The following is a 54,085-nucleotide window of genomic DNA, read 5'->3' on the forward strand; positions in this document are numbered from 1 at the left end:
GGCGGTTTCGATGTCGCCGAGCGAGTTCCCCTGCGCGCCGGGCTGTTCACCCTCGCCGGGATTCCCGGTCGCCGTCAGAGCGGCCAGGTGCCGGTCGTAGAAGCCGGTGTCGAGGCGCCCCCCGGCGAAGTCCGGGTGGCGCAGGGAGCGTACGAGCAGCTCCCTGTTGGTGACAGGGCCGTGGATGCGGGCGCGTTCCAGGGCGCGGGCGAGGAGGCGGACGGCCTCGGTGCGGGTGGGGGCGTGTGCGATGACCTTGGCGAGCATCGGGTCGTAGTGCACCCCGATGGTGTCGCCGCCGGTGTATCCGGTGTCGAGGCGGATACCGGGCTCTTCGGGCACATCGAGCGTGAGCAGTGCTCCGGTCTGCGGCTGCCAGTCCCGGGCCGGGTCCTCGGCGTACAGCCGGGCCTCGACGGCGTGTCCGGACGGCTCCGGGGGTGCGGCGGCGGGCAGGGGGCAGCCTTCGGCGATCCGCAGTTGCAGGGCGACGAGGTCGAGCCCGAACACCGCCTCCGTGACGGGGTGTTCGACCTGGAGCCGGGTGTTCATCTCCAGGAAGCAGGGGCGCCCTTCGGCCGATACGAGGAACTCGACGGTCCCCGCGCCCCGGTAGCCCACCGCCTGTGCCGCGGCGACGGCCGCGTCGTGCAGCCGCCGGCGCAGCCCGTCGTCGAGACCCGGCGCGGGAGCTTCCTCGATGACCTTCTGGTGGCGGCGCTGGAGCGAGCAGTCGCGGGTGCCGAGCGCCCACACCGTGCCCTGCCCGTCCGCCATGACCTGGACCTCGACGTGCCGGCCTCCTTCGACGTACGGCTCGGCGAAGACCTCGCCGTCCCCGAAGGCCCCGGCCGCTTCGGCGGAGGCCGCGGTCAGCTCCTGCCGCAGCGCTTCGAGTTCCCGTACGATCCGCATCCCGCGCCCGCCGCCGCCCGCCGCCGCCTTCAGCAGCAGGGGCAGATCGGCGGCCGTGGCGCTGCCCGGATCGACCGGGGCGAGCAGGGGCACCTCGGCGGCGGCCATCAGCTCCTTGGCCCGGGTCTTGGACGCCATCAGCTCGATGGCCTTGACCGGGGGCCCCACCCAGACGAGGCCCGCGTCCTGCACGGCCCGGGCGAACCCGGCGTTCTCCGAGAGGAAGCCGTACCCCGGGTGCACGGCGTCGGCGCCGGCCGCGAGGGCGGCGGCGACGACGAGGTCGCCCCGGAGATACGTATCGGCGGGCGCGGCCCCCGGCAGGCGTACGGCGGTGTCGGCCTCCCTTACGTGCAGGGCGTCGGCATCCGCGTCGGAGTACACGGCGACGGTGGAGATGCCCAGCTCACGGCAGGTGCGGAAGATCCGGCAGGCGATCTCGCCCCGGTTGGCGACAAGCAGTGCGGTGATCATCCGATGCCTCACATCCGGAAGACGCCGAAGCCGCGCGCGCCTTCGACCGGTGCCGTATGGATCGCTGACAGGCACATCCCGAGGACGGTCCTGGTGTCGCGCGGGTCGATGACCCCGTCGTCGTACAGCCGCCCGGAAAGGAACATCGGCAGCGACTCGGACTCGATCTGCTGTTCCACCATGGCGCGCAGACCGGCGTCGGCCTCGTCGTCGTAGGGCAGCCCCTTCGCGGCGGAGGAGGCGCGGGCGACGATCGAGAGGACGCCGGCGAGCTGCTGGGGTCCCATGACGGCGGACTTGCTGCTGGGCCAGGCGAAGAGGAAGCGGGGGTCGTAGGCCCGTCCGCACATGCCGTAGTGGCCGGCGCCGTAGGAGGCGCCCATCAGCACGGACAGATGGGGGACCCGGGAGTTGGACACCGCGTTGATCATCATCGCGCCGTGCTTGATGATGCCGCCCTGCTCGTACTCCTTGCCGACCATGTAGCCGGTGGTGTTGTGCAGGAACAGCAGCGGGATGTCGCGCTGGTTGGCGAGCTGGATGAACTGGGCGGCCTTCTGCGACTCCTCGCTGAACAGCACGCCCTGGGCGTTGGCGAGGATGCCGACGGGGTAGCCGTGCAGGCGCGCCCAGCCGGTGACCAGGCTGGTTCCGTAGAGCGGTTTGAAGGCGTCGAAGTCCGAGCCGTCGACGAGCCGGGCGATGACCTCGCGCGGGTCGAAGGGGGTCTTGAGGTCCCCGGGGACGATCCCGACCAGCTCGTCCTCGTCGTACTTCGGCGGCTCGGCGGGGCCCGGGTCCGGGTGTGCCTTGCGCCAGTTGAGCCGGGCGACGATACGGCGGGCCTGGCGCAGCGCGTCGTGCTCGTCGAGGGCGTAGTGGTCGGCGAGGCCGGAGGTGCGGGCGTGCATCTCGGCGCCGCCGAGCGACTCGTCGTCGCTCTCCTCGCCGGTGGCCATCTTCACCAGGGGCGGGCCGCCGAGGAAGACCTTGGACTGTTCCTTGATCATCACGGTGTGGTCGGACATGCCGGGGACGTACGCGCCTCCGGCCGTCGAGTTGCCGAACACCACGGCCACGGTGGGGATCCCGGCGGCGGACAGCCGGGTGAGATCGCGGAACAGTGCCCCGCCGGGGATGAAGATCTCCTTCTGCGAGGGCAGGTCGGCGCCGCCGGACTCCACCAGGGAGACGCAGGGCAGCCGGTTGGCGAAGGCGATCTCGTTGGCGCGCAGGGCCTTCTTCAGGGTCCAGGGGTTGGAGGCGCCGCCGCGTACGGTCGGGTCGTTGGCGGTGATCAGGCACTCCACCCCGGACACGATCCCGATCCCGGTGACGAGCGAAGCGCCGACCGCGTGGTCGCTGCCCCAGGCGGCGAGCGGGGACAGCTCCAGGAACGGCGTGTCCGGGTCGACCAGCAGCTCGATCCGCTCGCGGGCGAGGAGCTTGCCGCGCTTCCGGTGGCGCGCCACGTATTTCTCGCCTCCGCCCGCGAGAGCCTTGGCGTGCTCGGTTTCCAGGTCGGCGAGCTTCGCGAGCATGGTCTCGCGATGGGCGGCGTATTCGGGCCCCGCGGTGTCGAGCGCGGTGGGCAGGACGGTCATGCGTTCACCTCCGGTTCTTCCAGGAGCGCCACGGGGACGGTGACGTGCCGGGACCGCAGCCACTCCCCCACCGCCTTGGCCTGCGGATCGAAGCGCGCCTGTGCGGCGACGCCTTCACCCAGCAGACCGTGGACGACGAAGTTGAGGGCCCGCAGACGGGGCAGGACATGGCGTACGACGGTGAGCCCGGCGGTCTCCGGGAGCAGTTGCCGGAAGCGGGCGACGGTCAGCTCGTGGGCCAGCCACCGCCAGGCCTCGTCCGTGCGGACCCACACCCCGACGTTGGCGTCGCCGCCCTTGTCGCCGCTGCGGGCGCCCGCCACGCAGCCGAGGGGCGCGGTGCGGGTGGGCCCGGCGGGCAGCGGTTCGGGCAGTTCCGGTTCCGCCACGTCCTCGATGTCCTTGTACGCGCCGGCCGTCGCGACGACCGAGCGCGACCCGTCGGGCAGTACGGCGACATGAGGGACGTCCTCGGCCGGTACGTACGCGGCCTCGAACACCCCGTACGGCGCGCCCTTCCCGGGCGGGGCCGTCACATGGAAGCCCGGGTAGCTGCCGAGAGCCAGCTCGACGGCCGCCCCGGACACGGCGCGGCCGACCGCTTCCGCGTCCGGGTCGCGCACGACGAGCCGGAGCAGGGCGCTCGCGGTCTCCTCGGTGCCGGCGTCGGCCCGGTCGGTGCGGGCGAGCTCCCACCGCACCTCGGCGGGCTTCGATCCGGCACGGTCGAGGGCGTCGGTGAACTGGTCTCGCACGAGCCGGGACTTGGCCTCGATGTCGAGTCCGGTCAGCACGAAGACGACCTCGTTGCGCCACCCGCCGAGCCGGTTGAGCCCGACCTTCAGCGTGGGGGGCGGCGCCTCGCCGCGTACGCCGCTGATCCGCACCCGGTCGGGCCCGTCCTGTGTCAGCCGCACCGTGTCTAGTCGGGCGGTGACGTCGGGCCCGGCGTAGCGGGCTCCGCCGGTCTCGTACAGCAGCTGCGCGGTGACGGTCCCGATGTCGACGACGCCGCCCGTGCCGTCGTGCTTGGTGATGACGCTGCTTCCGTCCTCGTGGATCTCGGCGAGCGGGAATCCCGGCCGGCGGACGTCGTGGTCACCGAAGAAGGCGTAGTTGCCGCCGGTGGCCTGGGTCCCGCACTCCAGGACGTGCCCGGCGACGACGGCCCCGGCGAGGGCGTCGTGGGCGCCCGGCCCCCAGCCGAAGTGGGCGGCGGCGGGTCCGGTGACGAGAGCGGCGTCGGTGACCCGGCCGGTGACGACGATGTCGGCCCCGGCGCGCAGACAGGCCGCGATGCCTCCGCCGCCGAGGTAGGCGTTGGCGGTGAGGTAGCCGTCGGGCACGGGGCGGGCGTCGCCTTCCACATGCGCGACGCGCACGGGTACGCCGGTCCGGTCCGCCAGCTCCCGTACGGCGTCGGCGAGTCCGGCCGGATTCAGCCCCCCGGCGTTGGCGACGATCTTCACGCCCCGCTCGTGGGCGAGCCCGAGGCTCTCCTCCAGCTGCCGCAGGAAGGTCGAGGCGTATCCGCGCTCCGGGTCCTTGAGGCGGCTGCGGCCCAGGATCAGCATGGTGAGTTCGGCGAGGTAGTCACCGGTCAGGACGTCCAGCGGGCCGTCGGTGAGCATGTCGCGTACGGCGTCGAAGCGGTCGCCGTAGAAGCCGGACGCGTTGCCGATGCGCAGCGGCCGGGTCATCGGCCGGCCTTCGGGGGCCGTCCGGTTCCGGCCGGGCCCGCGAAGGACTGCGCGATGTCCAGCCACCGGTCGGCGTCCGCGCCCACCGCCTCGACTGCGAGGTCGTCCCGGTGGGCGCGCCGGGTGACGAGCAGGCAGAAGTCGAGGAGCGGCCCGGTGACCCGCTGGGCGGCATCCTCGGGGCCGTACACGGTCAAGCCGCCGTCCTCGGCTCGCAGTTCCACCCGGAACTGCTCGGCGGGCGGTTGCAGGCCCCGTACGAAGTAGGCGTAGTCCCGGGCCCGTACGCCGATCCTGGCGACGTGCCGCAGCCGGGCGGTGGGCTTCCTGGTCACGCCGAGCGCGTCGGCGATGTCCTGGCCGTGTGCCCAGGTCTCCATGAGCCGCGCGGTCGCCATCGAGGCGACGCTCATGGGCGGGCCGTACCAGGGCAGTTTCGTCCCCGCCGGCGTCGCACGGAGCGCCTCCTGGAGCCGGGCCCGCCCCTCCCGCCACTCCACGAGCAGCGCTTCGGGCGTCAGGGCGGTGACTGCTGCTTCGGCCGCCTCGTCGACGAAGGTCTCGGGGGCGGCCAGCGCCTTCTCGACCTCGGCGGAGAAGGCGTCGGGCTCGGTGGCGGCGACCAGGGCGACCTCGTCGGTCCAGTTGAGGTGGGCGATCTGATGGGCGACGGTCCACCCCTCGGCGGGTGTCGGCGCGGCCCACTCGCGTGCGCTCAACCCCGCGACCAGCAGGTCGAGTTCGTCGCTCTCCTCACGCATGTCGTCGAGCACGGCGGCGGTCAGGGCCGTTGCGTCGGGCACGGTGCGCTCCCCTCGGGGCGTGGCGGTGTGCCCCGGAGCATGCCAGCGCTCCATAAAACAAGCAAGCATGCTTGCATGATTTGTTCCGGCGGGTGCGCATCCGTTTCCCCCCGGGTGGATCAGCCGGTCCGGTAGCCCGGGACGGAAGGCCAGCGCACGGTCAGCACCACGGACTCCTCCTCCGCGCACCAGGAGTGGTCGACGCCCCGGCCCCATACGACGTAGTCGCCCTGGCGTTCCAGCAGCACATCGCGCTCGGGGAACCGCATCCGGAAGCGGCCGCTGATGAGCACGAGCAGCGCCGTGCGTTCCTCGCCCCTCACCCACTGCGCCCGCTCGTCGCCCCGGGGGTGGACGCCCCACTTGATCTCCAGCGCCTCGCTGTGGCGCGGGTCGGACGGGTCCTTGAAGTGGCCCAGCAGCCATCCGCGGTCCAGCGCCGCGTCCTTCTCCGCATGGCCCGTATACACGCCGTCGTTCATGGTCCGGAAACTAACAGCCGGACCGACTGCCCCGACCTTCAGGACTGCGGGGCGCACCGCGCCCTGGGCTTCCCGGCGACCATGCAGGTGCGTCGACGGCTGAGCCGCCCGCGCCTACTCCGTGCGGTCGCCCTCGGCCTGGGAGGGTTCGGTACGGGGGACGTCGGGGTGCATCTCCAGGGCACTGCCGCGCGCGGCAGGCTCGTCGCGTTCGCCCTCGGCCTGCGAGGGGGTGTGCGAGTACAGCCCGTCGTACTCGTCCGTTCCCTTTGCGGATCCCATGCGCGGGCCTCCTTCCTCCACTCCCTTCCATCGTGCCTCCCGCACGCGTTCCCGGCGAGGGGGACGCGGCGCGGGCCGGCACGGCCGCGCCACGGCGCCCATGCCGGCCCCTGCGGTGCGCTCGCTACTGCCCCTTCGACGCCGCCTCGGCCATCTTCGCCGTGGTGCTCGCACCGTCCAGCGCCTCGCGGATGATGTCGGCGTGGCCGCTGTGGTGCGCGATCTCACGGAAGATGTGCCACAGGACGTGACGGACGGTCCAGACGACCGGCTCCGGGGGCGACCAGGGGTACGAAGGCAGGGTGACCTCGCGGTCGAGGTCCTCCTCGCGCACCGTACGGTCGAACGCGGCCGCCGCCGTGCGGAAGGCCTCCAGCAGCCCCGCCACCGTCTCGGCGTCGGTCATCCGGTTGCCGTCGGGGTCGAGGTCCGCCCAGTCGACCTTGGCGGGGGCGGTACCCTCGACGACGTCGAGCCAGCTGCGCTGCACGAGTCCGAGGTGCTTCAGGAGTCCGCCGAGGGTCAGCTCGCTGACCGTCGTCCGGGCGCGGGCCCCGGCGTCGTCGAGATTCGCGACGGTGTAGAGAAAGTTGGTGCGCTGATCGGTCACGAGCACGAGCAGATCGTCGCGTTCCGGCATGTGTTCCTCCAGGTCGGCCATCGCGACCACCCTAGGATCGGACGCCTGGACGCGCAGGCGGAACGGACAGGTTCCCCGGCGCACGAGCTCACCGCTTCCGGGAGCCCCGCGTCTGGCTGCGCACCGCGCCCATGCTCGCGCCGATGACCAGGGCGATGGCCAGGGCGTCGGTGGTGGAGAGTGCCTGGTCGAGGATGAGGAAGCCCGCTGTGGCCGCGATGGCGGGTTCGAGGCTCATGAGGACCGCGAAGGTGGGCGCGGGCAGCCGGCGCAGGGCCATGAGTTCGAGGGTGTACGGAAGGACCGAGCTCAGCAGCGCCACGGCGATACCCAGACCCAGCGTGGACGGGACCACGAGCTTCGAGCCCGATTCCATGATGCCGAGGGGCAGCGAGAGGGCCGCCGCCACCACCATGGCCAGGGCCAGTCCGTCCGCCTGCGGGAAGCGGCGGCCGGTGCGGGCACTGAAGAGGATGTACAGCGCCCACATGACGCCCGCACCCAGGGCGTACGCCGCCCCGACCGGGTCCAGACGGTCGAAGCCGCCACCGCTGAGCAGGACGACACCGCAGAGCGCCAGAGCCGCCCAGACGAGGTTGACCAGGCGGCGCGAGGCGACGACGGACAGGACCAGCGGGCCCAGCACCTCCAGGGTGACGGCCGCGCCCAGCGGGATGCGGTCGGCAGCCTGGTAGAAGAGCGTGTTCATGCCTCCCATCGCGATGCCGAAGGCCACCACGGTGCCCCAGTCGGCGCGCGAATGCCCCCGGAGCTTCGGCCGGCAGACGACCAGCAGGACGAGCGCGGCGGCCGCGAGGCGCAGGGTGACGACGCCGAGCGCGCCCGCCTTCGGCATCAGCAGGACGGCGACCGCCGCGCCGAACTGGACGGAGAGCCCGCCCGCCACCACCAGTGCGACCGGACCGAGTGCGGCTCCGCGGCCGCCCGGGCGGCCCGGCCGTCCATGGCCGGGCTCGTCGAGTGCGGACACCGCCTCGGGTACGGAAACGGCAGCGGCCGACTCTGCGGCAGCGCGCGGGTCGTTCACCGGACACCTTTCGTTCGGTTCGTTTGAGTGCACCGAGTTGAGTACATTATGGTGCACCGGGAAGTCCACGATACGGCACCGAACACGAGCCGCTCACGTCCTCACCGTAGAGACCCGCGCGCCTCCCGTGAAATGCCGATTGCGCTCCCGTTATGCTCCGGACGCATGAGCACTGGACAGGGCACCGGGAACGCCGGCCGCGGTATCGAGGTCCGGCACCTGCGGGCCTTCCTCGCGATCGCCGACGAGGGCAGCGTCACCCGCGCCGCCGCCCGGCTCCGGGTCACCCAGCCCGTCGTCTCCCGCACGCTCGCCGCCCTGGAGAAGCACCTGGGCGTCCGGCTCGTCGACCGCTCCACCCATCACCTCGCCCTGACCCCCGAAGGCGTCGCATTCCGCGACAAGGCCGCCGCCGCGGTCGGCGCCTTCGACGAGGCCCTCGAACCGGGCCGGCTGCGCGACTGGCCACTGCGGCTCGGGCACGCCTGGTCGGCGTTCGGCCCGTACACCACACCGCTGCTGCGGACCTGGCAGCAGCGCCACCCGGGAACCCCGCTGGAGCTGCTGCGCATCGACGACCGCACGGCCGGCCTCACCCGCGGCGAGGTGGACGCGGCGCTGCTCCGCGGGCCCGTGGACACCCCGGGACTCGTCACAGAGGTGCTGTTCACCGAGGAGCGGGTGGCGGCCGTGGCCGCCGACGGCCCGCTCGCCGCCCGCGCCTCTCTGTCCCTGGCCGATCTGACCGGCGACGCGGTCGTCCTGAACACCGTCTCGGGCGCCACCACGCTCGGCCTGTGGCCCCCGCACGCGCGTCCGGCCGCCACCCTCACCGTCGCCAACACCGACGACTGGCTCACCGCCATCGCGGCCGGACGCGGCAGCGGGGTCTCGGGGGCCTCCACCGCCCAGATGCATCCGCACGCCGGGGTCACCTATGTTCCGCTGGACGACGCCCCGCCGCTGCCCGTCCTGCTGGCCCGCCGGGACGGCCCCGGCCATCCCGCACTGCCCCGACTGGCGGCGCTCGCCCGGGAGATCGTGGCGCGCGAACAGCGGACGCCGCCCGGAAATTCCACCGGGTAGCGGGGAATGCGGCGGCCCTGCAAGGCAGTTGGGGACCGGTACCGATCAGGTCGATGATTTCCAGGGGGCACCTCATGACGGGCACCGGCGACAACACCATCACCGTGCACGGCACGGTCGCGGCGGGATTCGAAGGCGTACGGGAGGAGTTCGCCGCCGTACTCGCCGCGGACCACACCGAGCCCGGCGGCCAGCTGGCCGTGTACCACCACGGCCGGCTGGTGGTGGACCTGTGGGCCGGGGAGGGAATCGCCGGGGACTCCTTGCCCGCCGTGTACTCCTCGACCAAGGGCGCCGCCCATCTCGTCGTCGCCCTGCTCGTCCAGGACGGCGTCATCGATCCGGACCGTACGGTCGCGTCGTACTGGCCGGAGTTCGCCGCCGAGGGCAAGGGCGAACTGACCGTGCGGGAACTGATATCGCACCGCGCCGGGCTGATCTGGGCGGACGGCGGATTCACCGTCGAGGAGCTGGCCGACGACCGGATCCTCGCCGGGCGGCTGGCGGGACAGCGGCCCTACTGGACGCCCGGTACGGAGTACGGCTACCACGCGCTGGTGATCGGCGCCCTCACCGGCGAGGTGGTCCGGCGGGTCACCGGGCGGTCGGTCCAGGAGCTCTTCGAGGAGCGGGTGCGCGCCCCGTACGGACTCGACTTCCATCTGGGCCTGCCCGAGGAGCTCGAACCCCGCTACGTGAGCATCCGGCCCGGCGTCGCCACACCCGAGCAGGCCGCCGAGTCCGCGGCGAACCCGATCGACCTGGACGGCCTGATGGGGATCGCGTTCGGCTTCGCGGCCGACCCGCCGCTCGACCTGGTCGCCCTGGCCAACACCCGCGCGGTGCGCGCACTCGGCCCGGCCTCGGTCGGCGGGGTGGGCTCGGCGCGCGGGCTCGCGGGGATGTACGCGGCGGCGATCTCCGAGGTGGACGGCCGGGCACCCCTGCTCAAGCCGGAGACGCTGGCCGAGGTCGGCCGGGTGCGGTGGACGGGGACCGATGTGGTGACCGCCGAGGTCGACGCCTTCGCCTTCGGCTTCGAGGCGTCGCGGGCGCACTACCCGGCCCTGGGCGAGGGCGCCTTCGGCCACTCGGGAGCCGCGGGCTCGCAGGCGTACGCCGATCCCGCCAACGGCGTGGCCTACGGCTACACCCGGCGCCGCTTCGCCCTTCCCGGCGGCGCGGCCCCGGAGAACGAGCGGCTGTCCGCTGCGGTGAGCGAGGCCGTCGCGAAGCTCTGAGGCGCGCCCTCCTTCTACGCGTCCAGCCCTTCCGCCAGCACTTCGGCGAGGTGCCGGGCCCGCCGCCCCGCCAGCTGATCCAGCTGGGTGCGGCAGGAGAAGCCGTCGGCCAGCAGTTCCGTGCCGGGTTCCGACTCCCGCACGGAGGGGAGCAGCTGGTCCTCGGCGCAGGCAACCGAGACATCCCAGTGGCCCTTCTCGAAGCCGAAGTTGCCGGCCAGCCCGCAGCAGCCGCCGCTCAGCTCACCGGTCAGGCCCGCCTTCTCGCGGAGCCTGCGCTCGGCCGCGTCGCCGAACACCGCGTGCTGATGGCAGTGGGTCTGGCCGGCGACCCGGCGGTCCAGCCGGGGCGGCGTCCAGTCGGGGGCGTACTCCTCCAGGTACTGGGCCAGGGTGCGTACGGAGGCGGCGAGTCCGGCGGCGCGCGGGTCGTCGGGGAGGAGCTCCGGCAGGTCCGTGCGGAGGGTGGCGGCGCAGCTCGGTTCCAGGACGACGACCGGGGCGCCGGGCGCCGCGCCCATCCGGTCCAGGGTGCGGCGCATGACGGCGCGGGCCGCGTCGAGCCGGCCCGTCGACACATAGGTGAGGCCGCAGCAGACGCCTCGGCCGGGCAGCACCGGCGTCCGGCCGGCCGACTCCAGGACCCGGACCGCCGCGCGGCCGACCTCCGGGGAGAGGTGGTCGGTGAAGGTGTCCGGCCAGAGGACGACGGCCTCCCCGGCCCCCGGTGTCCGGCGGGTGCGTGCCCAGGCCCGGAACGTCTGCCGCGCCAGGACCGGGAGCGTCCGGCGCGGGTCGATGCCGCCGAGCCGCCGGGCGAGGGCGGCGAGCGGTCCGATCCGCGCCAGGGCGTTGAGCAGGCCCGCGAAGGGGGCCGCCGTCCGCAGCCACCTCGGGAGACCGCCCATCGCATAGTGCGCGGCCGGGCGCAGCCGGTTCCTGTAGTGGTGGTGGAGGAACTCCGCCTTGTACGTGGCCATGTCGACGCCGACCGGGCAGTCGGTGCGGCAGCCCTTGCAGGACAGGCACAGGTCGAGCGCGTCCCGTACCTCCGTGGACCGCCAGCCGTCCGTGATCACCTCGCCGGCGAGCATCTCGTGGAGCAGCCGGGCGCGACCCCGGGTGGAGTGCGCCTCCTCTCCGGTCGCGCGGAAGGAGGGGCACATGACGTCCGGACCCGGCTCCGCCGTACGGCACTTGGCGACGCCGACGCAGCGGCGTACGGCTGCCGTGAAGTCACCGCCGTCGTGCGGGTAGCCGAAGGCCACGTCCACGGGGCGCCCGGGGAGCACGGCGAAGCGGAGGTTCTCGTCGAGCCGTGCGGGTCGGGCGAGGATGCCAGGGTTCAGGCCGCCGTCCGGGTCCCAGAGGTCCTTGAACCGTGTGAACAGGCCCACCATGTCGTCCCCGTACATCCGGGGCAGCAGCTCGGCCCTCGCCTGCCCGTCGCCGTGTTCGCCGCTCAGCGATCCGCCGTGCGCGACGACGAGGTCGGCCTGGTCCTCGGAGAAGCGGCGGAAGCGGGCCACGCCCTGTTCGGTCAGCAGGTCGAAGTCGATGCGTACGTGGATGCAGCCGTCGCCGAAGTGCCCGTACGGGGTGCCGTGCAGGCCGTGTTCGGCGAGCAGCGCCCGGAAGTCGCGCAGATACGGGCCGAGGCGGGCGGGCGGTACGGCGCAGTCCTCCCAGCCCGGCCACGCCTCCCTGCCGTCCGGCATCCGGGTCGCCGTACCGGCGGCGTCCTCGCGGATGCGCCACAGGGTCCGCATGGCGGCGGGGTCGGTGACGACGGTGCCGTCCAGGGCGTCGGCCGCGCGCAGGATCCGTGCCGCGTGGGCGCGGGCCTCGGCGGGGGTGTCGCCGCCCGTCTCCACGAACAGCCAGGCCGCGCCGCGTGGCAGGCCGGCCGGTTCGCGTACGAGGTCGGCGGCCATGCCCTCCACGGTGAGCGGGCCGTACGGAAGGAGGCCGGGGGCGGCTTCGGCGGCGGCCGGCTCGTCGGCGTACCCGAGGACGGCGAGCGCGCGTGCGGCGGGCGTCCCGACGAGTCGGACGGTCGCCTCGGTGACCACGGCGAGCGTCCCCTCGCTTCCGCAGAGGGCCCGGGCCGGGTCCGGGCCGTGCTCGGGGAGCAGTGCGTCGAGGGCGTATCCGGAGATACGGCGCGGGAGTTCGGGGAAGCCGGTGCGCAGGAGGGCGAGGTGGGAGGCGGCGAACTCGTGGAGGCCGGGCGGTGCGCCGGGCAGGCCGCGTCCGATGTGCAGGGCCTCGCCTCCGCCGTAGCGCACGACGCGCAGGCTGCGGAGGTTGTCGGCGGTGGTGCCCCAGGCCACGGAGTGGGATCCGCAGGAGTTGTTGCCGATCATGCCGCCGAGTGTGCAGCGGCTGTGGGTGGACGGGTCGGGGCCGAACGTCAGCCCGTGCGGGGCTGCCGCGGCCCTCAGATCGTCCAGGACGACGCCTGGCTGGACGACGGCGGTGCGGGACACGGGGTCCAGCTCGATGATGCGCCGCATGTGACGTGTGAAGTCCAGGACGACGCCGGTGCCGGTGGCCTGGCCGGCGATGGAGGTGCCGGCGCCCCTCGGCACGACCGGTGTGGCGTGCTCCCGGCAGATGCGGAGCGTCTCGGCGACGTCCGAGGCGTCGCGGGGGGCCACGACCGCTTGCGGGACACGGCGGTAGTTGGAGGCGTCCATGGTCGTCAGGGCGCGGGCGGTCGCGTCGGACTCCACGTCGCCGTGGACGGCCTGGGCCAGGGCTCGGGTGAGGTCGGTGGCGGGCATGGGCCCAGCATGCCGGTCCTGGAGGCGGGGGGACGGCCTCGATCGCCGGACGGGCGTGCCTTCGCCGGCCCCGCGGCGATGTGCGGGGCCGGCTTCGGGTTACTTCGCGCAGACCGCCTTGTCGGCCTCCACGCGCTGGATGTCCTCCGGCGCCTTCTGCGGGGCCGAGAGCGGGCTGCCCGCCTCGGTGAAGTCCGGGCCCAGGGTCAGCACCATCGGGTCCATCGCGCCGGCGTCCGTCGTCGTCGGCTTGAGGGCCGAGGCCGACAGGCCCATCATGTCGGCCAGCCGGCGGGCCTGGTCCGCCTGGTTGGGGGCGTAGACGAGCTGGGTCTTCTTCACGTCCTCCGGCGCGTTCGCCTGGTTCGTGGACTTCAGCACGCCTTCTTCGTTCTGCAGCCAGTCCAGGGCGTTCTGCGCGGAGCCGGCGGGGGCGCCGCCGTTGAAGACGTCGACCCGCACATCGGCCGCGTCGGCCATCTCGCCCTTCAGCTTGGCGGCCTCCTCGGCCTTCGCCGCGGCCTTCTCCTTCTTCTCCACCGCGGTGAAGGAGACGTCCTCGCGCATCATCGAGAAGACCTGCGGCGCCTTGGACTTGTCGAGGATGACCGTGGCCTTGTCGTCCGGATTGTCCAGCACCGGGACCGTGGTGAACGTGATGTTCTTGGGGTCGACGGAGGCCAGTTCCATGCCCAGCTTGCGGAGCTGGTTTATGTCGCCGATCTTGTCGTCGACGGTGAGCGCCTTGGTGGCCGCCTCGGCGAGCGACCACATCTTGGTGGGGCTGGTCAGGGTGTCGTTGGACTTCAGCTTGCGCATCAGGGAGCCCAGGAACTGCTGCTGGATCTCGATGCGGCTCAGGTCGCTGCCGAATCCCACGGAGTGCCGGGTACGCAGGAAGGACAGGGCCTGCTCACCCTGGATGGTGTGCTCCCCCTTGGACAGCTTGAGGTGGGAGTCCTTGTCGTCGATGTCCTTGGCGAGACAGACGTCCACACCTCCGACGGCGGTCGTCAGGGACTTGACCGCGTTGAAGTCGGCCACCATGAAGTGGTCGGGCGTGATGCCGGTGAGCTCGGTGACGGTCCGCATGGTGCAGCTGGGGGTGCGCTCGGACTGTCCGAGGCTGGTGTTGAAGCGTCCGCCGGACGTCCCCGGGATGTCCTTCTCCTCGCCGTTCTCCAGCTTCGTCGGACATTCGGGGATGTCCGTTATCAGGTCACGCGGGATGCTCAGCGCGGTCGCGTTCGTGCGGTCCTTGGAGACATGGAAGAGGATGTTGGTGTCGGCGTGGCCGACACTGCCCGAGTCTCCGTAGCCCTCGTTGCCCGCGCCGGTCCTCTTGTCGGTCCCGATCACCAGGACGTTGATCGCCCGGTCCTTGCTGAAGCCACCGGTGCCTGCGCCGTCGGTCGAGACGGCGGTGATGTTGCCGTTGAAGTGCTGGTACACGAAGTAGCCGGTGGTACCGACGCCCACCATCAGGAGGGCGAGCACGCCGCCGGTCCACACCAGGGCCTTCTTCTTGCGGGACTTCTGGGGCTTCGCCTTGCGGCGCCCGGTGGCCGGTACGGCCGCCCGGCTCCCCGGCTTCCGCGCCTCGTCCCGGTCCCCGCGTCCGCCGCCCGCGCCCCGGCGCCCGCCGCGCTGACCGGGCACGGAGGCCCTGTCGCCGGGCGACGGCGTCTCCGGCTTCGACCTTCGGCGCGGTCCGGGTGTTCTGGCATCGGTCGTACCGGTCGACGCGGATGATCGCCCTGTGGAGGGGGTCAGTCGCAGTTCGTAATCACCGGTGTCGGGGTTGAGTACCCACTGGTCTGCGGGGTCGATGCCCTCGTCCCGCCCACGGCCTTGCGCGTCCACGGTTGCCTGCGTCCTCCGTCGGGGCCACGCGCGGCGCCTCCCCCTTTTCAAGGCGCGCGGTGTGTCTTACGGCAGTGTCGACCTGGAAGGTCGGCTGCACCGGAGCGCTCACACTAGCTGGCCACCGGCCTACGGGCGACGATCGTGACAAATCAAGCCTCACACAGGGGACATACCGCAACATTCGCCACTACTTGCCCCTCCATCGCGCCACTGAACCCGGGCATCACAAGTCGCAGGAGCCTGCCGGAGTCGGTTCAAGCCAGATTTCATACAGAAGTGGCCACAAGGAATCCCCAAACAAGTCGCCAATTCTCCTATAGTTGCCGTGACTTGATCAGGAACAATCAGCTCCAGTTGTGGTCCTTTCACCGTCACCACACCGGAATATCCCGATTGTCCCTCCGCCGCACCTGTCCCTTCCTCCGCACCGTCCGCCCCGAGGACTCCGATTGCGCCCTTCACTCCGGCCGACCGCACTCGCCCTGCTGATATCGGCAGCCGTTACCGGTGCTCTGTGCCTGTGGGCGGTCGCCGCCGCTCCCGCCTCGGTACGGACCCCGCTCGCGTGGGGGGCGGGTGCCGCCGCCGTACTGCTGTGCGTCGCGGTGACCGTCACGGTCCACACGCTCGCCACCGCCCGAAATCTGCGTGCCCTGCGGGCCGCCGACTCCGAGCGCTTCACCGCCGAGACCTCCCGCCTCGTCTCGACCTCGGCCGCCGAGGCGCAGCGCTTCACCGCGGAGACCGCCCGGATCAGGGCGGCCGCCTCCGCCGAGGCGGCCCGGGTCACCGCCGAGGCCGACGACCGGGTCGCCCGGGTCACGGTCGAGGCCACCGAGCAGCACGAGCGGCTCACCGCCGAGGCCGCCCGACTCACCACCCGGGCCCGGCGTGCCGAGAACGAGCGCTCCGCAGCGATCTCCGCATGCGCCAACGCCGCGGGCCGGATGCAGGCCCTGTCCACGAGCATGCTGGCCGACCTGCGCGAGATGGAGCACCGGCACACCGCCGAGGACGTGCTCGGTGATCTGCTGCATCTGGACCACCGCACGGCCCAGGGGGGCCGCCTCGCCGACTCCATCGCCGTGCTGACCGGTGCGCGCTCCGGGCGCCGCTGGGCCAAGCCGATCGTGATGGAGTCGATCCTGCGCGGCGCGATGGGCCGTATCGGCAGCTACCAGCGCATCCGCCTCCACTCGACGAGTGACGTGGCGATCGCCGGCCACGCCGCCGAGGGCGTCATGCACGCCCTGGCCGAACTCCTCGACAACGCCGCAAACTTCTCGCCGCCCACCGCCGAGGTGCATGTGTACGTCGAGGAGGTCCCCGCAGGCATCGTTGTCACCGTCGAGGACAGCGGCCTGGTGATGAGCGATGTGCAGCTGCGCCGCGCCGAGCGGGCCGTGTCCGCCGACAACCAGGACCTCACCGGTATCTCCGGCACCCGGCTCGGCCTCGCCGTCGTCGGCCGGCTGGCCAGGAAGCACGGCCTCACCGTCTCCTTCCGGCCGTCGGCGCGCGGCGGCACGGGCGCGCTGATGATGCTGCCGCAGGAGCTCATCTCCCGTACGCCCGCTCCCCTCCCGGAGCCAGTCCGGCACCCCGAGCCCGTCCGGCACCCCGAGCCCGAGCCGGACCATGCGACGCCGGACATGGAGGACCGGGCCCCGGCCACCGCGGCATCGGACTCCCCCGTCCCCGCGTCGCGTGCGGAGGCCGCACCCGGGAAGCCGGAGTCCGCGTCCGAGTCCACCGGCGCCGTCCCCCAGTTCGGCGAGAGCGGGCTGCCCAAGCGCCGCCGCGGCCGCACCCTGGCCGCCGCCGAAGCACGTACCGGCAATGCCGCCCCCGGCGAAGCCGAATCCCCCCGGCCCCGTACCACCGACCCGAAGGTCCAGGCTGCCCGCTTCAGCACCTTCAGCCAGGCGGTACGTGCCAATTCCCCGCACCCGGAAGGCAACACCCGATGAGCGCGACCACCGACGAGAAGCTCAACTGGCTGCTGGAGGGGCTGCTCGACCGCACGCCCGGCGCCCGGCACGCCCTCGTCCTCTCCCGGGACGGCCTGAAGCTGTGCCGTACCCCCGAACTCTCCGTCGACCAGGCCGACCAGCTGGCCGCGATCTCCGCGGGCATCCAGAGCCTGTCGCACGGGGCGTCCATCGAGTTCGGTGACGGCACCGGCGGCGTACGGTCCGCGATGACCGAGTTCTACGGCGGTGTGCTGTTCATCGTCGAGGCGGGCGCGGGCGCCCACCTGGCGGTCGTGGCCGCTGAGGACTCCGACGTCGGCCTCGTCGGCCACAACATGAGCGAACTCGTCGAGCAGCTGGGCGAGTACCTCGTCGCCCCGCCGCGCGACGCGGCCCCGGCCGCGGAAACCGCGGACGTATGACTTCCGTCCCGCGCCCCCGGCCCGGACGCGACGACGACCCGGACAGGCTGTACACCCTCACGGGTGGCCGCAGCCGGTCCGACTCGGCCGCGTTCGACCTGGTGACGCTCGTCGTCGCCGAGTGCGAACCGAACCCCGGGATGCAGTCGGAGCACGTCGCGATCCTGCGGATGTGCCACAGCCCCACTGCGGTCGTCGAGATCTCGGCCACCCTGAATCTGCCCGTCAGCATCGTCCGCATCATGCTGTGCGACCTGCTCGACACCGGCCGGATCAGCGCCCGCCACCCCCGTACTGCCCGTGTCGCGGACCGGCTCCCCGACACCGACACCCTGGAACAGGTGCTCGTTGGACTCCGCAACCTCTGACCGTGCCGCCCTGCAGGCGACGGCCGACAACGGACTGAAGATCGTCGTCGTCGGCGGCTTCGGGGTCGGCAAGACCACCATGGTCCGATCCGTGAGCGAGATCCGTCCGCTCAACACGGAAGAGACCATGACCCGCGCGGGCGAGGCCGTCGACGACCTCGACGGTGTGCACTCCAAGACGTCCACCACGGTCGCCTTCGACTTCGGCCGCATCACGCTCGACGCGCGTTCGGTCCTCTACCTCTTCGGCGCGCCCGGACAGGAACGCTTCTGGTTCCTGTGGGACCGCCTGTTCTCCGGCACCCTGGGCGCCGTCGTCCTCGTCGACACCCGACGGCTCGCCGACTCCTGGTACGCGATCGACCGCCTGGAGCACCACGGCACGCCGTTCATCGTCGCGTGCAACGACTTCGGCGGCCCGCTCCACACCGAGCAGCAGATCCGCGAGGCACTCGACCTCTCGCCCGACGTCCCGCTCGTGGAGTGCGACGCCCGGGACCGTTCGTCCAGCAAGTACGTCCTGATCACGCTGGTCGAGCACCTCTACGCACTCTCCGTCGCCCGGAAGAAGGGCGCGGAAGCGGCCCTGGCAGGCAGCCCTGCCCCGTCGGCCGCAAAGACCCCGGAGCCGACGCCGTGACCCAGTGCCCCGTGTCCCACGGTTCCGTCCCCCTGTCCGGGCCACGGTTCCAGACCGACCCCGTGCAGCTGTACCGGGACATGCGCCGCGACCACGGCGCCGTGGCCCCGGTCGTGCTCGACGGCGACATACCCGCCTGGCTGATCGTCGGTTACCGCGAACTGCACCAGGTCACCAACGACCCGGTGCTCTTCAGCCGGGACTCGGACCTGTGGAACCAGTGGGACAACATCCCGGACGGCTGGCCGCTGCTGCCGATGATCGGCCGCAAGCAGCCGTCGATCCTCTACACGGTCGGTGAGCGGCACACCGTCCGCGCGGCCATGATCAGCAATGCGCTTGAGGCCGTGGACCCGTTCACGCTGAAGGGGTACGCGGAGGAGTTCGCCGACAGCCTCATCGACCGGTTCTGCGCGACCGGGCGGACCGACATCATCGCCGAGTACGCGATGCTGCTCCCGGCCCGTGTGCTGGCCAAGCTCTACGGGTTCAGCGACGAGGTCGGCGGGCCGCTCGTGGGAGCGCTCAACGACATGATCGACGGCCGCGAGCGGGCCCTGGCCGGCCAGCAGCACCTCGGCGAGGCCATGGGCCGGCTCCTGGCCGACAAGCACGCCGAGCCCGACGACGACGTCGCGACCAGGATGGTGAACGACCCCGGCGACTTCACCGACGAGGAGGTCGCCCAGGACCTCATGGTCATGATGGCGGCCGGCCACCAGCCCACCGCCGACTGGATCGGCAACTCGCTGCGGCTGATGCTGACCGACGACCGCTTCGCCGCCTCGCTCTCCGGCGGCCGGCACAGCGTCGCCGAGGCGATGAACGAGGTCCTCTGGGAGGACACTCCCACCCAGAACGTGGCCGGCCGCTGGGCCTCCCGCGACACCCACCTCGGCGGACGCCACATCCGCGCCGGCGACATGCTGCTGCTCGGCATCGCCGCGGCCAACGGTGACCCGCAGGTGCGCACCGACGGCTCCACGCTGACCGGCGGCAACAACGCCTTCCTCTCCTTCGGCCACGGCGAGCACCGCTGCCCGTTCCCGGCCCAGGAGACAGCCGAGGTCATCGCCCGTACGGGAATCGAGGTGCTCCTGGACCGGCTCCCGGACATCGACCTCGACGTCCCCGAGGACCAGCTGACCCGGCGCCCGTCCCCGTGGCTGCGCGGGCTGACGGACCTGCCGGTGCACTTCACGCCCACCCTTGCACTTGGAGGCCAGAAATGACCCGGATCGTCCTCGATCCCCTCGTCGCCGACCTCGACACCGAGAGCGCCGCGCTGCGCGCCGCCGGCCCGCTGGCCGAGGTGGAGCTCCCCGGCGGGGTGCACTGCTACGCCGTGACGCATCACGCCGAGGCCCGCCAGCTGCTCACCGACAGCCGTGTGGTCAAGGACATCAACGTCTGGAACGCCTGGCAGCGCGGCGAGATCCCGATGGACTGGCCGCTGATCGGTCTCGCCAACCCGGGCCGCTCCATGCTGACGGTCGACGGCGCCGACCACCGCAGGCTGCGCACCCTCGTCGCACAGGCCCTGACCGTGAAGCGGGTGGAGCGGCTGAGGGCCGGCATCGAGGCGCTGACGAACGCGTCCCTGGACCGGCTCGCGGCACTGCCCAAGGGCGAAGCGGTCGACCTGAAGGCGGAGTTCGCCTATCCCCTGCCGATGAACGTCATCAGCGAACTGATGGGCGTGGACGCGGCCGACCATCCCCGGCTCAAGGAGCTGTTCGAGAAGTTCTTCTCGACGCAGACCCCGCCGGAGGAGGTCCCGCAGATGATGGCGGACCTCGGCACCCTCTTCACGAAGATCGTCGACGACAAGCGGGCGAACCCGGGCGACGACCTGACCAGCGCCCTGATCGCGGCGTCCGAGGACGGCGACCACCTCACCAACGAGGAGATCGTCAACACGCTGCAGCTGATCATCGCGGCCGGCCACGAGACCACGATCAGCCTGGTCGTCAATGTCGTCGAGGCGCTCCAGACCCACCCCGAGCAGCGCAAGCGCGTGCTGAACGGCGAGGTGCCGTGGGAGAACGTGATCGAGGAGACCCTGCGCTGGAACACCCCGACCTCGCACGTCCTGATCCGCTTCGCGACCGAGGACATCGAGGTCGGCGACAAGGTCCTGCCGAAGGGTGAGGCCCTGATCGTCTCCTTCGGCGCTCTGGGGCGCGACGAGAAGCAGTACGGACCGACCGCCGGTGAGTTCGACATCACCCGGTCCCCCAACCGCCACATCGCCTTCGGCCACGGCCCGCACGTCTGCCCGGGCGCCGCGCTGTCCCGCCTGGAGGCGGGGGTCGCGCTGCCCGCGCTGTACGAGCGCTTCCCCGATCTGGACCTCGCGGTACCGGCCTCCGACCTGCGGAACAAGCCGATCGTGACCCAGAACGACCTGTACGAGCTGCCCGTCGATCTGGGCTGATCGCGCGCCTCTCCTTCCGGCCGCACCGGCCATCCACGATCCGGAGTGTGTGTCTCATCCGACGGACACGGTCCTCGACCGCTTCCGGGAGGGACTACGCTCCGGATCGTGGCTGACATCCAGATTCCCGCTGACCTCAAGCCCGCCGACGGACGTTTCGGCGCCGGGCCCTCCAAGGTGCGGACGGAGGCGGTCGACGCGCTGGCCGCGACCGGCACCTCTCTCCTCGGTACGTCCCACCGCCAGGCTCCGGTGAAGAACCTGGTCGGCGAGGTACGTGACGGCGTACGCAGCCTCTTCTCCCTCCCCGAGGGATACGAGGTCATCCTGGGCAACGGCGGCTCCACCGCCTTCTGGGACGTCGCGACCCACGGTCTGATCGAGAACAAGTCCCAGCACCTGAACTTCGGCGAGTTCTCGTCCAAGTTCGCGAAGGCCGCCAAGCTCGCCCCGTGGCTCGCCGACCCGACCGTCATCGCCTCGGACCCGGGCACCCACCCGGACCCGAAGGCCGAGGCGGGCGTCGACGTCTACGCCTTCACCCACAACGAGACCTCGACGGGTGTCGCAGCCCCGATCGAGCGGGTCGCGGGCGCCGACGAGGGCTCCCTCGTCCTGGTGGACGCCACCTCCGGTGCGGGCGGCCTCCCGGTCGACATCACCGAGACGGATGTCTACTACTTCGCCCCCCAGAAGTCCTTCGCCTCCGACGGCGGCCTGTGGATCGGCGTGTTCTCCCCGGCAGCCCTGGACCGCGCCGCGCGCGTCCACGCCTCGGGCCGGCACATCCCGGAGTTCTTCTCGCTGCCCACCGCGATCGACAACTCCCTGAAGAACCAGACGTACAACACCCCGGCGCTGGCCACCCTCTTCCTGCTGAACGAGCAGCTGAAGTGGATGAACACCCAGGGCGGCCTGGACTTCACGACCGGCCGCACGGCCGCGTCCTCGCAAGCCCTGTACGGCTGGGCCGAGGAGTCCAAGTACGCCACCCCGTTCGTCACCGACCCGGCGAAGCGCTCGCAGGTCATCGGCACGATCGACTTCGAGGACGGCATCGACGCGGCGGCCGTCGCCAAGGTGCTCCGCGCCAACGGCATCGTCGACACGGAGCCCTACCGCAAGCTGGGCCGCAACCAGCTGCGCGTGGCGATGTTCCCGGCGATCGACCCGGCGGACGTCCAGGCTCTCACCGCCTGCATCGACTACGTGATCGACAAGCTCTGACGGTTACGCGTCCGGAACGGCCCCGCACACCCCGGTGTGCGGGGCCGTTCCTGGTCTACGCCCCCGGCCAGTCGGCCGCACTTCCCGCGTCGATCGGTGCCGACATGACGCTCGACGTCGCCGAGCTGGTCAAGGCGGGCCGCCCCCGCGCGTAAGGCCTCGCCGGATTCCCGCAGTCCGCCGGCTCATCGACCGGTCGACGCGCGCCTACCCCGCTTCCTGAGCCCCGGCCAGCCTCGCGCGGAGCTCCCGGACTCCCGCGCTCCACTGCTCGCCCTCCCCCACGTCCGCCCACAGCTCCAGCAGCTCGGACTCCCCCGCCAGCACCCGGTCCAGCGCCCGCACGGCGGGCTCGCGCAGCTCAGGGGGGAGCGGGGGCAGCGCCTCGTCGGGGCCGTAGACGGAGTCCACCGGTGTCCCGCCCGGGTGCTGTGCGGCGAGCAGCGCCGCCGCCGCGATCGCCACCACCCCGTCGTCGGCGTCGAGGTACTCCTCCGGTCCCGTGCGGGCCGCGAAGGCCAGTGCCTCCCGGATCATCTCCTCGCGCCTGCCGGGCGGCGCGTCGTCGAGATTCCCCGCGAAGTCCGCGGCGGTGTCGCTGTCGAAATGGCCCATCCCCCAGGTCCCCACGGAACCTCCTTCTCTGTCGGTCTCGCCATCCTCCCGCCCGCCACTGACAATCGGCTTCGGCGTCATCTCTCGCCTTCCGTGACGCGGATGACGAGGACTGCCACGTCGTCACGTTGCGGGACCTTTGACAGTCCTCGGGAAAGCGTCTCCAGGAGTTGCGGCAGTGGCTGGTCGCCGTATGTCGCCAGGGTGGATGCCGTCTGCCGGATGCTCGCGTCGATGTCGTCGTCACGGCGTTCGACCAGCCCGTCGGTGTACAGCAGGAGCACGCTGTCCCGGGGGAGTTCGTGCGTGTGGTCGTGGCGGGCGAGGCCGCTCGACGCGCCGAGAAGCAGGAGGTCGTGCTCGCCCAGGGCCGAGACGCTGCCGTCGGGCGTACGCAGCAGCGGTGGCGGATGTCCCGCGTTGGACCAGGTCAGCCGCCACCGGCCGCCGTCCGGGTCGAGGCGGGCGTGCACCGCGGTGGCGCCCGGACCGAGGGGCAGAACGTCGAAGGCGCTGTCGACCGCGTCGAGCGCGGCGGCGGGTGAGTGCGCGGGATGACCGAGAGTGGCCTGGCGGAGCATGCTGCGGACCTGGCCCATCACGGTTGCGGCCCGGACGTCGTGTCCGATGACGTCGCCGACGGACAGCATCAGAGCGCGCTGCGGGGCGGGCGGGAGCGGCGGCAGCAGGTAGGCGTCGTACCAGTCGCCGCCCACCATGTCCTGATCGGTGGCCGGCAGGTACAGGGCGGCCATGTCCAGGCCCGGCACGTCCGGCAGTTCGGTCAGCATCGCGGCCTGGAGCTGTTCGGCGGTGCTCAGCCGGTTCTCGACGAACAGGGTGCGCTCCACCGCCTGGCTCACGTATCCGGCCACCGCGGTGAGGACCGCCTCCTCCGTCAGAGCCAGGGCGTGGGGACGGGACCAGCACCACGTCAGCACGCCACGGCCACCCGGCAGCGGGACGCACAGCACGGACCGGAGCCCCAGGGAGTCGTACCCGGCCACGGCCTCGGGGCTGAAGCCGGCCACGAGTGCCTCGTGGTCGGGGACGAAGACGGTGCGCCGTTCGCGCATGGCCAGGGCGCTGGGGAAACCGGCGTCCAGGTCCAGGCGGTCGATGGCGGTCTCCACCGGCCGCACGTCGTCCGGGTCGACCACACGCCGCAGTCCCCGGCCGTCCGCGATCAGCAGGCCCACGAAGGACGGCTCGGCGGGCCCGCGGAACAGGTTCCGCAGGCGACGGGTGAGGTCCGTCAGGCCGCGGGAGTGACCGAGCTCGACCGAGGCGCGCAGCAGCAGGCCGGCATGGTCGCGGTCCTGCCGGATCAGCTCGGTGGCGATCCTCAGCCGCAGCTCCACCGAGCAGGCGGCGGTGAGGTCCTCGAGGTCCTGCAGCTCGTCCGCGGTCCACTCCCGGGGCTCGTGGTCGATGGCGCAGAGCGACCCGAGGACGTGTCCGTCGGCGTCGGTGAGCGGCATACCGGCGTACGCGATCACCTGGAGGTCGGGAATGGCGAGACTGGCGCAGGTGCGCGGATGCGTCCGCGTGTCGTTGAGGATCAGCGGCCTGCCGTCGAAGACGACGTGCTGGCAGAAGGAGTGGCTCAGAGGGGTCTCGCGCCGCGCTGCCCAGGGCTCGGCCAGTCCGATCATGCCGGGAAAGACCTGCCGGTCGGCCTCCAGCAGCGAGACCAGCGAGACCGGGACGCGGAGGAGCCGGGCGACCAGCCTCGCGAACCGGTCCATGCCGCGATCGGCCGCCGCCGTGAGCCCGGCGAGCCGCAGGGCCTCCAGCCTCCCCAGTTCGCCCACCCCAGGGCCTCCGTCGATTGCCTGGCAGGAGCCGCGGTGTCCGCACACCACACACTACGAAGGTATAAGACAATTTCCGTTATGTCGTGATCAGGGGCCATGCCGGGAGTCCGCCGCCCGACCCGGCGCGACCTCCCGGGACATGTCCCGCCTCCACCGCACCTCGCCGTCCTCCCACTCACCCGTCGGCAGCAGTCCCGCGGCCGAGGCAACGGCGGCGGAGGCCGCGTGGTCCGGGTGGATGTGGGCGACGACGATACGGACCGGGCCCCGCTCCAGCAGGTGCCGGACCATGCCCGTCGCCGCCTCCTTCGCGTAGCCCCTGCCCTGCCACGGTGTTCCGACCACCCAGGCCACCTCCGCCCGCGGCCCACGCACCGTGGCCTGCACATAACCCGCCAGGCATCCTTCGGTACGCACCCGGAGCACCCAGTTCCACCAGAGTTCGGCGGGGTCGGGCGAGCCGGCGCCCTGGCGCTCGTAGCGTGCGCGCAGGGTGGCGGCGTCCTCCGGGGTGCCTCCCGTATAGGTGTGCAGGGCGGGGTCGAAGAGGGCCGCGGCCATCTCCTCGGCGTGTGCGACGTCGAGCGGCAGCGCGTCGAGACGCGAGGTGGAGAAGGGCTCGGGGGCGCCGTTGACCTGCATGGGGCGGAGCCTACGCCGGGCCCTCCGCCGTGGGTCAGCGGCCGAGCCGCTGGAATCTGCGTACCGCCGGCGGCAGGAAGACCAGCGAGATCACGAGCGGCCGCACCAGCGCCATCAGCAGCGCGTGCTCCTCGACCCAGGTGCCCCCGCTCGCCACCGGGTTGCCGAACAGCTGACGGGCGGCGGTGACCGTGGGGGAGACCGGGTTCCGGGCGGCGACCGCGCCCAGCCAGCCAGGCATCGGCGAGGGGGCGACCACGACGCTGGAGATCATCGCCTTCGGTCTCGGCCGCATCGTCGACGGCTTCGAGGTCCTGGTCCGGCGGCGCACGGGGGCGATGATCCAAGAGCCCGGATCGCCCCATTTTGCTGCACCATGGAATACATGGAGACGATCCGTGAGCTGGAGCCGTTCGTGAAGCAGTACACCGTCCTGCTCAGCAGCCGCAGGCCGGACGGATCAGCTGCCCATACCCCCGTCAGCATCGCCGTCGAGGGGGACCACGCCTATATCCGTACGTTCTCCTCGGCCTGGAAGGTCGACCGGATGCGTAATCACCCGGTGGTGGAGATCGCCCCGTGCACCGTGCGGGGCGCGCCGACGGGACCGCCCATGAAGGCCTGGGCGCGGCTCCTGCAGCAGGGGTCGAAGGAGAACACCCACGCCTCCCGGACGATGTCCAGGAAGTACCCGGCGCTCCAGGGCGTGGCGGTCCCGCTCGCCCACCGGCTGAAGCGTGACCGCACGCTCCACTACGAGCTGCGGCCGGTCACCGACGACATCTGAGGGAGCCGTGCGGCCTGGCGGGCCCGGGGCGTGGGTCACTCGCCGGCGAAGTCCGTGCCCCGGGAGACGTTCTCCCAGGCGGTCAGCTCCGCCCGCACCGAGTCCAGGTGCCCGACGAGTGCGTCCATCGCGTCCCCGCCGAGGGCCAGCCGCAGAGGGGTCAGCTCGGCGTCCAGCGCCAGCCGGATCGCCGCCGCGGCCTTCGCCGGGTCGCCCGGCGCGTCGCCGCCACCGCCCTCCACCATCCGCCGGGTCGCGCCGGCCGTCTCGGTGTAGGCCGGGATCTCCTCACTGAAGTAGGCCGCGCCCTCGCCGAAGAGATTGGTCCTGAAACTCCCGGGTTCCACGATGAGCACCTTGACGCCGTAGGGCCGCACCTCCTCGACCAGCCCCTCGGAGAGCTGTTCCAGCGCCGCCTTGGTGGCGCTGTACGCGGAGAACCCGGGGAACGACAGCTGGCCGCCCATGCTGCTCATCATGACGACCGCCCCACCGCGCCGCTCCCGCATGCTCGGCAGGAGCGCCCGGGTCAGCCGGGCCGGGCCGAATACATGCAGTTCAAACAGGTCCCGCAGCTCCCGCTCGGTGGTCTCCTCGAACGCTCCGACCTGGGTACGCCCGGCGTTGTTGACCAGGACGTCCACCCTGCCGTAGCGGGCCAGGACGTCGGCGGCGACCTCGTCGATCCGCTCGCCGTCGGTGATGTCCAGGCCGATCGCCTCGACCTGGTCGGGGTGGGCGGCGACCAGGTCGTCCAGCGCCTCGGTGCGGCGGACCGCTGCGATCACCGTGTCACCCGCGGCGACCGCGGCCTCAGCGATGGCCCGCCCGAAGCCGCTGCTCGCTCCGGTGACCAGCCACACCTTGCCGTCGTTCGCGCTCATGATGGTCTCCCTCGTCATCCGCCGCCCGGGACCGCCCCGTCGACAGGTCCCATCCTTCGCCCGCACTCCGGGGCGCGTCCAAGACCTCCTGTGATAGCCATGGGTTATGGACGTCCACGGGCGCGATCTCCGCTACTTCACCGCTGTGGCCGAGGAGTTGAGCTTCACCCGGGCCGCCGAGCGGCTCTTCGTCTCACAGCCCGCGCTGAGCAAGCAGATACGGATGCTGGAGAAGCAGGTCGGCACCGAACTCTTCGACCGGGACCGGCGTACGGTCCGGCTCACTGCGGCGGGGGAGGCCCTTCTGCCGCACGCCCGGACGGTGCTGACGGCATGGGGGGCGGCGGAGAGCGCACTGGAGGACGCGAAGGCCGCCGAGCGGGGCACCCTGACCGTCGGGATGTCCACGAGCCCTGGGCGCGGCCTGCTGCCCGCCCTGCGGGCCCGCCTCACTGCCCGCTTCCCTTCGGCCCGCCCGGTGCTGCGGCAGGTCAACTGGGCTGACGGGAGCGCCGGGTTGGCGGACGGTTCCTGCGATGTGGCGTTCGTGTGGCTGCCGCTTCCGGATGCCGAGCGGTACCACTGGGTGGTGGTGGCCCGTGAACCGAGGCTGATCGCGCTGCCGGAGGGCCATCCGCTCGCGGCACCGGCGTCCGAGGATCCCGAGGGCATGGCCGACTTCGCGGACTTTCTCGACGAGCCGTTCCTCGCCCTGCCTCCGGAAGCCGGACCGATGCGGGACTACTGGCTGGCCCTGGACGCCCGAGGCGGCCGGGAGCCGCGGATCGGCGGTGTGATCGCCAGCGCCGAGGAGACCTACGAGGCCGTGGCCAACGGTGAGGGTGTGGTGCTGCTGGCCTCCGGGAACGCCCCGCTGATCGCCCGGGACCACGTCGTCTGCCTGCCGGTCCGGGGCGTCACCCCGTCGGAACTGGCGGTGGCGGTCCGCCGCGACGACGAGCGCCCCCTGGTCCGCGCCTATCTGGCGGGTGCGCAGGAGCTGGCCGCCAGGACGGGACCACCCTCCGGACGGTGACCGGTCCGGACCGTGCCGCCCGACGCGCCCCGCCCTCCGGGTGCCCTGACCGTCCGCGCCCCGGCCGTCAGTGCCTCAGCCGTCGGCGCCCTCGACGGCCTCCCCCGCGGGGCCGCTCGCCCCGATGCCGCTGTCCTCGGCGCCGACTGCCCGGCCTTCCCAGTGCAGGATCGTCCAGCCTTCGCCGGGAGCGCCGGAGAGGATGACGACCCCGGTGTTCCGCAGTTCGCGGGAGGACGCGAGGTGGACGTCGATGTTGTCGGCCCGGGCGGCTGCCCACGTGCGGATGGCGGCGCCGTGGCTGACCATGGCCACGGTCCGGGCTCCGGTGCCCGCGGCCTCCTCGACGACCTCGTCGTAACGCCGCAGAGCCTCCACCCCGTTCTCCCCGCCCGGCATGCGGAGCCCTGTGTCCCCGGCCGACCAGGCGAAGGCGGTGGTCATGTACGTCTCGACCGCCTGGTCGTCCCCGCGCATCTCCAGGTCGCCGGCGGTCAGCTCCCGTATTCCGTCCCGCACCCGGACCTCCAGCCCCGTCCGCGCCGCCAGGGGTGCCGCGGTGAGCTGGGTGCGCAGCAGGGTGGAGGCGTAGAGGACGTCGATACTCTCCGCCGCGAGCGCGTCCGGGAGCGCCGCCGCCTGCTCCTGGCCCAGGGGGGTCAGGCCGGGGCCGGGTGCGGCGGTGTCCAGCAGGCGCTTGACGTTGGAAGGGGTCTGACCATGGCGAATGAGTAGCAGCCGCATAAGGGATCTGTCTCCGGGGAGTCGGGTGACGGTCTTCCACTCTGCCACTGCGGGACCCTTTGCCACACGCTCCGGGCAGCGGCCCGGAGACTACCCGCGGCGGCGCTTGGCCGCGATCAGGGCCAGCACGATGACGACGACAGCCACGGCACCACCCGCCGCGGTGCCCTTCTTCGAACCGCCGTCCTCCCCGTCGTCCCCGGACGACGTCCCGCCGCCCCCACCGTTCGGGGAGGGCGCCTCGCTCCCGCCCTTGCCGCCCCCCTCCACCTCCACGCGCACCACTTCGCTGTGCTCCCCCTCGGAGCCGAACATCATCGCCGAGCCGTCGGCCGTGTACGTCACCGACTCGGACTGTCCCTGGAGCGGCACGCTCACGGCGTGGTCGGCGCCCAGCCGGCCGTTCTCGAAGGCATAGCCCCGCGCGCTGAAGTACGAGCGCAGCACCAGGTCCTTGCCGTCCGGCGAGAACGCCCCGTCCGTCACCCACGGCACCTCGCCCACGCGCCGGAAGACATTGGCCCCGCCGGTCGTCAGCTTCTGCGGGCCCTCGTAGAGACCGCCGCCGTCCTCGTTCTTCGAGGCGATGTACACCCGCCCCGTCGTGGGGTGGACCATCATCGCCTCGGCGTTGCGCGCCCCGTCCGCGTACTTCACGTCGAACTGCGTCGCCCGCACGGTGGCGTCCGCGAGCTGCTTCGGCTCCGGGAAGCGGTAGATCCAGACGTGGTCCCAGGACCCGTCGAGGTTGTCGCCGATGTCACCGACGTAGAGATTCCCGTCGGGCCCGAGCGAGATCGCCTCCACGTCGCGGGGCTCCCCCACGCCCTTCATGGTGATCGTCGCCACGGTCTTCCCGGTCCGGGAGTCGACCGCGTAGACGTACGGCCCGTCGTCGCTGTCGTTGTGCGTCCAGTAGACCCCCGGGTGGATCCGACTGGCGGCGAGACCGCTGGACTCGGTGATCCGGGAGTCCTCGATCGTGAAGGTCCGGTCCGCTCCGTCCCCGTCGTCCGCGACGGCGGGTACCGCCCCCGTCAGGAACAGCAGGGCGGCGGCAGCGGAGACGGTCAGCAGCGATCTCATGGGACAAGTGTCCACTGTCACGTCGCAGGCCGGAGCGGTGATCGGCCATGATGTCGCCATGCGTTTTCTCTTCGTCGGCGACAGCATGACCGTGGGCAAGGCCGGCGACTTCACCTGGCGCTACCGCATGTGGCAGCACCTCGAAGCCACCATGGGCGACGGCGGGTACGCGATCACGGGTCCGCGTACCGAGTTGTACGACACCGTGGCGAACGCCCCGCTCTCCCACGCGTACGGCGACGCGGCGTTCCCCGCGCCCGCACGTCGGCACCTGGCCGGCTGGGGCGAGGGCTGGCTCCACATGGCCCCCGTCATCGCGGACACGGTCACGGCGGCCCGTGCCGACGTCCTGCTGGTCTCGCTCGGTCTGATAGACCTCGGCTTCTACACGGACAGCACGCAGACGGCCGCGAACGCCCGGGCCTTCATCACCGCGGCCCGCACCGCCAACCCCGGGATCAAGCTGGTGCTGCTCCCCGTCATACCGAACGTCCGGGCGGAGTCAGACGCTCCCTTCGCCGCCGAGTGCGACAGCTTCAACATCCTGCTCGCGAAGGCGGTCGCCGACCTGGACGCACCCTCTTCCCCGGTCCTGCTGGCCTCGTCCCCCACGGGCTACGACATCCACACGGACACCTACGACGGAACCCACCCCGGCCCCAGCGGGGAACACAAACTGGCCGGAGCCTTCGCCGACGCCATGCATCAGGCCTGGGGCGTAGGCGGCCCGTACGCGGGAGCGCTGGCGACGGCCTGATCCTCTGCGGCCCCACGGTCACAGCACGCCACCCGCCTCGTCGTGGAACACCTCCGGCCAGTAACGGAAGTCGTCGGGTCCGGTCGCCGGAAGGCAGGCGACGGGGTCGGCCGTGGCGAGCACGCCGACCATCGTGTCGGCGACCTCGTGGTAGAACTCCCCCGTGCTGCCGGCCAGCTCGAACTCTTCCTGCAGCTTCTGCTGCCGGCTGTGCATCCAGACCGTGAACGCCAGAGTCGACACATCGGCGTTGACCGGGGTCACCTTCTCGTCATCGATGAGCGCGTAGTTCACCAGGCCCGTACGGCCGTCGACGATGGCGTCGAAATCGTGTATCAGACCGCCGATGACCAGCAGGTGGTCCGAGCCCTCCGGCAGCGTCCCGGTGCCGTGGAGGTGCTGCAGCTCAGGGTTGGCCCGGGTCTCCGCACGGGCCGCGGTCAGCGTCTTCAGCATGTCCTGCGGCTCGTCCAGCCAGAGCATCAGACCGTGTCTGGGCAGCCCGACCTCGGCCAGGAACCGCCGGGTCGGCTCGTGCTCCAGAGCCTCGGGCAGGTCCGCCGGGGCGATCCGGACGACCTCATCCGTGCCGAACTCCTCCTCGATGAAGTCCGGCGGGAGATCGAGGCGCAGCCCCCTGCCCGGGGCCGCGATCAGGGCCATGGGCCGGAACAGCGCGGCCATCCGCCAGACCGACGGCACCTCGCCCGCCCACTCGACGTCCCCCCACCCGCCCTCTCCCCACTCCTCGTCCGTGAAGACGGAGAGCAGGAGCGCCGAGGCCTCCTCGACGACCGGGGCGCCCGTACGGCCCTTCAGATGCCCGAACCGGCCGCTCAGCGTGGTGAGTTCGTCGACGGCCGCCAGGAAGCGCGCGAGGGCGTCGAGCGAGGGGGCGAGCGGGTGGAGCTCGGCGTACTCCGGGGCGTGCATGTGCAGGCTGAAGACCCGCCCCGTCTCCCCGTCGACGACGACCGCCTGTGCCTCGCTCCCTTCGCTCAGCAGATGCCCGACCACCACGGTGCCCGCTGTGCGCGGGTCGAGGTCGCCCGGGTCGTACTGCTCGTCGACGAGGTGAACGGCAGTGACCATGCGCGCGTCGGAGAGATGGGGAAACCGGATGATCTCGTGCGCGCCCGGCAGCACGCCGTCGACGAGCGACCGCCGCGTCGCTCCGTGTGTGATGTCCGGATGGATGGACTCCTCCGGTACCGCGATGCCGGTCCCCGTCATGACACATCCCCAAAGCGCCTCGTACGTGGTGGTGTTGCCGATGGCATCCACCGTACGGACGACCACTGACATCCTGGCCCGCCCCCGGTCGCCGGAACCGGATCGAGGGGCCTCGCGTTCTCCACAGGTGCGGGGGCTCGCGAGGAGCCGCCCGGACTGGAGCGTGGGCGAGTGGCGAAGAAGCGGGACGGGCAGGCGCCGGGCTGGGGCCGGCGGCGGGGCCGCGCGGTCGCCCTGCTCTGCCTCCTGTTGGCCGCCCTGCTCACCTTCCCCGGCCTGGTCCCCAACACCCCCGGCCGGGTGGGCAGCCTGCTGGAGACCTTCCTCCCCTGGCTCGGCCTGGCAGTCCCGGTCCTGCTGGTCCCGGCGCTCCTGCGCCGCTCGTTCCTGGCGGTGACGGCGCTGCTGCTTCCCGTGGCCGCCTGGCTCGCCCTCTTCGGAGGCCTGCTGTTCGCCGGCGGCCGGGCAGGGGACGGCGCGTTCACGGTGGTCCAGCACAACGTCAGCGATGTGAATCCCGATCCTGCCGCCACCGCACGGGCGCTTGCGGCGACGGACGCCGACCTCATCGCCCTCGAGGAGCTGACGGCCCCGGCCCTGCCCGCCTTCGAAGCGGCCATGGCCGCGGGCTACCCCCACCGTGCGACGCGGGGCACGGTCGGACTCTGGTCGAAGCACCCCCTCACCGCCGTAAGGCTGGTGGACATCAGGCCGAAGGGCGTCGGGGAGGGCTGGGACCGGGGGCTCCGGGCGACGGCCCGCACACCGCAGGGCGAGGTCGCCGTGTACGTCGCCCACCTGCCCTCGATCCGGATCGGCCCGACCACCGGGCTCACGTCCGGGCGGCGGGACGAGAGCGCCGCTCTCCTGGGCGAGGCCATAGCCGCCGAGCCCCTGGAACGGGTGATCCTCCTCGGGGACCTCAACGGCACGCTGGACGACCGCGGTCTGGAGCCGGTCAGCTCGCTGATGAGACCGCCGGGGCCGGGCTTCGCGTTCAGCTGGCCGGCGAAGCTTCCGGTGGCGCGGATCGACCAGGTCCTGACCCGGTCCGCGGTGGTCACCCGCGTCCGGCCCCTGCCCGCCACCGGCAGCGACCACTTGCCCGTGGCGGCGGACATAAGGCTGTGAGCGCCGGCCGCACGAGGCTGTGGGCGTCGGGCGCCGGCCGCACAAGGCTGTGGGCGCCGGCCACCGGCGCCGCACCGAGGGCCGCTCAGCCCACCAGCTCCACCCCGAGCATCGCGAGACCCAGCTTGGTCAGCTCCTCCGACACCTCGTCGGGCCGGGCCCTGCGCGGTCGGCGGGCGTGGTGGGCCATGAGCTCGTGGACCGTACCCACCATCACCATCACCACGACCCGGTGGTCCCGCTCCTCCACCTCGCCACGGACCGCTGCGCGCTCGGCCTCGCCGGTCAGGAAGTCGGTCCACAGGTCACGCCACCGCTTGCAGTGGGCGTCCACCGCAGGGCTCACACCCAGGACCTCGACGAACGTCACCCGCGCCTCGCGCAGATCCCGGGTCACCGCCGACACGTACGCGTCGAAGAGCCGCCGGAAGCGCTGCTCCAGGGGACAGTCGTCCATCCCCTCGGAGAGCAGGGCCACTTCGGACGCCCTCAGTCCGGCCGTCGTGATCTGGTTGTGCAGGGCCGTCAACAGGCCTTCCCGGGAGCCGAATTCCTGCCAGAGCACCTCCTCCGGCACCCCGGCCATGTCGCACAGGTCCTGCTCCGACGTCTGCGCGTAGCCGTACACCCCGAACAGCTCCAGGCCGGCGTCGAGGAGCTGCCCACGGGCCCGCGTACGCACACCTTCGACCGCGCCGGTCAGTTGGTCCACCGGGACATCCACCACGGGTCCTCCTTGGTCTGCCGCATACCCGGTACGCACGACCGCGGTTGAACGGGTCGTGAGGGCCGGAGAAGGTCGGGCGCCTCTGGATGGCGCGTGCGCCATTGTCCTGGTACGTCCTGTCGTACGCGTCCCGCGCCGCGCCGTCGGGCACACAGTCCGCCAGGACCGGTGACCGCTCGCACAGTTGTACAGAAACCGCCCGGTCAGCGGCCGTACCCTTCGCCGGCGTCCCGGCACGATCCTCACCCCCGACGGGGCGGCCGGCAGGGGTCGGGCAGCATCCGTCGGGGCTGTCCCGACCGAGGACCGCCAGCACTTGTTTCGACACTCTTCTATGTTGACGTTCTTCGATCCAAGGCGCAGGCTTGAATCGAAAGGCATCAATACACCTCCGCGAGGAGACAGTCATGTCCCGTGCCCAGCTCGCGCTCGATGTCGCCGACCTCGACGCATCGGTGACCTTCTACTCCAAGCTCTTCGGCGTGGAACCCGCCAAGCGCCGCCCCGGCTACGCCAACTTCGCGATCACCAACCCGCCGCTCAAGCTCGTCCTGATCGAGGGCGAGCCGGGCCAGGAGACCCGCCTGGACCACCTCGGCGTCGAGGTCGGCAGCACCGACGAGGTCACGGCCGCCACCACCCGGCTCAAGGAGGCAGGGCTCGTGACCTTCGAGGAGAACGACACGTCGTGCTGCTACGCGCTCCAGGACAAGGTGTGGGTGCACGGTCCCGGCAAGGAGCCGTGGGAGGTATACGTCGTCAAGGCCGACGCCGGTCAGATGGACAGGAGCCCAGTCCTGGAGGGGGACGCCTGCTGCACCTGACCTCCCTCACCCGGGCCGGCCGACGGCTTCGGCGTGCGCACCGGGGGCGGGGTCTCTGAAAAGTCGAGCCATGAGAGTCCGGGGCAACGGGGCGCAAGCGCCACTACGCCGTTCCGCCGGCGTTCGCGACCATGCGGACGAGGGTGGCGACGAGCTCTTCCGCGGTGGCGTGCAGACCGTCCGCGCCGAGGTGGCCGGTGACCTCCATGTACGCGCCGGCCGGGATGCCGCCCTGATCGTGCGCCTGGGCCCGCTGCTGTCCGACCGCACGCTCGACCGCGTGCTCGCCGCCAACCTGCGCCGCCACTACCCGAAGGGAGCCACGGCATGACCCACCGGGCCCTCCACCTCGCACCGCGTTCGGCGGACGGTCTCCAGGGGCCGATCAGCGGATCAGCAGGTCGATCACACCGGTCAGGTCCTCCTCGCCGTGGCCGTCGGCCAGGCGGCGGCGCATCAACTCGAAGTAGGGGCTCAGCAGCTCCGGGCTGACGCCCTGCTGCTCGGCTGTGCCCAGGAACGTCGGCACTCCGGCCACCTGCATGGCGAGGTTGGAGACGACGCCCTTGGCGTAGTCGCCGCTCCGCAGCTGGTCGGCGGTCAGATGGATCCCCGGGGCCATCGCGACGAGCCAGTCGGCGAGTAGTGGTGCGAGCGACGCGGGGTCGATGCCCTCCTTGCGGATCAGGGCGAAGGCGTGTGCGGCCCCGGCGGACATCCCGTACATGGCGCTGAGCAGAGCCACGTCGTACAGGGCCGCGAAGCCCGCGTCCTCGCCGACGTAGGTGGTGCCGGCCGGGACGCCCAGCGTCCGCCGGTGCCGCTCGAACAGCTCCCGCGAGCCGCTGTAGAAGACGTAGCCCCCGGCTTCCGGGGCGCCGATCATCGGCGGTACGGCCATGATCCCGCCGTCCAGGTAGCGGGCGCCTCGCTCGCGGGCCCACTCGGCGCGGGCGCGGGCCTGGGCGGGGGTGCCGGTGACCAGGTTGACCAGGTCCCTGCCGGTCAGGTCGGCACCTGCCAGCGCCTCGTCGACGGAGGCGTCGTCCAGCAGACAGACGACGACCAGGGAGTTCGCCGCGACCGCCTCGGCGGCACTGCCCGCGACCTTCGCGCCCTCGGCGGCGAGGGCCGCGGAGCGGGCCGGGGTGCGGTTCCAGACGGTGAGCGGGTGACCGGCGGCGAGCCAGGTGCGGGCCAGCGCCGCACCCATCGCGCCGAGGCCGAGGAGCGTGACGGGGGTCTTCTCAACAGTGTTCTGTGTCATGCCGATCAGGCTCGCCCCGGCGCCGGAGCCGATCAAGTACGCACTTCGGAGTGGGTGGTTACCCTGAGGTGAGCGAGCACGTCGGAGGGGTGGGGTATGACGACGCTGAACCGGCCCGGTGCACCGGACGGACACTCCTGCGGGATCGACGCCGCGATGGAGGTGATCGGCGGCAAGTGGAAGGTGCTGATCCTCTGGGCGCTCCATGAGCACCCCTGCCGCCGCTTCGGCGAGCTGCGCCGGCTGGTTCCGGGGATCACCGAGAAGGTGCTGGCATCCCACCTGCGTGAGATGGAGGCGGACGGCGTCGTGCACCGCGTCGCCTACGACGAGGTGCCGCCCCGTGTCGAGTACTGCCTGACCGAGGACGGCTCACGCCTCAACGAAGCGCTCCAGCCGTTGGCCGCGTGGGGACGCGGGCGGCCGGCCGCCCGGGGGCTCGGCGGCCGTCCCGCCGACGCACCCGCACCCGCACCCGCACCCGCACCCGCACCCGCACCCGCGATCACACACCCGCCGGCCGCGTAACGCTGCCCGCGGGGCCGATGCGCCCGGTGGCCGCCCGGAAACACCTGCCCGGTCAACGCCGGACGGCGCCTCCACCGGCGGCCGGTACGCCCCGACGGCCTGCTCCGGCGGCTGCCATGACGCGCGGCCCCGGGGCCAGCGCCGCACGCAGCGCCGGCGCGAGCATGTGGCGGGTCTCGGCCGGGGTGAGGGCCGCGTGGGTGGGGAGGGGGTTGAGGTAGCGGGTGTAGATGAGCCCGCCGAGGACAGTCACCACGGCCGTGGCGCGGGCCGTCGCGTCCCGGCCGCCGAGAAATTCAACAAGCCGGGCCAGCAGCTCGCGTTCCAGGTATTCGCGGATCGCCTCCGCGGCCTCGTCGCCCTGGGTGGTGAGCTGGAGGAAGTCGGCGTCCTCCCACAGGTCCGTCACCGCGTTGATCAGGCGGCCGGGGAGAGTGGCCGGGTCGCCGCCGAGGACGTCTTCCGTCGCCAGCGCGTTGGCGCACTGGAACTGCATCACGTCCGCGAACAGGCCCTTCTTCGATCCGAAGTGGTGCGCGATCAGCGCCGGGTCGACCCCGGCGGCACCGGCCACCGCGCGCAGGGTGGTGCGCCGGTAGCCGCGCTCCAGGAACAGTGCACGCGCCGCCGAGACGATCGCCTCGCGGGTCGGTGGGTTGCCGCGGGGACGGCCTCGGGGGCGGGCGGGGGCAGGGGCGGCGTTATTCATCAGCGTTGAGCCTGCGATTCGCGGTCGGCACAGTCAAGGGCGTTCCCGGAACCACACGAAGGGATGACCCCACACCATGCGTATCGCAGTCTTCGGCGCCAACGGACCGACCGGCCGCCACCTCACCGGCCAGGCCCTCGCCGCCGGCCACGAAGTCGTCGCCGTCACCCGCCGGCCCGGCTCCCTCCCCGCACGGCCCGGCCTCACCGTGGCCCTCGCCGACGCCACCGACCCGGAAGCCGTCGACGCCGCTGTCGACGGGACGGACGCCGTCCTCTCCGCACTGGGTACGCGCTTCAGCAAGGAGACCGTCACCACGTACTCGGCGAGCGCCACGGCCATCACCGGGGCCATGACCCGCCACGGCGTCAAGCGGCTGCTCGCCGTCAGTTCCAGCATCGCCGACCCCGACTGGCGTCCCACCGGCGCACACTTCTTCAACCATGTGCTCGACCCCCTGGTGAACCGGCGCCTGGGCCGCACGCTTCACGAGGACATGCGCCGCATGGAGGCCGTGATCCGCCGGACGGACCTCGACTGGACCCTCGTCAGGCCCTCCGGCCTCTTCGAGCACTCCCACGTCACGGGCTACCGCACCGCCGAGACGAGCGCCGACGGCGTCTTCACCGCCCGTGCCGACCTCGCCGCGAGCATGCTGCGCGAGCTGGAGGAGCAGCGGTACGTCCGCAAGGCCATGGGTGTCGTCACCACAGCCGTGAAGCCGAACATCGTCAAGCTGATCTGGAACGAGGGCGTGAAGAAGAGGTGAGCCGGGCGCCCGTCGAACTCCCGCCCATCACACGGGCGTTCCTCGACCGTCCCGACACGGCCACCTTCACCACCCGCCGCCCCGACGGCACCCCGCACGTCACACCCGTCCGCTTCACCTTCGACGGGTCCACCGGCCTGGCCCGGGTGACGACCCGGGCAGGGTCCCGCAAGGCCCGGAACGTTGCGGCGGGCGGCCCGGCGGCCCGTGTCGCACTCTGCCAGGTCGACGGCTTCCGCTGGGTCACCCTCGAAGGCCGGGCCGTCGTCACCGACGACCCCGCGCGCCTGGCCGAGGCGGTCCGCCGCTACACCGTCCGCTACCGCGCGGCCCCGCCGTCCCCTCCGGACCTGGTCGTCATCGAGATCGCCGTCGACCGCGCCCTGAGCCTCAACCTCTGACGCCCCGCTCCCGTACCGAAAGCGAAGTGACACCGCGATGCCCACCCTCCCCGTCCTCGATTCCACCGTCCACCACCGCGAGGCCGGCGACCCCGACGGGCTGCCGTTCGTCTTCCTCCATGGCAACCCCACCTCCTCCCACCTGTGGCGGAAGGTCCTGCCGGGTGTGGCCGCGCCCGGCCGCCGCCTCCTGGCTCCCGACCTGATCGGCATGGGCGACTCCGGCAAGCCGGACCTCGCCTACTCCTTCGACGACCACGCCCGTTACCTGGACGCGTGGTTCGACGCCCTCGGCCTCGCCGAGGCGGTCCTCGTCGGCCACGACTGGGGCGGTGCGCTCGCCTTCGACCGCGCCGCCCGCCTACCGGGACGCGTCCGCGGTATCGCCTTCACCGAGACGATCGTCAAGCCGCTTTCCGGTGACGAGTTCCCGGCGGCGGGGCGGGAGTTGTTCACTCTCCTGCGCACCCCCGGGGTGGGTGAGGAGATGATCCTGGAGAAGTCGCTGTTCATCGAGGGGCTCCCGGACACGCTCTCCACCGCGCTCGACCCCGCCGACCTGGAGGCCTACCGCCGCCCCTTCCCGACCCCGCACAGCCGCCGCCCCGTACTGGCGTGGACACGCATGATGCCACTGGACGACGAGCCCGCCGACGTGGTGGCCCGCGTCGAGCGCTACGACGCCTGGCTGGCCGCGAGCCCCGAAGTCCCCAAGCTGCTCGCCGCGTTCGAGCCGGGGCCGGGCGCGATGACCGACCAGGGGGCCGTGGCATGGTGCGAGGAGAACATCGCGGGCCTGGAGGTCTCCCACCACGGCCTCGCCGGCCACCACTCCCCGGAGGACCGTCCCGAGGAGCTGGCCGCGGCGATCGATGCCTGGGCCGTCCGGCACGGGCTGGCGCACCGGTAGGGTCTTTCGTCCGGATCCGACGGGACAGGGGAGCGGGACCCGCTCAGAGACGCTTCAGCACGGCCCGTTTGGCGGTGGCGAACTCCTCGTCCGTCAGGATGCCGGCCGCGTGCAGCTCGCCCAGCTCGCGGAGCCGCCGCAGCAGGACGTCGTGGTCGTCGACGGCCGGGGCGGGGGCCGGTCCGGGCGCCGGGGCGGCTTCGAGCGCGGCGGCGGGCGCGGCCGGCCCGGCGGGTACCGGCATCCGTACGAGTACGGCGGCGGCGACCAGGACCGCGGTGTACTCCCGCTTCGACAGCCCCCACAACTCCAGGGAGTGCGGGTCGAATTTGGCGGGCGCGGCCTGGACGGCGCCTCCCCGGTCGAAGCGCAGGGAGCCGTTCTCCAGCCCGATCGCGGGCATCCAGCGCACCCCGGTCACTTCCGACAGCGGAAGGGTGACGGCGCCGCCCGCGGTCTTCGACTCCTCGGCCTTCCAGTTCCAGGTGAGGCGGACCGTCTCCCCGTCGAAGGAGGCCGTGCCGTCCCCGCCACCGCCCGACACCGGCACCGACGGCCCCGGCAGCAGGAAGCCGTCCACCGGCCCCTCGGGCACCTGCTCGATCAGCAGGGCGTTGCGTATCTCGTCGACGAGGTACTCCGCCACACCTGTGCGGTCCTTCTCCACCACGAGCTGATACGGGTCGGCGGCGTCCTTCAGCCGTCCGTCCGCGGCCCGCAGGACGGGGCAGGCCCCGGCGCGCAGCCGCAGTCGCAGACGGCCGCCCTTGCGGTCCCGCTCGAACGAGACCCCCGCCACCGCCTGTAGTGGGACGGCGAATTCACCGAGGTCCTGGCGCACCGGGTGCACCTTGCTGCCGGGGACGATGCGCACCGTGTCCCCGTCGAAGCTCCACGTTCCGTCGCGCGAGATGATGTCCGCCATACGGCGAATTCTGCCAGCCGCCCCGCGTACGTGACCGGCTGAAGCATCGCCCGGACTTCTTACCGCCGCGACCGGGCGCCCTGACCCCCGGCGTCCGGATGCGTTCAGCCGCCGCTCCGGCCGTGGACCAGCGGCAGGAAGATCTCGTCGACGATCTCGATGAGGACGGCGTCGGGCACCACCGGGACGCCCCGCGTCATGTACTCGTTGCGCAGCAGCGCCACCGGCGCGGACGCGACCCGGGGGTGCGGTGCCCCGGGCCCGGCCTCGCCGCGGGCCACCGCCCGGCCGAGCACGGCCGTCCACGCGGCCTCGTACGTGTCGCCGTCGGCCGCCGGGGCTCGCAGCTCGGTGAGCAGCTCCGGTGTGCCGCCGGCCGCCGCGATCAGACCGCGCAGGATCTCCCCGTACGGCGAGGACCAGGTGCTGTTCGCACGCCGCAGCAGTTCCAGCGCGTCCTCCCGCAGCGAGCCGGTGTCCGGCACCGTGATCTCCTCGGCGGCCAGCCGGCGGTAAGCGGCCACTCCGAGCGCGACACGGTTCGGCCAGCGGCGGTAGATCGCGTTCTTGTTCGTGCCGGCCCGCCGGGCCACCTCGTCCATGGTCAGGCCGGCGACGCCGGACTCCCTCAGCACCTCGGCCGCCGCCTGGAGGATGGCCTCCTCCAGCACCGCTCCGCGCCGCCGAGGCGCCCCGGCCCGGCGCGGCCCGTCACCGGCTTCCGGCACTGGTCGTCCCCTCTCGTTCCGTACGCCGATGTCTACGGCACGGAGCCCACGCACTCCAAATCAAGGCGGCGGCACGACCACGACCCAATTAGGGTACGGTCAGTACCCTAAGTCGTTCCCGCAGAGAGGACCGTCGTGCGCGTCTTCGGCATCAACTTCGACACCGGCTTCACCAGCGCCGGAACCACCACCCGCGAGCCCTTCGACGCGGCCGTCGTCCGCCGCGAGATGGAGATCATCCGCGACGAGCTGCGCTGCGACGCCGTCCGGATCACCGGCGGCGACCGCGATCGCCTGGCGACTGCCGCCCGGCTCGCGGCCGAGGCCGGACTGGGCGTCTGGTACTGCCCGTTCACCAACGGCCTCACCCAGGACGAGCTCCTCGACTTCCTCTTCGACAGCGCCGGCCGCGCGGAGAAACTGCGGCGCGACGGCGCCGAGGTGGTCTTCCTCACCGGATCGGAGATCTCCCTCTTCACCGACGGCTTCCTCCCCGGCGACACCACGGCCGACAGAGTCGCCGTCCTGTCCGACCCGCAGCGACTGCGGGCCGCCCTCCCCGTCCTGCACACCCGGATCAACGCGTTCCTCGGCACGGCGGTCGCCGCCGTGCGGGCCGAGTTCGGCGGCCCGGTCGGGTACGCCTCACTCCCGTTCGAAGGCGTCGACTGGACCCCCTTCGACCTGGTCGCCACCGACGCCGGCTACCGCGATGCCCGGACCGCCGGCCAACTCACCGACGGGCTGAGGGCGCTGACCTCGCACGGCAAGCCGGCGGCGGTCACCGAATTCGGCTGCGCCCCCATCCGCGGCGGCGCCGAGATCGCGAGCCGCGCCGACGCGGTCATCGAATGGGACGACCGCGCCCGCCCCGCGCGGTTCACCCGCCCGGTCACCCGCGACGAGCAGGAGCAGGCCGACTACGTGCGCGAACTCCTGGGCCTCTTCGAGAGCTCCGGGATCGAGGCCGCCTTCGTCTACACCTTCGCGCGCTACGACCTGCCGCACGCGGATGCCGCCGGTGACAGCGGCACCGGGAGCACCGACGACCGGGACTTCGACAAGGCGTCCTTCGGTGTGGTCAAGGTCCTGGCCGAAGGCCGCACGGGCACCGCGTATCCGGGTCTGCCGTGGGAGCCCAAGGCCGCCTTCCACGCACTCGCGGAGTACGGCCGGGGCCGGGCCTGCGGCGTCACCGAAGGCCCGACGGGGGCAGAGTAGGACCCGCGAGCCGCCGCCCGGGGTCAGGCGGCCGAGCGCTCCTCGGGCAGGCGGCGGCGCAGGCGGGCCTGCTCGACAGCCGGGGGGTTGTAGGCAGTGTCAAGCGCCCCGATGCCGGTCCCGGCAGGCACGATGGCGTCGATCCGGTCGAGGATCTCGTCGTCCAGCGTGGTCTCCGCGCCCGCGAGGAGGTCGTCGAGGTGGTCCATGGTGCGCGGGCCGATGATCGCGGAGGTGACGGCCGGGTGGGCGATCACGAAGGCCGTCGCCATGTGCGTCAGTGACATCCCGGCGTCCTCGGCGACGGGGATCAGCTGCTCGACGGCGTCGAGCCGGCGCTCGTCGCTCATGTGCCTGAAGCCATATGTGGCCCGGTGGGTGTCGGCCGTCCGGCCCTTGCGGTAGCGGCCGGTGAGCAGACCGCCCGCGAGCGGACTCCAGACCATGGCACCCATCCCGTAGCGCTCACAGGCGGGCAGCACCTCGCGCTCGATCCCCCGGTCAAGGATCGAGTACGGCGGCTGCTCGGTGCGGAAGCGCTCCAGACCTCGCCGCTCGGAGGCCCACTGCGCCTCGACGATGTCCGAGGCGGGGAAGGTGGAGGAGCCGATGTTCCGCACCTTTCCCGCGCGCACGAGGTCGGTGAGCGCGGAGAGCGTCTCCTCCACATCGGTGTCCGGCGCGGGCCGGTGGATCTGGAACAGATCGACATGGTCGGTCCCCAGGCGACGCAGGGAGTCCTCCAGTGCGCGGATCAGCCAACGCCGGGAGTTGCCTCGCTGGTTGGGGTCGTCCCCCATCGGGAGATGGGCCTTGGTCGCCAGCACGACCTCGTCCCGGCGGCCTTTGAGCGCCTTCCCGACGATCTCCTCGGACTCGCCGCGCGAATAGGCGTCCGCGGTGTCGACGAAGTTGATGCCCGCGTCGAGCGCCTTGTGGATGATCCGGACGGACTCACCGTGGTCGGGATTCCCGATGGCGCCGAACATCATCGCGCCCAGGCAGTACGGGCTGACCTTGATGCCGGTCCGGCCCAGCGTGCGGTATTTCATGAAGCTCCTCGCCCCTTGGTCGACGCCCGGCGCGGGCGTTAGGCTGAATAAACGGAACAACGTTCAGCAACGACAATACGGAACAGCGTTCCGTTTAGCAAGGGGAGTGCCGTGCGCGAGGACACGACTCGGGAAGCCGACACCGACGCCGCCGAAGGGCAGCCCCCGAAGCGGGTGCGCGCCGATGTGCGGCGCAACACCGACGCCCTGCTCACGGCAGCCGCGGAAGTGTTCCTCACCTCGGGGGTCGACGCACCCGTACGCCAGATCACCGCGAAGGCAGGCGTGGGAGCGGGCACCCTCTATCGCCACTTCCCACAACGCTCCGACCTCATCGCCGCGGTCTTCCGGCACGAGGTCGACGCCTGCGCCGACGCCGCCCCCGCCCTCGCGGCGGAGTACGGGCCGGCCGAAGCGCTCACCAGGTGGCTGCAGCGCTTCGCGCTCTTCTTCGCCACGAAGCGCGGGCTGAGCGCCGCCCTGCATTCGGGGGACTCGACCTACGACAGCCTGCCGTCCTACTTCGAGCAGCGCTTCATGCCCGCCCTCACCATGCTCATCGACGCGGCGGCGGAGTCCGGCGAGATCCGCTCCGACGTCGACCCCGAGGATCTGCTGATCGCGACGCGCAATCTGGCCGTGCCCGCCGGCGAGGACGACAACGGCCACACGCGGCGGATGATCACCCTCCTCGTCGACGGGCTCCGCTACCAGGCGCGTTGAGCCGCCGCCTCACCCTCGGCGGCGGGCACGCCGAGCTTCGCGAAGCGCTCCCGCCAGGGCAGGGGGTCGGTCTCGGCCTCCACAAGGGCCCTCCGCCTCTCCCAGAGCCCCCATGCGGCCTGGCGACGGCAAGGGCCGCACTCGGTCTCGTCGGCAACCGGTCTGAAGACGTGCACCCCCTCCGCCGGGTCGGCGGCCGTGCAGGTCATCAGCTCCGGGACACGGGGAGGTGCGGCGGCGAGCGTCGGGGAGGCCGCGACGGGAAGCTCCGGCGGCATTTTGTGCAACAGCCTGAACCGCAGGAAGCCGACCGCCGACCGCACCCCGTCGCCCGGCAGTTCGCTGGTCAGCACGCTCCGCAGCTCACCTGCGGACACCCCACGCAGCAGCCAGCGGGCAGCGAGTTCCGCGAGCCCTCTGGCCTCCTTCACCCCGAGGTACAGCTCCCGCCGCACATGACGCAGCGACAGCAGTACGCGCTCCCCCTCCGCCACCTCCGGGCTCCGCCCCGCTTCGGGCTCCGGCTCGGCTGCGGAGGGTGGGTGGGGACAGTTCTTCTCTTGTTCTTCGTCCACCGGTAGTTGATGACCGACCACCCGACCGGCTGGTTCACCGACCGTCGGTTTCGGGACACTCGGAGACGCATCGACCCGGCCCCGGCGCAGAACGGCCGCCTCTTCGGGCGTGAGGGGCACATTGGACAGCAACTGCTCCGTCACCCAGCGCCCGCGCTCACCCTGATCACGCCACTCGTGGACGTAACCGTGCGCGACCAGCAGTTCCTTGGACTTCTGATATGCCCGCCCCGTGATGCCGAGCTTCCGCGCGTGCTCACTGAGCGGCTGGGCGGCCTGCTCGTCAGGGAGCCCCTGTACGGCCAGGAGCAGAATTTTCGCGTCGCTGGTCAGCCGCGCATGGCGTACGACGTCGTGCGAAGCCTTCGTGTAGCGCCGAGAGGGCGCGATAGCATGCCGAAGCATCTCGGTGGAGGTCCATCCACTCGTGGGTGAAGGCCCTCGGGCCGGTGTTGGTAGCACCGCCGGGGGCCGCCCGCGCACTGCGTATGCACGGAACGTAATGACGCGATTACGGTACCGCACGCCGCCGGGTCCTATTTCGCATATGCCCCGATGCCGTGATCAAGGATCAACTCGGCCCGTCAGCACGGCCACCGCCACCTCATGCAGCAGGCCGGCGTCCACGAACGGCGCCTCCCCGGTAGGCCGCGAACGCCAGTCAAGCGGCCACGTCCTGCCCCCCAGCGCCGGAATCCCGACGAACGCGTCGCACCGCAGATCCCGCCCTATCAGCCGCGCCCCGACCGGCCACCGGTGGGCGGCGGCACTCTGCGGCGGCAGCAGGAAGTACGTACTCCGATCACCGACGCTCGACCGGACGATCGGGCCGGCCTGGAAGTCGGTGAACTGCATCAGCTCGTACGCCACTTCATCGCCCGCCAGCCCGATGACGCGCACGGCGTCGAAGTGGACTCCGACATGCCGGAGCGCATGCCCGCTCGCGGGAACCCAGCTGGGCACCGGGTCCAGTGAACTTCTCTGATCCATGAGCCAAGCGTGCCGACGAACGCTTAACGTGACCAGCGTCACAGGCCGACTGTGCACTGTTGTGTACTTAGGAGGTGGAGTTGTGCACTCCGGTGAACCTGGAAGTGGTAACGCGGAGATGTTCGGCGCGTTGCTGCGCTTCTACCGGGAACGGGCGGGGCTGTCACAGGAGGCACTGGGCGCGAAGATCGGTTTCTCCAAGTCCCAGGTGGCGATGGTGGAACGGGGGAATCGGCCGCCGAAGGGGAATTTCGTCCCGCGCTCGGACGAGATCGTGGGTGCACAAGGTGCACTGCTTGCGGCGGCAACGACTCTGCGGTTCAGCCATTTGCCCGCATGGACCGAGGAGTACACGGAGCAGGAAGCGACCGCTGTCGCTCTTCACCGGTACGAGAACCACGTGATTCCGGGGCTGCTTCAGACGACTGCGTACGCCCGCAGCGTCTTCGGCTGCCACTGCCCGCCTCTGGAGGACGACGAGATCGAGGCCAGGGTTCAGATCCGGCTAGCGAGGCAAGCGCTCCTCCGGCGTCGCCCCGCGCCTGTGATCAGCTTCGTGCTGGAGCTGATCGCCCTCACCCGGCCCATCGGAGGGGAGCAGGTCCTGAAGGAACAGCTGAACCATGTGCTCGACGTCTCCCGGCTGCGGAACGTCGAGGTTCAGATCATGCCGCCGGACCGATGGACACACTCCGCTCTGAACGGTCCCATGGTCCTTCTGGAAAACCCAGCGCGAGAGCAACTCGCCTACGTCGAGGGCCAGAGCGGCGGATTCTTCGTGAGGGAGCAGCCCGAACTGAGCGACCTGTTCGCCCGGTATGGCATTCTGCGGGCGCAAGCGCTCAGCCCGGAGGAGTCCGCAAAGTTGATCGAACAGGTGGAAGCTTCACTATGAGTTCCAAGCTCAGCTGGTTCAAAAGCAGTTACAGCGGGGACCAAGGCGAATGCGTCGAGGTCGCAGTCGCCTGGAGCAGATCCACGCTTAGCGGTGATCAAGGCAACTGCCTAGAGGTGGCCACCTGCCCCCACGCCGTCCACGTCCGCGACTCCAAGGACCTGGCCGTCCCGTCCCTCGCCCTCTCCCCCGCCGCCTGGACCGCCTTCCTCGGCCACGACTGGCGCCCCTGACCCAGCCCCGCGAAAACCAAGGGCGCGACCGGCCCTGTCGCCAGTACCGTCCTGCCCATGAGTGACGAGGACGGCTACTTCGGGGAACAGATCGCGGCGACGTACGACGACCCCGACAGCGAGATGTTCCAGCCGGTGGCCGTGGAACCAGCCGTCGGCCTCCTGGCCGAACTCGCGGGCGAGGGCCGGGCGCTGGAGCTGGGCATCGGCACGGGGCGTATCGCGCTCCCGCTCGCGGCACGCGGGGTCCCTGTTCACGGCATCGACCTCTCCCGGGCGATGGTGGACCGGCTGCGGGCCAAGCAGGGCGGTGGCGCGGCCGACATCGGTGTCACCATCGGCGACTTCGCCACGACCAAGGTGGACGGTGAGTTCTCCGTCGCCTACCTGGTCTTCAACACGATCATGAATCTGACGACCCAGGACGCGCAGGTCGACTGCTTCCGCAACGTCGCGGAGCACCTCTCACCCGGCGGCGCGTTCGTCATCGAGGTGATGGTGCCCGAGCTACGGAAGCTTCCGGCCGGGCAGAACGTCGTGCCGTTCAAGGTGAGCCCGACGGGCTGGGCGTTCGACGCGTACGACGTCGCCACGCAGGCGGTGAGCTCGAACTACGTCGAGGTCGAGGACGGTCGTGGGGCCTTCCGGTCGATCCCGTTCCGCTACGTCTGGCCGGCCGAACTCGACCTGATGGCACGGCTCGCGGGGCTGCGGCTGCGCGAGCGGTGGGAGGACTGGGACCGGGCGCCGTTCACGAGCGAGAGCGGGCGGCACATCTCCGTCTGGGAGAAGCCGGTGTGACCCGGCCTTCCGGCGCGGACGGCTCACAACGCCCACCCGGCAGTACACGCGGTCACCGGCGGGGAGGAAAGCAACTGCCCGGAGCGCGGGCGCCGCGTGGCTTCGTCGTAGGTGGCGCGCGGGAGCTCACGAGGGGAGGGCGTGTGAAGGATCTGTCCGACGCGCTGGACGCTCTGTCCGACCGCGATCCGCACCGGCGAGACCTCGCCGCCGAGTTCCTCGGGGACGTCCTGCGCCACTCGGCGCTCGGCACGGACACCGCCCGGCTGCTCGTCGGACGCCTTGTCGGCCTCGCGGTCGGCGAACCCGCGACCGGAGTCCGGGAATCAGCCCTGAACGCGATCAGCGGGGCGGTCTGTCACCACTTCCTCCCCCTCGGCCTTGTCGGTCCGCTGGTCCCGGCCATGCCGACGATGTCCGCCGAACTCCTCGCGCACACCCTCTTCGTACTCGGCGCCACGCACGACGAGCGGGCACTGCCGCTCATCGAGCCGTATCTCCGGCACTCCGACCCGGACGTGTGCGAGGAGGCCCGTCTGGCCAGGGACGAGATCACCGCCGCGAACGCGCGGAACTGAACGCTGTCCCGCGCGTCCGGACGATCTTCCGTGGGGCCATGACGGCAGCGCCGTGGTTGAGTCCGGGCAGGTGCGAGGGTGGGCCTGCGGCAGACTGGAGGAATGCGCACGACCCGGTGGCGCCCGCCGTGGAGATCAGGAAAGCTCGCGCCATGGTTTCGATGGTGCAGAACGTGGCGATCGACTGTGCGGATGCCTATGGGCTGGCGCGGTTCTGGAGCAGTGTGACCGGCAGTCCGCTGGATCCGGAGGACGCACCGGGCAGCCGGGAGACTCAGGTGCTGCTGCCGGAGGGCCCGATGCTGTACTTCAACCAGGTGCCCGAGGCCAAGACCGTCAAGAACCGGATCCATCTGTGCCTGCGCCCGGAGACCTCGCGCGACCAGGAGGTGGAACGGCTGATCAGCCTCGGAGCCACCTTCGTCGCCGATCGCCGGAATCCCGACGGTTCGGGCTGGGCGGTCCTCGCCGATCCCGAAGGCAACGAGTTCTGCGTCCTGCGCAGCGAGTCCGACCGGGCGGCCAAGGGCCTCTGACGCCCCCGCGCCGCCCTGAGACGGACATCGCCGGCCCCCGCGTCACGCGGCCACGGTGACCGCGTCGATCGCCGGTGTACGGAGCGTCCTGCGGGCGGTCCCGAGGCTCGTGCCGAGCGTGACCACGGTGGCGACGGCCATGATGGCCAGCCAGGTGCCCGGCCCCTGGTCGGGCAGGACCTGGTCGGTGCGGACCATCGTGAAGGGGATGATCCCCGCGATCCCCGCCACGGTGCCCAGGACGAGGCCGGTCAGCGTGAGGATCACCGCCTCCCAGCCGACCACCCTCAGGACCTGGCCGGGGGTCGCCCCTGCCAGACGCTGCTGGCCGAACTCACGGCTCCGGTAAGAGGTCGCCGCGTAGAGGGTGTTGACGAGCATGATGCAGGAGAAGACGACGATGATCCCGACGACGACCAGGTTGAGGGTCTCCACGTTCTTGTCCTCGACGGTCCTGGCCAGGCCGGCCCCGGTGACCCGATCGCTCTCCACCCCCTGGATGTAGAGGGTGGCGGTGGCCACACCGGTGAAGATGATCAACGGCATGAGCACTCCGGCGAGTTCCGCACCCCGCCTGCGCAGGTTCCGGGCGCTCAGATACCCACCCGCCCCTCCCACGGCCGCGAGCGGCCCCCGCAGGAGCCCGAGCGTCCGGCCCAGCAGGGACGGGGCGAGGACGGCGAAGCCCACGGAGAGCAGGATGGCCCCGTAGGCGGGGAACGCCATCAGCATCTCTTCGGTGCTGTCGACGGCGTACGTGGTCAGGACGCCCCCGGCCCCGGCCACCAGCGCGGCGCAGCCCGCCAGGGTGCGGGCCCGGCTGCGGGACGGCCGGCGGGCTACGGCGGACCTGGTGGCACGGCGTACGGCGAGGAACGCGGCGCCGACGGAGGCGAGGACCGTGATGCCGAAGCCCGAGCCGAGCGCCATCGCGCCGAAGGCCGGATCGACATGGGCGGCGACCTGGCCGCTGTCCTTGAACAGGTCGAGCAGGAGGCGGCCGCCGAGCACGGCGGGCCCGATGGCGAGCACCGCGCCGGCAAGCGCCACCACGGCGGACTCCCCGACGACCATGCGCGCGATCTGGGCGGGAGTGGCTCCGGTGCAGCGCAGCAGGTGGATCTCCTCGGCGCGCTGGCGGACGCTGACGGTGAGGGTGGAGGCGATGGCGAAGAAGACGAGGAGGGAGCCGTATCCGCCGACGACGCTCGCGGCGATGGTCATGGACTCCGAGCTGACCTTGTCGACTCCGGGAGCCGCCGCCGTGTCGTGCAGGGAACTGAACGTCATGATGATCACGGCACCGAGGAACGCCGAGAGCAGGGTGGCGAGGAAGCGCCCTGGGCGCTTACGGATCGAGCGCACGGCCAGGAACAGCATCGTTCACACCTCCATCAAGGGGCCGTTGTCCGCCCGCCGTTCAGCAGCACGGTCACCGAGGTGGGTCATGCGTTCGGCGACGGCCTCGGCGGTGGGCGCGGTGAGATGTCCCGCCAGCCGACCGTCCGCGAGGAAGAGCACCGAGTCGGCGTAGGAGGCGGCCACCGGGTCGTGGGTGACGAGCACGACGGTGCTGCCGTGCAGGCGGACGGCCTCCTTCAGCAGGCTCAGCACATCGCGTGCGCTGCGCGTGTCCAGGGCTCCGGTCGGCTCGTCGGCGAAGATCACACCCGGCCGGGTGACCAGGGCGCGGGCGATCGCGACACGCTGCCGCTGCCCGCCGGAGAGTTCGTCGGGGAGATGGCCGAGACGCTCTCCGAGCCCCACCTGCGTGAGGACCGCGCGGACGCTCCCGCGGTCGGCCTTCCGGCCGGCGAGCCGCAGCGGCAGCGAGGTGTTCTCCTCGACGGTCAGGGTGGGCAGCAGGTTGTACTGCTGGAAGATGAAGCCGATCCGGTCCCGCCGGAACTTCGTGAGTGCCGCTTCGCTGCCGCCGCTCATCTCCTCGCCGTCCACGAGGATCCGCCCCCGGTCGGGGCGGTCCAGGCCCGCCGCGCACTGGAGCAGCGTGGACTTCCCGGATCCCGAGGGGCCCATGACCGCGGTGAAACTCCCGGCCGGAAGGCTCAGGGTCACCCCGTCCAGGGCGGTCACCGCGCTGTCCCCGCTCCCGTAGACCTTGCTCACCGAAACCAGCCGCAGAGCCTCGGCGGTCCGGCTCGTGGGCCGCCGTTCGCGATCGAACATCGTCATCACCCTCCGCTCGTCGGACGCACTCTGCGCCACGTCGACGACGCTACGGACGGGGACGGACGAGCACATTGGGCGTAAGCCCCGACTCCCGGGTGGCGCTGGGTACACCCCACGCGGGGGAGAACGCCCGGGTACAATACCCCCGGGGGTATACCAACAGGTATCCACGACCGGATAGGCGTCCAACACGGGAGGAACCATGCAACTCGACATGGCGGCCGACGAGCTGAAGTCCGTCCTCAACCGGTTGCGCCGGGCACAGGGGCAGATCGCCGGGGTCATCAGGATGATCGAGGAGGGCAGGGACTGCGAGGACGTCGTCACGCAACTGGCCGCCGCCTCCCGCGCGCTGGACCGGGCGGGGTTCTCCATCATCGCGACGGGGCTCGAACAGTGCCTGGCCGAAGAGGCACAGTCCCCCACCGACAAGGACCGGATGCGCGCCCGCCTGGAGAAACTGTTCCTCTCCCTGGCATGAGAGGCCGGCGCCGGCGGCCCCAGGGCAACGACTTTCGTCGTCGCCGGCCGCGACCAATGGCCACAGCGCCGCCCGGACGGATGGCCCTACCGTGACCGCGTGACTCATGTGGATTCCATGACCTCCCCAGCTCCGGCCCACATCCCACCGGCGGTGAGGCCATTTCGGGCCTTCCGGCCGACCGTGCCGGGGCGCGCTCTCTTCGCCGCCGGAATGTGGCCGGCCCGGCGCATCGTCGGCGAATCCCTGCTGAGCCTGGCGCTGGCCCTGCTTGCCGCAGGGGCAGGGCTCATGGAGGACCACGGTGCGGCGGCGGCCGTCGGCACCGGGGTGGGGGTGGCGCTGCTGTCACCCCTGCGCCGGGCGCTGCCCGCGACCGTACTGCTGGCGACCGCTGTCGGCAGCGCCGCGGTCAGCGGCTTCGCGCCGCTCATCCTCGTCGCGTCCTGGTCGGCCGGGCGGCGGATCGACGGACTCGGCAGGGCAGCCGGCGTCTTCACCCTTGCCTACACGATCTCCCTCGGCCTTTCGGTCCTGTGGGAGATGCCGCACTTCTCGCTGTCGCTCCTGGCCTTCGCCGGGCTGCTGCTGGTGGTCCCGATCCTCCTGCCGGGCCTCGCCGGCCGCTACTGGTCGCAGCGCCGGACACTCACCGAGACCCTCCACGAGTACAACGCCCAACTCCTGCGGGAGCGCGTGATGATCGCAGGGCACGCACGGATCCGGGAGCGGCAGCGCATCGCCCAGGACATGCACGACAGCCTCGGCCACCAGCTCGCGCTGATCGCGGTCCATACGGGCGCGCTGGAGGTGGACCGCGGCCTGACCGCACCGCAGCGGGAGGCTGTCGGTGTGCTGCGTGAGGCGTCGGTGGCCGCGATGCACGAACTGCGTGACGTGGTGGGCGTGCTGAGGGACGGGGCCGAGACACCCGGCCCTGGTGACACCGCCCGGGATGCCGCCACGCACGACGACGGCTCCGGGACCCAGGCACGCGGCGTGGCCGGCGTCGACAGCCTGGTGGACGCGTCCCGGAGAGCGGGTGCGGTCGTGGAGCTGCGGCGTTCGGGCGACGTACGCCCGCTCGCCCCGACCGCCGACCACGCGGCGTACCGCGTGGTCCAGGAAGGCCTGACCAACGCTCACAAGCACGCCCCCGGCGCCTCGATCGTCGTCGGGGTGCGCTACGAGCCGGATTCGCTGGTCGTGGAGGTCGCCAACGGCCCGGCGGCGGAGCCCGCGAGCAGCAGCGTGCCGAGCGGTCGCCAGGGGCTGACCGGGCTCGGGGAGCGCGCCCGGCTCGTCGGCGGCATGGTGCACGTGGGCCCCACGGCGGACGGTGGCTTCCGGCTGGCGGCCGTCCTGCCGTACACCTCGCCCGGCAGCGACTTCGCGAACCCGCCGCACGCCGAAGGCATGACGACGTTCGTCGCCCCCACGGACGACTTTCGGGCGCAGAACCCGGCGGGCCCCCCGGGTGACAGTGATCCGGTCATCGACCGGAACGGTCTCCCGAAGGAGTTGGCCAGGGTAATGAGCAGGACCAAGAGGGGCAACGGCATAGCGATCGGCTGCGGAGTGGCGGCCCTGATCGGCGTGGTCGTGGTGGCCGCGGTGGTCGTCGGCGGGATCCTCCTCATGCGCGAGGCGGACAAGGCCATGATCGAGCCGAAGCAGTACGAGGCCGTGAAGGTCGGCCAGTCCGAGGCGGAGGTCCGCGCGCAACTGCCGCGCGGGGACTCGTTCCTGAACAGCGCCGAGGTCAAGGACGCACCGCCCGAGCCCGAGGGCTCGACGTGCCTCACCCTCCTCTCCACGGAGTTCGGGAGCAGCTGGGACAAGGAGCCGGTGTACCGGTTCTGCTTCAGGGACGGCAAGCTGGTCGAGAAGCAGACCTTCGAGACCGCGACCTGAGGGGCTCGCCCCCTCGGCTTCCGGCGGGGCGGCCCGATCAGGGATGATGTGCGGATGCCCGCAGGTATGAGCGCTCAGGACCGTGCAGGAGAGTCGTGATCAGGGTTCTTGTGACGGACGACGAGCCGCTCATCCGGGCGGGCATCAGAATGATCCTCTCCTCGGCCGACGACATAGACGTCGTCGCGGAGGCGGCGAACGGCCGCGAGGCGGTCGAGCTGGCCCGGTCGCAGCGCGTGGACGTGGCGCTGCTCGACATCCAGATGCCGGTCATGGACGGCCTCACGGCCCTGGCCGAACTGCGCCGGTCCGTCCCCGAGGTGCGGGTGCTGATCCTGACGACGTTCGGGGAACGGCAGAACGTCCTGCGCGCCCTGACCGGAGGAAGCGCGGGCTTCCTGCTGAAGGACTCGGCGCCCGCGGAACTCATGCGGGCGGTGCGGGCGGCGGCGGCCGGAGAGGCGTACCTGTCGCCCGGCGCCACCCGGCACGTCGTGGACTCGCTGGCGTCCGGCGGGACCGCGGACCGTGCCGAACGGGCACGCCGCCGGCTGGAGAAGCTGACGGACCGCGAACGGGATGTCCTGACCCTGCTGGGTGAGGGTCTGTCCAACGCGGACGCCGGTCAGCGGATCCACATGAGCGAGGCCACGGTCAAGACCTACGTGAGCCGCATCCTCGCCAAGCTGGAGTGCGAGAACCGGGTCCAGGCGGCGCTGCTGGCCCGGGACGCCGGCCTCGGGACCTGACAGCGACGGACCGGCACCGCCCCCTCCGGAGTCCCGGGAACGGCTCAGGAGTCCCGGGAACGGCTCAGCGCGCCGGGAACGGCTCCCCGCACGCGCTGCAGAACTTCGGCGCCCGGTCCGCCGACAGACGGCCGCACTCCGGACACACGAGGTCCAGCATGCATGGGGCCTCGCCGCCCTCGTACGCGGGAGCGCGCACGGCAGGCTTGATCATGAGCCCGGGACGCCGGCGGTGCACCGTGAGGTACGTCAGCCCCTCCGGCCCCGACTCCAGGGCGCGGCGCGAGGTGCGGGGCAGCCAGGTGACGGTCGTCGGGGCGAGGTCCAGCGTGCGGCCGGCGCCCGTACGCAGACTGCCGGAGCCCGCGAGGACGACGAGGAGCACGTCCAGGACGTCCTCCTGATGCTCGCCGACCCCGGCGTTCGGCGGCAGATGGACGACGTTGGCGTCCAACTCCCGCCCCTGCTCGGCAAGATGCCAGAGGGCGCCGCGCTCGCCGGGGGCGGCTGAGGCGAGGAGCTCGTCCAGCACCGCCAGCACCTGCGGGGTGGCGTTCACGCCGCGGCCTCCTCGTCGTAGCGCTCGCGGGCCTCGTGGACCTGGTCGAAGTTGGTCTCCGCCCAGGTCTTCAC

The 54,085-nt window shown here is 71.8% G+C and carries 57 protein-coding genes and 3 pseudogenes (1 of these 60 cut by a window edge); 29 read left to right on the forward strand and 31 right to left on the reverse strand.

Annotated elements, in window-relative coordinates; all coding sequences use genetic code 11:
* The 8 genes from ACFWFI_RS01780 to ACFWFI_RS01815 form a co-directional block, all read right to left on the reverse strand.
* A partial coding sequence (locus ACFWFI_RS01780) for an acetyl-CoA carboxylase biotin carboxylase subunit (protein ID WP_387384293.1) occupies positions 1–1,389 on the reverse strand: 1,389 nt, incomplete at its 3' end.
* Positions 1,390–1,397: 8 nt separating this feature from the next.
* Positions 1,398–2,993, reverse strand: coding sequence for an acyl-CoA carboxylase subunit beta (locus tag ACFWFI_RS01785; protein ID WP_387384295.1), 1,596 nt, complete (start codon positions 2,991–2,993; stop codon positions 1,398–1,400).
* Positions 2,990–4,693 (reverse strand): acyclic terpene utilization AtuA family protein, encoded by a 1,704-nt coding sequence (locus ACFWFI_RS01790; protein WP_387384297.1) that lies wholly within the window; start codon positions 4,691–4,693, stop codon positions 2,990–2,992. The genes ACFWFI_RS01785 and ACFWFI_RS01790 overlap by 4 nt, the downstream gene beginning before the upstream one ends.
* Positions 4,690–5,496 carry a TIGR03084 family metal-binding protein gene (locus ACFWFI_RS01795; protein WP_387384299.1) on the reverse strand — a complete coding sequence of 269 codons (807 nt, stop codon included), beginning with the start codon at positions 5,494–5,496 and terminating at the stop codon, positions 4,690–4,692. The genes ACFWFI_RS01790 and ACFWFI_RS01795 overlap by 4 nt, the downstream gene beginning before the upstream one ends.
* A 119-nt stretch (positions 5,497–5,615) precedes the next feature.
* On the reverse strand, positions 5,616–5,978 hold the full coding sequence (locus ACFWFI_RS01800; RefSeq protein ID WP_387384301.1) for a cupin domain-containing protein: 363 nt from the start codon (positions 5,976–5,978) through the stop codon (positions 5,616–5,618).
* 114 nt (positions 5,979–6,092) lie between these two features.
* A complete protein-coding gene (locus ACFWFI_RS01805; RefSeq protein ID WP_387384303.1) occupies positions 6,093–6,260 on the reverse strand; it encodes a hypothetical protein in 168 nt (55 codons plus the stop codon).
* 124 nt (positions 6,261–6,384) lie between these two features.
* The gene (locus tag ACFWFI_RS01810; RefSeq protein WP_387384305.1) at positions 6,385–6,921 is read right to left on the reverse strand and encodes a DinB family protein; all 537 of its coding nucleotides are present in this window, start codon (positions 6,919–6,921) and stop codon (positions 6,385–6,387) included.
* Positions 6,922–6,988: 67 nt separating this feature from the next.
* The gene (locus ACFWFI_RS01815; RefSeq protein WP_387384307.1) at positions 6,989–7,948 is read right to left on the reverse strand and encodes an EamA family transporter; all 960 of its coding nucleotides are present in this window, start codon (positions 7,946–7,948) and stop codon (positions 6,989–6,991) included.
* A 165-nt stretch (positions 7,949–8,113) separates the two neighbouring features.
* On the opposite strand from ACFWFI_RS01815, the gene ACFWFI_RS01820 reads away from it, so the two are divergent.
* Complete coding sequence (locus ACFWFI_RS01820; protein ID WP_387384308.1) at positions 8,114–9,034, forward strand: LysR family transcriptional regulator; 921 nt, start codon at positions 8,114–8,116, stop codon at positions 9,032–9,034.
* A 74-nt stretch (positions 9,035–9,108) separates the two neighbouring features.
* Positions 9,109–10,275 carry a serine hydrolase domain-containing protein gene (locus ACFWFI_RS01825; protein WP_387384310.1) on the forward strand — a complete coding sequence of 389 codons (1,167 nt, stop codon included), beginning with the start codon at positions 9,109–9,111 and terminating at the stop codon, positions 10,273–10,275.
* 14 nt (positions 10,276–10,289) lie between these two features.
* On the opposite strand, the gene ACFWFI_RS01830 is transcribed toward ACFWFI_RS01825, so the two are convergent.
* Both ACFWFI_RS01830 and ACFWFI_RS01835 read right to left on the reverse strand, forming a co-directional pair.
* Positions 10,290–13,061 carry an FAD-binding and (Fe-S)-binding domain-containing protein gene (locus ACFWFI_RS01830; RefSeq protein ID WP_387384312.1) on the reverse strand — a complete coding sequence of 924 codons (2,772 nt, stop codon included), beginning with the start codon at positions 13,059–13,061 and terminating at the stop codon, positions 10,290–10,292.
* A gap of 99 nt (positions 13,062–13,160) precedes the next feature.
* Positions 13,161–14,924: an LCP family protein gene (locus tag ACFWFI_RS01835; protein ID WP_387384314.1), complete on the reverse strand. Its 1,764-nt coding sequence runs from the start codon at positions 14,922–14,924 to the stop codon at positions 13,161–13,163.
* 452 nt (positions 14,925–15,376) lie between these two features.
* Here ACFWFI_RS01835 and ACFWFI_RS01840 point away from each other — a divergent pair, with 452 nt between their 5' ends.
* The 8 genes and pseudogenes from ACFWFI_RS01840 to ACFWFI_RS01875 all read left to right on the forward strand — a co-directional run.
* Positions 15,377–16,897 carry a sensor histidine kinase gene (locus tag ACFWFI_RS01840; RefSeq protein WP_387384316.1) on the forward strand — a complete coding sequence of 507 codons (1,521 nt, stop codon included), beginning with the start codon at positions 15,377–15,379 and terminating at the stop codon, positions 16,895–16,897.
* A complete protein-coding gene (locus ACFWFI_RS01845) occupies positions 16,894–17,322 on the forward strand; it encodes a roadblock/LC7 domain-containing protein (protein ID WP_387384318.1) in 429 nt (142 codons plus the stop codon). The genes ACFWFI_RS01840 and ACFWFI_RS01845 overlap by 4 nt, the downstream gene beginning before the upstream one ends.
* Positions 17,319–17,690: a DUF742 domain-containing protein gene (locus ACFWFI_RS01850; RefSeq protein ID WP_387384320.1), complete on the forward strand. Its 372-nt coding sequence runs from the start codon at positions 17,319–17,321 to the stop codon at positions 17,688–17,690. The genes ACFWFI_RS01845 and ACFWFI_RS01850 overlap by 4 nt, the downstream gene beginning before the upstream one ends.
* On the forward strand, positions 17,671–18,330 hold the full coding sequence (locus ACFWFI_RS01855; RefSeq protein ID WP_387384322.1) for a GTP-binding protein: 660 nt from the start codon (positions 17,671–17,673) through the stop codon (positions 18,328–18,330). Before ACFWFI_RS01850 ends, ACFWFI_RS01855 begins: the two co-directional genes overlap by 20 nt.
* Positions 18,327–19,562 (forward strand): cytochrome P450, encoded by a 1,236-nt coding sequence (locus ACFWFI_RS01860; RefSeq protein ID WP_387384324.1) that lies wholly within the window; start codon positions 18,327–18,329, stop codon positions 19,560–19,562. The genes ACFWFI_RS01855 and ACFWFI_RS01860 overlap by 4 nt, the downstream gene beginning before the upstream one ends.
* Positions 19,559–20,767, forward strand: a complete 1,209-nt coding sequence (locus tag ACFWFI_RS01865; protein ID WP_387384326.1) for a cytochrome P450 family protein — start codon at positions 19,559–19,561, stop codon at positions 20,765–20,767. Before ACFWFI_RS01860 ends, ACFWFI_RS01865 begins: the two co-directional genes overlap by 4 nt.
* A 108-nt stretch (positions 20,768–20,875) precedes the next feature.
* Positions 20,876–21,994 (forward strand): phosphoserine transaminase, encoded by a 1,119-nt coding sequence (gene serC, locus ACFWFI_RS01870; RefSeq protein ID WP_387384328.1) that lies wholly within the window; start codon positions 20,876–20,878, stop codon positions 21,992–21,994.
* Between the two features lie 53 nt (positions 21,995–22,047).
* A pseudogene (locus ACFWFI_RS01875) lies at positions 22,048–22,149 on the forward strand (Uma2 family endonuclease); the annotation flags it as partial.
* A gap of 52 nt (positions 22,150–22,201) precedes the next feature.
* On the opposite strand, the gene ACFWFI_RS01880 reads toward ACFWFI_RS01875, so the two are convergent.
* From ACFWFI_RS01880 to ACFWFI_RS01895, 4 genes and pseudogenes are all read right to left on the reverse strand, one after another.
* Positions 22,202–22,624: a DUF4259 domain-containing protein gene (locus ACFWFI_RS01880; RefSeq protein ID WP_387384330.1), complete on the reverse strand. Its 423-nt coding sequence runs from the start codon at positions 22,622–22,624 to the stop codon at positions 22,202–22,204.
* Between the two features lie 62 nt (positions 22,625–22,686).
* Positions 22,687–24,423 (reverse strand): GAF domain-containing SpoIIE family protein phosphatase, encoded by a 1,737-nt coding sequence (locus tag ACFWFI_RS01885; protein ID WP_387384332.1) that lies wholly within the window; start codon positions 24,421–24,423, stop codon positions 22,687–22,689.
* Between the two features lie 90 nt (positions 24,424–24,513).
* Positions 24,514–25,068, reverse strand: coding sequence for a GNAT family N-acetyltransferase (locus ACFWFI_RS01890; RefSeq protein ID WP_387384334.1), 555 nt, complete (start codon positions 25,066–25,068; stop codon positions 24,514–24,516).
* Between the two features lie 34 nt (positions 25,069–25,102).
* Positions 25,103–25,351: pseudogene (locus tag ACFWFI_RS01895) on the reverse strand (ABC transporter permease); the annotation flags it as partial.
* A gap of 102 nt (positions 25,352–25,453) precedes the next feature.
* Between ACFWFI_RS01895 and ACFWFI_RS01900 the strand changes: the two are divergent.
* On the forward strand, positions 25,454–25,855 hold the full coding sequence (locus ACFWFI_RS01900) for a PPOX class F420-dependent oxidoreductase (protein WP_387384336.1): 402 nt from the start codon (positions 25,454–25,456) through the stop codon (positions 25,853–25,855).
* A 35-nt stretch (positions 25,856–25,890) separates the two neighbouring features.
* Here ACFWFI_RS01900 and ACFWFI_RS01905 read toward each other — a convergent pair whose 3' ends face one another.
* On the reverse strand, positions 25,891–26,739 hold the full coding sequence (locus ACFWFI_RS01905; protein WP_387384338.1) for an oxidoreductase: 849 nt from the start codon (positions 26,737–26,739) through the stop codon (positions 25,891–25,893).
* Positions 26,740–26,845: 106 nt separating this feature from the next.
* Here ACFWFI_RS01905 and ACFWFI_RS01910 point away from each other — a divergent pair, with 106 nt between their 5' ends.
* Positions 26,846–27,775 carry a LysR family transcriptional regulator gene (locus ACFWFI_RS01910; protein ID WP_387384340.1) on the forward strand — a complete coding sequence of 310 codons (930 nt, stop codon included), beginning with the start codon at positions 26,846–26,848 and terminating at the stop codon, positions 27,773–27,775.
* 75 nt (positions 27,776–27,850) lie between these two features.
* On the opposite strand, the gene ACFWFI_RS01915 is transcribed toward ACFWFI_RS01910, so the two are convergent.
* Together ACFWFI_RS01915 and ACFWFI_RS01920 are read right to left on the reverse strand one after the other, a co-directional pair.
* Entirely contained in the window at positions 27,851–28,519 is a 669-nt protein-coding gene (locus ACFWFI_RS01915; protein WP_387384342.1) for a histidine phosphatase family protein, read from the reverse strand.
* Between the two features lie 90 nt (positions 28,520–28,609).
* Positions 28,610–29,605 carry a YncE family protein gene (locus ACFWFI_RS01920; protein ID WP_387384344.1) on the reverse strand — a complete coding sequence of 332 codons (996 nt, stop codon included), beginning with the start codon at positions 29,603–29,605 and terminating at the stop codon, positions 28,610–28,612.
* On the opposite strand from ACFWFI_RS01920, the gene ACFWFI_RS01925 reads away from it, so the two are divergent.
* The gene (locus ACFWFI_RS01925) at positions 29,604–30,362 is read left to right on the forward strand and encodes a GDSL-type esterase/lipase family protein (protein WP_387384346.1); all 759 of its coding nucleotides are present in this window, start codon (positions 29,604–29,606) and stop codon (positions 30,360–30,362) included. The genes ACFWFI_RS01920 and ACFWFI_RS01925 overlap by 2 nt on opposite strands.
* 18 nt (positions 30,363–30,380) lie before the next feature.
* Here the strand turns inward: ACFWFI_RS01925 and ACFWFI_RS01930 are convergent, their stop codons facing one another.
* Positions 30,381–31,667 carry an SUKH-4 family immunity protein gene (locus tag ACFWFI_RS01930; protein WP_387384348.1) on the reverse strand — a complete coding sequence of 429 codons (1,287 nt, stop codon included), beginning with the start codon at positions 31,665–31,667 and terminating at the stop codon, positions 30,381–30,383.
* Between the two features lie 99 nt (positions 31,668–31,766).
* Between ACFWFI_RS01930 and ACFWFI_RS01935 the strand changes: the two genes are divergently transcribed.
* The gene (locus ACFWFI_RS01935; protein ID WP_387384350.1) at positions 31,767–32,726 is read left to right on the forward strand and encodes an endonuclease/exonuclease/phosphatase family protein; all 960 of its coding nucleotides are present in this window, start codon (positions 31,767–31,769) and stop codon (positions 32,724–32,726) included.
* A gap of 85 nt (positions 32,727–32,811) precedes the next feature.
* Here ACFWFI_RS01935 and ACFWFI_RS01940 read toward each other — a convergent pair whose 3' ends face one another.
* Entirely contained in the window at positions 32,812–33,453 is a 642-nt protein-coding gene (locus ACFWFI_RS01940; protein ID WP_387384352.1) for a TetR/AcrR family transcriptional regulator, read from the reverse strand.
* A 407-nt stretch (positions 33,454–33,860) separates the two neighbouring features.
* Between ACFWFI_RS01940 and ACFWFI_RS01945 the strand changes: the two genes are divergently transcribed.
* Positions 33,861–34,277: an ArsI/CadI family heavy metal resistance metalloenzyme gene (locus tag ACFWFI_RS01945; RefSeq protein WP_387384354.1), complete on the forward strand. Its 417-nt coding sequence runs from the start codon at positions 33,861–33,863 to the stop codon at positions 34,275–34,277.
* 103 nt (positions 34,278–34,380) lie between these two features.
* Here the strand turns inward: ACFWFI_RS01945 and ACFWFI_RS01950 are convergent, their stop codons facing one another.
* Positions 34,381–34,584 carry a hypothetical protein gene (locus ACFWFI_RS01950; protein WP_387384356.1) on the reverse strand — a complete coding sequence of 68 codons (204 nt, stop codon included), beginning with the start codon at positions 34,582–34,584 and terminating at the stop codon, positions 34,381–34,383.
* Positions 34,585–34,662: 78 nt separating this feature from the next.
* The gene (locus ACFWFI_RS01955) at positions 34,663–35,544 is read right to left on the reverse strand and encodes an NAD(P)-dependent oxidoreductase (RefSeq protein ID WP_387384358.1); all 882 of its coding nucleotides are present in this window, start codon (positions 35,542–35,544) and stop codon (positions 34,663–34,665) included.
* A 96-nt stretch (positions 35,545–35,640) separates the two neighbouring features.
* Here ACFWFI_RS01955 and ACFWFI_RS01960 point away from each other — a divergent pair, with 96 nt between their 5' ends.
* Positions 35,641–36,072: a winged helix-turn-helix transcriptional regulator gene (locus ACFWFI_RS01960; protein ID WP_387384360.1), complete on the forward strand. Its 432-nt coding sequence runs from the start codon at positions 35,641–35,643 to the stop codon at positions 36,070–36,072.
* Between the two features lie 52 nt (positions 36,073–36,124).
* Here the strand turns inward: ACFWFI_RS01960 and ACFWFI_RS01965 are convergent, their stop codons facing one another.
* Positions 36,125–36,781 (reverse strand): TetR/AcrR family transcriptional regulator, encoded by a 657-nt coding sequence (locus ACFWFI_RS01965; protein WP_387384362.1) that lies wholly within the window; start codon positions 36,779–36,781, stop codon positions 36,125–36,127.
* A gap of 76 nt (positions 36,782–36,857) precedes the next feature.
* Between ACFWFI_RS01965 and ACFWFI_RS01970 the strand changes: the two genes are divergently transcribed.
* The 3 genes and pseudogenes from ACFWFI_RS01970 to ACFWFI_RS01980 form a co-directional block, all read left to right on the forward strand.
* Positions 36,858–37,550, forward strand: a complete 693-nt coding sequence (locus tag ACFWFI_RS01970) for an NAD(P)-dependent oxidoreductase (RefSeq protein ID WP_387384364.1) — start codon at positions 36,858–36,860, stop codon at positions 37,548–37,550.
* The gene (locus tag ACFWFI_RS01975; RefSeq protein ID WP_387384365.1) at positions 37,547–37,951 is read left to right on the forward strand and encodes a pyridoxamine 5'-phosphate oxidase family protein; all 405 of its coding nucleotides are present in this window, start codon (positions 37,547–37,549) and stop codon (positions 37,949–37,951) included. The genes ACFWFI_RS01970 and ACFWFI_RS01975 overlap by 4 nt, the downstream gene beginning before the upstream one ends.
* Before the next feature lie 31 nt (positions 37,952–37,982).
* Positions 37,983–38,861: pseudogene (locus tag ACFWFI_RS01980) on the forward strand (haloalkane dehalogenase); the annotation flags it as partial.
* A 43-nt stretch (positions 38,862–38,904) separates the two neighbouring features.
* Here ACFWFI_RS01980 and ACFWFI_RS01985 read toward each other — a convergent pair.
* Positions 38,905–39,786 carry a DUF4429 domain-containing protein gene (locus tag ACFWFI_RS01985; protein WP_387384366.1) on the reverse strand — a complete coding sequence of 294 codons (882 nt, stop codon included), beginning with the start codon at positions 39,784–39,786 and terminating at the stop codon, positions 38,905–38,907.
* Between the two features lie 104 nt (positions 39,787–39,890).
* Positions 39,891–40,514, reverse strand: a complete 624-nt coding sequence (locus tag ACFWFI_RS01990) for a TetR/AcrR family transcriptional regulator (protein WP_387384368.1) — start codon at positions 40,512–40,514, stop codon at positions 39,891–39,893.
* A 135-nt stretch (positions 40,515–40,649) separates the two neighbouring features.
* On the opposite strand from ACFWFI_RS01990, the gene ACFWFI_RS01995 reads away from it, so the two are divergent.
* Positions 40,650–41,735 (forward strand): hypothetical protein, encoded by a 1,086-nt coding sequence (locus ACFWFI_RS01995; protein WP_387384370.1) that lies wholly within the window; start codon positions 40,650–40,652, stop codon positions 41,733–41,735.
* A 23-nt stretch (positions 41,736–41,758) separates the two neighbouring features.
* Here ACFWFI_RS01995 and ACFWFI_RS02000 read toward each other — a convergent pair whose 3' ends face one another.
* Positions 41,759–42,787 carry an aldo/keto reductase gene (locus ACFWFI_RS02000; protein ID WP_387384372.1) on the reverse strand — a complete coding sequence of 343 codons (1,029 nt, stop codon included), beginning with the start codon at positions 42,785–42,787 and terminating at the stop codon, positions 41,759–41,761.
* Positions 42,788–42,898: 111 nt separating this feature from the next.
* Here ACFWFI_RS02000 and ACFWFI_RS02005 point away from each other — a divergent pair, with 111 nt between their 5' ends.
* Complete coding sequence (locus tag ACFWFI_RS02005; protein ID WP_387384373.1) at positions 42,899–43,510, forward strand: TetR/AcrR family transcriptional regulator; 612 nt, start codon at positions 42,899–42,901, stop codon at positions 43,508–43,510.
* On the opposite strand, the gene ACFWFI_RS02010 is transcribed toward ACFWFI_RS02005, so the two are convergent.
* Positions 43,495–44,490, reverse strand: coding sequence for a hypothetical protein (locus tag ACFWFI_RS02010; RefSeq protein WP_387384375.1), 996 nt, complete (start codon positions 44,488–44,490; stop codon positions 43,495–43,497). The two genes, ACFWFI_RS02005 and ACFWFI_RS02010, sit on opposite strands and share 16 nt — an antisense overlap.
* Before the next feature lie 159 nt (positions 44,491–44,649).
* Complete coding sequence (locus ACFWFI_RS02015; protein WP_387384377.1) at positions 44,650–45,075, reverse strand: hypothetical protein; 426 nt, start codon at positions 45,073–45,075, stop codon at positions 44,650–44,652.
* Between the two features lie 118 nt (positions 45,076–45,193).
* Here ACFWFI_RS02015 and ACFWFI_RS02020 point away from each other — a divergent pair, with 118 nt between their 5' ends.
* From ACFWFI_RS02020 to ACFWFI_RS02040, 5 genes are all read left to right on the forward strand, one after another.
* Positions 45,194–45,970: a helix-turn-helix domain-containing protein gene (locus ACFWFI_RS02020; RefSeq protein ID WP_387384452.1), complete on the forward strand. Its 777-nt coding sequence runs from the start codon at positions 45,194–45,196 to the stop codon at positions 45,968–45,970.
* Positions 45,967–46,203 carry a DUF397 domain-containing protein gene (locus tag ACFWFI_RS02025; protein WP_387384379.1) on the forward strand — a complete coding sequence of 79 codons (237 nt, stop codon included), beginning with the start codon at positions 45,967–45,969 and terminating at the stop codon, positions 46,201–46,203. Before ACFWFI_RS02020 ends, ACFWFI_RS02025 begins: the two co-directional genes overlap by 4 nt.
* A gap of 57 nt (positions 46,204–46,260) precedes the next feature.
* Positions 46,261–47,004 carry a class I SAM-dependent DNA methyltransferase gene (locus tag ACFWFI_RS02030; protein ID WP_387384381.1) on the forward strand — a complete coding sequence of 248 codons (744 nt, stop codon included), beginning with the start codon at positions 46,261–46,263 and terminating at the stop codon, positions 47,002–47,004.
* A 143-nt stretch (positions 47,005–47,147) separates the two neighbouring features.
* Positions 47,148–47,582 carry a hypothetical protein gene (locus ACFWFI_RS02035; RefSeq protein WP_387384383.1) on the forward strand — a complete coding sequence of 145 codons (435 nt, stop codon included), beginning with the start codon at positions 47,148–47,150 and terminating at the stop codon, positions 47,580–47,582.
* Between the two features lie 152 nt (positions 47,583–47,734).
* Positions 47,735–48,118: a VOC family protein gene (locus tag ACFWFI_RS02040; protein ID WP_387384385.1), complete on the forward strand. Its 384-nt coding sequence runs from the start codon at positions 47,735–47,737 to the stop codon at positions 48,116–48,118.
* Between the two features lie 42 nt (positions 48,119–48,160).
* Here the strand turns inward: ACFWFI_RS02040 and ACFWFI_RS02045 are convergent, their stop codons facing one another.
* Complete coding sequence (locus ACFWFI_RS02045; protein WP_387384387.1) at positions 48,161–49,498, reverse strand: ABC transporter permease; 1,338 nt, start codon at positions 49,496–49,498, stop codon at positions 48,161–48,163.
* A 3-nt stretch (positions 49,499–49,501) separates the two neighbouring features.
* Positions 49,502–50,305 (reverse strand): ABC transporter ATP-binding protein, encoded by an 804-nt coding sequence (locus ACFWFI_RS02050; protein WP_387384454.1) that lies wholly within the window; start codon positions 50,303–50,305, stop codon positions 49,502–49,504.
* A gap of 205 nt (positions 50,306–50,510) precedes the next feature.
* Between ACFWFI_RS02050 and ACFWFI_RS02055 the strand changes: the two genes are divergently transcribed.
* The 3 genes from ACFWFI_RS02055 (at position 50,511) to ACFWFI_RS02065 (ending at position 53,452) form a co-directional block, all read left to right on the forward strand.
* Positions 50,511–50,789: a metal-sensitive transcriptional regulator gene (locus tag ACFWFI_RS02055; RefSeq protein ID WP_387384389.1), complete on the forward strand. Its 279-nt coding sequence runs from the start codon at positions 50,511–50,513 to the stop codon at positions 50,787–50,789.
* A 213-nt stretch (positions 50,790–51,002) separates the two neighbouring features.
* Positions 51,003–52,703 carry a sensor histidine kinase gene (locus ACFWFI_RS02060; RefSeq protein ID WP_387384456.1) on the forward strand — a complete coding sequence of 567 codons (1,701 nt, stop codon included), beginning with the start codon at positions 51,003–51,005 and terminating at the stop codon, positions 52,701–52,703.
* Positions 52,704–52,798: 95 nt separating this feature from the next.
* On the forward strand, positions 52,799–53,452 hold the full coding sequence (locus ACFWFI_RS02065; protein ID WP_387384391.1) for a response regulator transcription factor: 654 nt from the start codon (positions 52,799–52,801) through the stop codon (positions 53,450–53,452).
* 64 nt (positions 53,453–53,516) lie between these two features.
* Here the strand turns inward: ACFWFI_RS02065 and ACFWFI_RS02070 are convergent, their stop codons facing one another.
* Positions 53,517–54,011: a hypothetical protein gene (locus tag ACFWFI_RS02070; RefSeq protein WP_387384393.1), complete on the reverse strand. Its 495-nt coding sequence runs from the start codon at positions 54,009–54,011 to the stop codon at positions 53,517–53,519.
* Positions 54,008–54,085: the 3' portion of a winged helix-turn-helix transcriptional regulator gene (locus tag ACFWFI_RS02075; RefSeq protein ID WP_387384395.1), read on the reverse strand. 327 nt of this gene lie beyond the right edge of the window; only the last 78 of its 405 coding nucleotides appear in the window; the start codon falls outside the window, past its right edge; its stop codon occupies positions 54,008–54,010. The genes ACFWFI_RS02070 and ACFWFI_RS02075 overlap by 4 nt, the downstream gene beginning before the upstream one ends.

Source organism: Streptomyces sp. NPDC060209 (assembly GCF_042728155.1).
Taxonomy (GTDB): Bacteria; Actinomycetota; Actinomycetes; order Streptomycetales; family Streptomycetaceae; genus Streptomyces.

Excerpts from the sequence above, each read along its gene's own strand:
- ACFWFI_RS02025 (WP_387384379.1), top strand. The coding sequence starts at position 45,967 with ATGAGTTCCAAGCTCAGCTGGTTCAAAAGCAGTTACAGCGGGGACCAA.
- ACFWFI_RS01825 (WP_387384310.1), top strand. The coding sequence starts at position 9,109 with ATGACGGGCACCGGCGACAACACCATCACCGTGCACGGCACGGTCGCG.
- ACFWFI_RS02015 (WP_387384377.1), bottom strand. The coding sequence starts at position 45,075 with ATGGATCAGAGAAGTTCACTGGACCCGGTGCCCAGCTGGGTTCCCGCG.
- ACFWFI_RS01850 (WP_387384320.1), top strand. The coding sequence starts at position 17,319 with ATGACTTCCGTCCCGCGCCCCCGGCCCGGACGCGACGACGACCCGGAC.
- ACFWFI_RS01890 (WP_387384334.1), bottom strand. The coding sequence starts at position 25,068 with ATGCAGGTCAACGGCGCCCCCGAGCCCTTCTCCACCTCGCGTCTCGAC.
- ACFWFI_RS02040 (WP_387384385.1), top strand. The coding sequence starts at position 47,735 with ATGGTTTCGATGGTGCAGAACGTGGCGATCGACTGTGCGGATGCCTAT.
- ACFWFI_RS01985 (WP_387384366.1), bottom strand. The coding sequence starts at position 39,786 with ATGGCGGACATCATCTCGCGCGACGGAACGTGGAGCTTCGACGGGGAC.
- ACFWFI_RS02030 (WP_387384381.1), top strand. The coding sequence starts at position 46,261 with ATGAGTGACGAGGACGGCTACTTCGGGGAACAGATCGCGGCGACGTAC.
- ACFWFI_RS01925 (WP_387384346.1), top strand. The coding sequence starts at position 29,604 with ATGGGACAAGTGTCCACTGTCACGTCGCAGGCCGGAGCGGTGATCGGC.
- ACFWFI_RS02020 (WP_387384452.1), top strand. The coding sequence starts at position 45,194 with ATGTTCGGCGCGTTGCTGCGCTTCTACCGGGAACGGGCGGGGCTGTCA.
- ACFWFI_RS01900 (WP_387384336.1), top strand. The coding sequence starts at position 25,454 with ATGGAGACGATCCGTGAGCTGGAGCCGTTCGTGAAGCAGTACACCGTC.
- ACFWFI_RS01790 (WP_387384297.1), bottom strand. The coding sequence starts at position 4,693 with ATGACCCGGCCGCTGCGCATCGGCAACGCGTCCGGCTTCTACGGCGAC.
- ACFWFI_RS01805 (WP_387384303.1), bottom strand. The coding sequence starts at position 6,260 with ATGGGATCCGCAAAGGGAACGGACGAGTACGACGGGCTGTACTCGCAC.
- ACFWFI_RS01800 (WP_387384301.1), bottom strand. The coding sequence starts at position 5,978 with ATGAACGACGGCGTGTATACGGGCCATGCGGAGAAGGACGCGGCGCTG.
- ACFWFI_RS02055 (WP_387384389.1), top strand. The coding sequence starts at position 50,511 with ATGCAACTCGACATGGCGGCCGACGAGCTGAAGTCCGTCCTCAACCGG.
- ACFWFI_RS01960 (WP_387384360.1), top strand. The coding sequence starts at position 35,641 with ATGACGACGCTGAACCGGCCCGGTGCACCGGACGGACACTCCTGCGGG.
- ACFWFI_RS02010 (WP_387384375.1), bottom strand. The coding sequence starts at position 44,490 with ATGCTTCGGCATGCTATCGCGCCCTCTCGGCGCTACACGAAGGCTTCG.
- ACFWFI_RS02050 (WP_387384454.1), bottom strand. The coding sequence starts at position 50,305 with ATGTTCGATCGCGAACGGCGGCCCACGAGCCGGACCGCCGAGGCTCTG.
- ACFWFI_RS01970 (WP_387384364.1), top strand. The coding sequence starts at position 36,858 with ATGCGTATCGCAGTCTTCGGCGCCAACGGACCGACCGGCCGCCACCTC.
- ACFWFI_RS01945 (WP_387384354.1), top strand. The coding sequence starts at position 33,861 with ATGTCCCGTGCCCAGCTCGCGCTCGATGTCGCCGACCTCGACGCATCG.
- ACFWFI_RS01845 (WP_387384318.1), top strand. The coding sequence starts at position 16,894 with ATGAGCGCGACCACCGACGAGAAGCTCAACTGGCTGCTGGAGGGGCTG.
- ACFWFI_RS01810 (WP_387384305.1), bottom strand. The coding sequence starts at position 6,921 with ATGGCCGACCTGGAGGAACACATGCCGGAACGCGACGATCTGCTCGTG.
- ACFWFI_RS01915 (WP_387384342.1), bottom strand. The coding sequence starts at position 28,519 with ATGCGGCTGCTACTCATTCGCCATGGTCAGACCCCTTCCAACGTCAAG.
- ACFWFI_RS01865 (WP_387384326.1), top strand. The coding sequence starts at position 19,559 with ATGACCCGGATCGTCCTCGATCCCCTCGTCGCCGACCTCGACACCGAG.
- ACFWFI_RS01910 (WP_387384340.1), top strand. The coding sequence starts at position 26,846 with ATGGACGTCCACGGGCGCGATCTCCGCTACTTCACCGCTGTGGCCGAG.
- ACFWFI_RS01785 (WP_387384295.1), bottom strand. The coding sequence starts at position 2,993 with ATGACCGTCCTGCCCACCGCGCTCGACACCGCGGGGCCCGAATACGCC.
- ACFWFI_RS02045 (WP_387384387.1), bottom strand. The coding sequence starts at position 49,498 with ATGCTGTTCCTGGCCGTGCGCTCGATCCGTAAGCGCCCAGGGCGCTTC.
- ACFWFI_RS01965 (WP_387384362.1), bottom strand. The coding sequence starts at position 36,781 with ATGAATAACGCCGCCCCTGCCCCCGCCCGCCCCCGAGGCCGTCCCCGC.
- ACFWFI_RS01955 (WP_387384358.1), bottom strand. The coding sequence starts at position 35,544 with ATGACACAGAACACTGTTGAGAAGACCCCCGTCACGCTCCTCGGCCTC.
- ACFWFI_RS01920 (WP_387384344.1), bottom strand. The coding sequence starts at position 29,605 with ATGAGATCGCTGCTGACCGTCTCCGCTGCCGCCGCCCTGCTGTTCCTG.
- ACFWFI_RS01930 (WP_387384348.1), bottom strand. The coding sequence starts at position 31,667 with ATGTCAGTGGTCGTCCGTACGGTGGATGCCATCGGCAACACCACCACG.
- ACFWFI_RS02000 (WP_387384372.1), bottom strand. The coding sequence starts at position 42,787 with ATGAAATACCGCACGCTGGGCCGGACCGGCATCAAGGTCAGCCCGTAC.
- ACFWFI_RS02060 (WP_387384456.1), top strand. The coding sequence starts at position 51,003 with ATGTGGCCGGCCCGGCGCATCGTCGGCGAATCCCTGCTGAGCCTGGCG.
- ACFWFI_RS01820 (WP_387384308.1), top strand. The coding sequence starts at position 8,114 with ATGAGCACTGGACAGGGCACCGGGAACGCCGGCCGCGGTATCGAGGTC.
- ACFWFI_RS01830 (WP_387384312.1), bottom strand. The coding sequence starts at position 13,061 with ATGCCCGCCACCGACCTCACCCGAGCCCTGGCCCAGGCCGTCCACGGC.
- ACFWFI_RS01905 (WP_387384338.1), bottom strand. The coding sequence starts at position 26,739 with ATGAGCGCGAACGACGGCAAGGTGTGGCTGGTCACCGGAGCGAGCAGC.